Source organism: Nonomuraea montanisoli (assembly GCF_013363975.1).
In the GTDB taxonomy this organism is placed as follows: domain Bacteria; phylum Actinomycetota; class Actinomycetes; order Streptosporangiales; family Streptosporangiaceae; genus Nonomuraea; species Nonomuraea montanisoli.
In genome coordinates this window covers 1-51,006 of the sequence record NZ_JABWGN010000030.1, presented here as the reverse complement: position 1 = coordinate 51,006, position 51,006 = coordinate 1, and the positions used below count along the sequence as shown (strand labels likewise).

General features: G+C 70.7%; 32 protein-coding genes, 2 rRNA genes and 1 pseudogene. 18 read left to right on the top strand and 17 right to left on the bottom strand.

Annotated elements, in window-relative coordinates; all coding sequences use genetic code 11:
• Positions 1-132: pseudogene (locus tag HTZ77_RS44015) on the top strand (integrase core domain-containing protein); the annotation flags it as partial.
• Here HTZ77_RS44015 and HTZ77_RS44010 read toward each other — a convergent pair.
• The 5 genes from HTZ77_RS44010 to dxr form a co-directional block, all read right to left on the bottom strand.
• Positions 129-665 (bottom strand): TetR/AcrR family transcriptional regulator, encoded by a 537-nt coding sequence (locus HTZ77_RS44010; RefSeq protein WP_175595755.1) that lies wholly within the window; start codon positions 663-665, stop codon positions 129-131. The pseudogene HTZ77_RS44015 and the gene HTZ77_RS44010 overlap by 4 nt on opposite strands.
• Before the next feature lie 124 nt (positions 666-789).
• Positions 790-1,632 carry a GNAT family N-acetyltransferase gene (locus HTZ77_RS44005; RefSeq protein WP_175595759.1) on the bottom strand — a complete coding sequence of 281 codons (843 nt, stop codon included), beginning with the start codon at positions 1,630-1,632 and terminating at the stop codon, positions 790-792.
• Between the two features lie 36 nt (positions 1,633-1,668).
• Positions 1,669-3,342: an alpha/beta hydrolase gene (locus HTZ77_RS44000; protein ID WP_175595754.1), complete on the bottom strand. Its 1,674-nt coding sequence runs from the start codon at positions 3,340-3,342 to the stop codon at positions 1,669-1,671.
• Between the two features lie 160 nt (positions 3,343-3,502).
• Positions 3,503-4,669, bottom strand: a complete 1,167-nt coding sequence (ispG, locus tag HTZ77_RS43995) for a flavodoxin-dependent (E)-4-hydroxy-3-methylbut-2-enyl-diphosphate synthase (RefSeq protein ID WP_175595753.1) — start codon at positions 4,667-4,669, stop codon at positions 3,503-3,505.
• Between the two features lie 40 nt (positions 4,670-4,709).
• On the bottom strand, positions 4,710-5,900 hold the full coding sequence (gene dxr, locus HTZ77_RS43990; RefSeq protein ID WP_175595752.1) for a 1-deoxy-D-xylulose-5-phosphate reductoisomerase: 1,191 nt from the start codon (positions 5,898-5,900) through the stop codon (positions 4,710-4,712).
• A gap of 195 nt (positions 5,901-6,095) precedes the next feature.
• Between dxr and HTZ77_RS43985 the strand changes: the two genes are divergently transcribed.
• A complete protein-coding gene (locus HTZ77_RS43985) occupies positions 6,096-7,247 on the top strand; it encodes a trypsin-like serine peptidase (RefSeq protein WP_235996087.1) in 1,152 nt (383 codons plus the stop codon).
• 56 nt (positions 7,248-7,303) lie between these two features.
• The gene (locus HTZ77_RS43980; RefSeq protein ID WP_205304716.1) at positions 7,304-8,521 is read left to right on the top strand and encodes a trypsin-like serine peptidase; all 1,218 of its coding nucleotides are present in this window, start codon (positions 7,304-7,306) and stop codon (positions 8,519-8,521) included.
• Positions 8,522-8,668: 147 nt separating this feature from the next.
• On the opposite strand, the gene HTZ77_RS43975 is transcribed toward HTZ77_RS43980, so the two are convergent.
• Entirely contained in the window at positions 8,669-9,727 is a 1,059-nt protein-coding gene (locus HTZ77_RS43975) for a hypothetical protein (RefSeq protein WP_175595751.1), read from the bottom strand.
• Between the two features lie 88 nt (positions 9,728-9,815).
• Here HTZ77_RS43975 and HTZ77_RS43970 point away from each other — a divergent pair, with 88 nt between their 5' ends.
• The gene (locus HTZ77_RS43970) at positions 9,816-10,874 is read left to right on the top strand and encodes a sensor histidine kinase (protein ID WP_175595750.1); all 1,059 of its coding nucleotides are present in this window, start codon (positions 9,816-9,818) and stop codon (positions 10,872-10,874) included.
• A gap of 5 nt (positions 10,875-10,879) precedes the next feature.
• Positions 10,880-11,569, top strand: a complete 690-nt coding sequence (locus tag HTZ77_RS43965) for a response regulator transcription factor (protein WP_175595749.1) — start codon at positions 10,880-10,882, stop codon at positions 11,567-11,569.
• A gap of 12 nt (positions 11,570-11,581) precedes the next feature.
• On the opposite strand, the gene HTZ77_RS43960 is transcribed toward HTZ77_RS43965, so the two are convergent.
• Together HTZ77_RS43960 and HTZ77_RS43955 are read right to left on the bottom strand one after the other, a co-directional pair.
• Complete coding sequence (locus HTZ77_RS43960) at positions 11,582-13,009, bottom strand: aldehyde dehydrogenase family protein (protein ID WP_175595748.1); 1,428 nt, start codon at positions 13,007-13,009, stop codon at positions 11,582-11,584.
• Positions 13,010-13,228: 219 nt separating this feature from the next.
• Positions 13,229-14,302, bottom strand: a complete 1,074-nt coding sequence (locus tag HTZ77_RS43955) for a DNA glycosylase AlkZ-like family protein (RefSeq protein ID WP_175595747.1) — start codon at positions 14,300-14,302, stop codon at positions 13,229-13,231.
• Between the two features lie 122 nt (positions 14,303-14,424).
• On the opposite strand from HTZ77_RS43955, the gene HTZ77_RS43950 reads away from it, so the two are divergent.
• The 5 genes from HTZ77_RS43950 to HTZ77_RS43930 all read left to right on the top strand — a co-directional run bounded on the left by HTZ77_RS43950 (position 14,425) and on the right by HTZ77_RS43930 (position 28,175).
• The gene (locus tag HTZ77_RS43950; RefSeq protein WP_175595746.1) at positions 14,425-16,002 is read left to right on the top strand and encodes a metallopeptidase domain-containing protein; all 1,578 of its coding nucleotides are present in this window, start codon (positions 14,425-14,427) and stop codon (positions 16,000-16,002) included.
• 730 nt (positions 16,003-16,732) lie between these two features.
• Complete coding sequence (locus tag HTZ77_RS48910) at positions 16,733-17,281, top strand: barstar family protein (RefSeq protein ID WP_407940650.1); 549 nt, start codon at positions 16,733-16,735, stop codon at positions 17,279-17,281.
• 501 nt (positions 17,282-17,782) lie between these two features.
• Positions 17,783-25,219: a LamG-like jellyroll fold domain-containing protein gene (locus HTZ77_RS43940; protein WP_175595744.1), complete on the top strand. Its 7,437-nt coding sequence runs from the start codon at positions 17,783-17,785 to the stop codon at positions 25,217-25,219.
• 1,136 nt (positions 25,220-26,355) lie between these two features.
• The gene (locus tag HTZ77_RS43935) at positions 26,356-26,982 is read left to right on the top strand and encodes a TetR/AcrR family transcriptional regulator (protein ID WP_175595743.1); all 627 of its coding nucleotides are present in this window, start codon (positions 26,356-26,358) and stop codon (positions 26,980-26,982) included.
• A gap of 272 nt (positions 26,983-27,254) precedes the next feature.
• On the top strand, positions 27,255-28,175 hold the full coding sequence (locus HTZ77_RS43930; protein WP_175595742.1) for an alpha/beta fold hydrolase: 921 nt from the start codon (positions 27,255-27,257) through the stop codon (positions 28,173-28,175).
• A 32-nt stretch (positions 28,176-28,207) separates the two neighbouring features.
• On the opposite strand, the gene HTZ77_RS43925 is transcribed toward HTZ77_RS43930, so the two are convergent.
• The gene (locus HTZ77_RS43925) at positions 28,208-29,818 is read right to left on the bottom strand and encodes a PucR family transcriptional regulator (protein ID WP_175595741.1); all 1,611 of its coding nucleotides are present in this window, start codon (positions 29,816-29,818) and stop codon (positions 28,208-28,210) included.
• Between the two features lie 94 nt (positions 29,819-29,912).
• Here HTZ77_RS43925 and gabT point away from each other — a divergent pair, with 94 nt between their 5' ends.
• Together gabT and HTZ77_RS43915 are read left to right on the top strand one after the other, a co-directional pair.
• The gene (gabT, locus tag HTZ77_RS43920) at positions 29,913-31,241 is read left to right on the top strand and encodes a 4-aminobutyrate--2-oxoglutarate transaminase (RefSeq protein WP_175595740.1); all 1,329 of its coding nucleotides are present in this window, start codon (positions 29,913-29,915) and stop codon (positions 31,239-31,241) included.
• Between the two features lie 224 nt (positions 31,242-31,465).
• Entirely contained in the window at positions 31,466-31,666 is a 201-nt protein-coding gene (locus tag HTZ77_RS43915; RefSeq protein ID WP_175595739.1) for a hypothetical protein, read from the top strand.
• A 73-nt stretch (positions 31,667-31,739) separates the two neighbouring features.
• Here the strand turns inward: HTZ77_RS43915 and HTZ77_RS43910 are convergent, their stop codons facing one another.
• Positions 31,740-34,859, bottom strand: coding sequence for an NACHT domain-containing protein (locus HTZ77_RS43910; RefSeq protein ID WP_175595738.1), 3,120 nt, complete (start codon positions 34,857-34,859; stop codon positions 31,740-31,742).
• 174 nt (positions 34,860-35,033) lie between these two features.
• On the opposite strand from HTZ77_RS43910, the gene HTZ77_RS48620 reads away from it, so the two are divergent.
• A complete protein-coding gene (locus HTZ77_RS48620; RefSeq protein ID WP_175595737.1) occupies positions 35,034-36,224 on the top strand; it encodes a cytochrome P450 in 1,191 nt (396 codons plus the stop codon).
• Positions 36,225-36,227: 3 nt separating this feature from the next.
• Here HTZ77_RS48620 and HTZ77_RS43900 read toward each other — a convergent pair whose 3' ends face one another.
• From HTZ77_RS43900 to HTZ77_RS43885, 4 genes are all read right to left on the bottom strand, one after another.
• Positions 36,228-37,445: a saccharopine dehydrogenase family protein gene (locus HTZ77_RS43900; RefSeq protein WP_175595736.1), complete on the bottom strand. Its 1,218-nt coding sequence runs from the start codon at positions 37,443-37,445 to the stop codon at positions 36,228-36,230.
• A 101-nt stretch (positions 37,446-37,546) separates the two neighbouring features.
• Entirely contained in the window at positions 37,547-38,722 is a 1,176-nt protein-coding gene (locus HTZ77_RS43895; protein ID WP_175595735.1) for an extracellular solute-binding protein, read from the bottom strand.
• A 156-nt stretch (positions 38,723-38,878) separates the two neighbouring features.
• A complete protein-coding gene (locus tag HTZ77_RS43890; protein ID WP_175595734.1) occupies positions 38,879-40,384 on the bottom strand; it encodes a CoA-acylating methylmalonate-semialdehyde dehydrogenase in 1,506 nt (501 codons plus the stop codon).
• Positions 40,385-40,392: 8 nt separating this feature from the next.
• The gene (locus HTZ77_RS43885) at positions 40,393-41,673 is read right to left on the bottom strand and encodes an aspartate aminotransferase family protein (protein ID WP_175595733.1); all 1,281 of its coding nucleotides are present in this window, start codon (positions 41,671-41,673) and stop codon (positions 40,393-40,395) included.
• Positions 41,674-41,991: 318 nt separating this feature from the next.
• Between HTZ77_RS43885 and HTZ77_RS43880 the strand changes: the two genes are divergently transcribed.
• A complete protein-coding gene (locus HTZ77_RS43880) occupies positions 41,992-42,708 on the top strand; it encodes an alternative oxidase (protein ID WP_175595732.1) in 717 nt (238 codons plus the stop codon).
• Between the two features lie 25 nt (positions 42,709-42,733).
• On the opposite strand, the gene HTZ77_RS43875 is transcribed toward HTZ77_RS43880, so the two are convergent.
• Positions 42,734-44,173 carry an MFS transporter gene (locus HTZ77_RS43875; RefSeq protein ID WP_328809117.1) on the bottom strand — a complete coding sequence of 480 codons (1,440 nt, stop codon included), beginning with the start codon at positions 44,171-44,173 and terminating at the stop codon, positions 42,734-42,736.
• A gap of 91 nt (positions 44,174-44,264) precedes the next feature.
• Here HTZ77_RS43875 and HTZ77_RS43870 point away from each other — a divergent pair, with 91 nt between their 5' ends.
• The 4 genes from HTZ77_RS43870 (at position 44,265) to HTZ77_RS43855 (ending at position 50,000) form a co-directional block, all read left to right on the top strand.
• Positions 44,265-44,969 (top strand): TetR/AcrR family transcriptional regulator, encoded by a 705-nt coding sequence (locus HTZ77_RS43870; protein WP_175595731.1) that lies wholly within the window; start codon positions 44,265-44,267, stop codon positions 44,967-44,969.
• Between the two features lie 12 nt (positions 44,970-44,981).
• Positions 44,982-46,637 (top strand): AMP-binding protein, encoded by a 1,656-nt coding sequence (locus HTZ77_RS43865; RefSeq protein WP_175595730.1) that lies wholly within the window; start codon positions 44,982-44,984, stop codon positions 46,635-46,637.
• 77 nt (positions 46,638-46,714) lie between these two features.
• Entirely contained in the window at positions 46,715-48,331 is a 1,617-nt protein-coding gene (locus HTZ77_RS43860) for a PucR family transcriptional regulator (RefSeq protein ID WP_175595729.1), read from the top strand.
• A 193-nt stretch (positions 48,332-48,524) separates the two neighbouring features.
• Entirely contained in the window at positions 48,525-50,000 is a 1,476-nt protein-coding gene (locus HTZ77_RS43855; protein ID WP_175595728.1) for a phosphodiester glycosidase family protein, read from the top strand.
• 634 nt (positions 50,001-50,634) lie between these two features.
• Here HTZ77_RS43855 and rrf read toward each other — a convergent pair.
• Both rrf and HTZ77_RS43845 read right to left on the bottom strand, forming a co-directional pair.
• A 5S ribosomal RNA gene (gene rrf / locus HTZ77_RS43850) occupies positions 50,635-50,751 on the bottom strand.
• A gap of 133 nt (positions 50,752-50,884) precedes the next feature.
• Positions 50,885-51,006, bottom strand: a 23S ribosomal RNA gene (locus HTZ77_RS43845); the annotation flags it as partial.

Genomic DNA, 51,006 nt, shown 5'->3' with positions numbered 1-51,006 from the left:
GCCAGCAACGACGAACGCACCGCCGCTCTGCAAGACTTCCTGCACACCTACAACCACCACCGCTGCCACACCGCGCTCGGAGGCCAACCACCGATCACCCGCGTCAACAACCCTGCGGGTCAATACAGCTAGCCGGCGACTGCCTCGGCCACCGACCGGATACCGGCGGCCAGCTCGTGAGCCGCGGGGGCGTGGTCCGGATCGATCTGCCACCGCACCAGCAGGCCGATGAACAGCGTCAACAGCACCTGCGCACCCGCCTCGTCCTGGTGCGGCAGGCGCCGGGCCAGCTCACGCTGGGCCAGCGCCTGCCCTTCGGCCAGACTGGCTCGTACATCGGGGAGATGAGGCGCCTGCGCCAGCGTCTCGACGTTGGCTCGCCACACCATCGGCTTGGCCTGGAAGGATTCGATCAGCTCCGCCCAGAAGGGCTCGAGCCAAGCGTTGGAGTCGTCCGGGAACGCCTGAAGAACCTCCGTGACCGCTTCGCCGGTCACTTCGATCATCGCCCGGGCGAGCAGAGCGTCTTTGGAGCGGAAGTGGTAGTTGATCGCGGCGAGGTTGCTGCCGGAGACGGCCACGATGTCCCGGACGGTTGTGCGTGCGTATCCACGCTCGGACAGGCACTGCTTGGCCGCGGCCAGCAGATCCTCAGGAACTCCCACGGGACCAAGCCTACCAAGACCGCCAACAAGCGTTTCAAACATCCGTTCCGCGCCCGTCCGCGCCGACGCCGGATCAGGGCGGTCATCCCCGAGCCGGCCTGGAGATCCGAACTCCGTGAAGGCCCTAGAACAGCACGGACATGAACGTGTCCACCTCGTGGAAGCCGACCTTGCGGTAGACGGTCCTGGCCGGGGTGTTGAAGTCGTTGACGTACAGGCTGACGACCGGCGCGAAGCACGCCAGCGCCGCCTCGACGACCGCGGCCATGCCGGAGACGGCGAAGCCCTGGCCGCGCAGCTCGGGATCCACCCACACGCCCTGCACCTGGCAGGCGAACGGCGTCACCGCGCCGATCTCCGCCTTGAACACCACGCGCCCGTCCTCGATGCGCGCGTACGATCGGCCGATGCGGATCAGCTCCGAGACCCGGGTGCGGTAGAGGGCGCCGCCGTCGCCCAGGTTGGGCGACACCCCGACCTCCTCGGTGAACATCGCCACGCAGGCCGGCAGGACGATGTCGAACTCCTCCGGCCGCACCCGGCGCACCAGCGGGTCGGCGGGCACGGGCGACTTCTGGGAGATCGCCATGACCGGCTGCGCCCACCGGATGGCCCGCGCCCGGCCCCAGTGCGGCTCCAGCCGCTCCCACAGCAGCGAGACGGCGTCGGCCGGGCCCACGATGGACGAGCAGCGCCGTCCCTGCTTGCGCGCGCGGTCGGCGAAAGCGTGCACGGCCTCCGGGCCGGCGTTGACCGGCACCAGGTTGGCGCCGGCGTAGCACAGCGAGACGAGCCCGCCACGCGGCCCGAACCCCCACATCTGCCCGCCGAGCCGGGCCTGGTTGAGGCCGACGGTCCGCACGCGGGAGGCGACGAAGACGTTCGCGACCGGGTCGCTGTCGAGCAAGGCCAGGGCCTCGTCCCGGTCGCTGTCATCGAGCACGCGCGACGCCGATGTACGCAGCATCACATGGTCAGACTACGCGAAGGCCCACCGATTAGCTCATCCTGACAGGGCCTGGGTGAGCGATTCCTCTCCGTGGGCACGCCGCCCGGCCATCCGGTCCACCGCGCGGGGCTCTGGCATGGCCGGGCAGACGGCGGTCCGCCGCGGCACCTTCCCCTCGCTCAGGTAGGTGGCCAGATGCCGGTCGACGCACGCGTTGCCGCTCAGGGAGACGCCGTGGTTGCCGCCGCCCTCGACGACCATCCGGGCCGTGGGGAGCCTGCGCAGCAGGTTGAGCGCCCCCTGGTACGGGGTGGCGGCGTCACCGCGCGACTGGATCATGAGGATGGGCGGCAGCCCCGCGCCGCCGCGGACGTCCACGGGTTTGCCGCCGGGCTGCGGCCAGAACGCGCAGGGGGCGTTGTACCAGGCGTTCGGCCAGGTGAGGAACGGGGCGCTGCGGTGCAGCGGGGTCATGTCCGCGCGCCAGGTGGCCCAGTCGCGGGGCCACGGCGCGTCGGTGCACTGGACGCCCAGGTAGACGGCGTAGCCGTTCTCGTCCTCGGTGCTGTGGTCCGCGAGCCGGTCGTAGCCGTCGAGCAGGCCGCTCACGTCGCCCTCGCGCACGTACCGGGACCAGAGGGAGGCGAGCTGCGGCCAGAGCCGGTCGGAGTAGCCGCCGGCGCTGAAGACGTCGTCGAGCTCGCTCGGCCCCACCACGCCGCCCGCCGGGTGCTCGCGCAGCCGGGCGCGCATCGCGTACCAGGCGAACGAGGTCTGCTCATCGGTACGGCCGAGCCGGTAGACGTCGTTGTGGCGGGCCACCCAGGCCAGGAAGTCGCGGTGCCGGCGGTCGAAGGCGACGTCCTGGTTGAGGTTGGCCCGGTACCAGACGGCGCCGGGGTCGACGGAGCTGTCGAGCACCAGGCGGCGCACCCGCTGCGGGAAGAGCGTGGCGTAGACGGCGCCGAGGTAGGTGCCGTACGAGTAGCCGAGGTAGGTGATCTTCTCCACGCCGAGCGCGGCGCGCACGCGGTCCAGGTCGCGGGCGGAGTCGGCGGTGGTCATGTGCGGCAGCAGCCACGGCCACAGGGCGGCGCACCGGTTCGCGTACTCCTGGGCCCGGCCGAGCAGGACGCGCTCGTCGGCGGCGTCGCGAGGCACCGCGTCGGGGCGGGGCGGGGCGTAGTAGGTGCGGGGGTCGACGCAGTGCATGGCCGGCCGGCTGCCGCCCACCCCGCGCGGGTCGAACCCGACGACGTCGTAGCGGCCGGCCAGCTCGGCGGGCAGCGCGCCGGCGACGAACTCGGCCAGCTTGCGCCCGGAGCCGCCCGGGCCGCCGGGGTTCACCAGCATGGTGCCGAGGTAGCGGCCGCCGTCGCGGGGGACGGTGGCCGGGACCCGGTTGACGGCGATCGTGAGGGACTGGCCGAGCGGCACGCGGTAGTCGACGGGGACGCGGACGGCGGCGCACTCGACCTCGGTGGCGCGCGCGGGGGCGGCCTGCCCGGGGGTGGGGGTCGGCTCGTCCGCCGGACAGGCCGTCCACGCGACACCCGGCCGCGCGCTCGCGCCCGATGACGCGACACCCGGCCGAGCGCTCGCGCCCGACGACGCGACCGCGGGCGCGTAGCCTCCGGCGGCCGCCGGGGAGCCACCGGCGCTCACCATCCCGCCGGCCAGCGTCGCCACCGCCGCCACGACCCGGACGCACCGCTTCACCAGTCTCATGGCTGACGATGCTGCCGGGCCGCGGCCTGACCGGGGCGCCGCATGGGCGAACCCTTGCCATGCTGTAACGAGCCGATGGCGTACCGTAACGAATGCCTGCTCAGGCGGCAGCGATCCGAGCGGAGGAGCCTCCTGCCCGCCCGCGCGCCCCAGGGGCGGGTCAGCCGACGGTGACCTGCGGGCCGGTGGCGTCGTCGTCGAGATCGACCTCCACACCCATCTCCTCGGCCAGCCGGAGCGCCTCCTCGATCAGCGTCTCGACGATCTGCGACTCCGGCACGGTCTTGATGACCTCGCCCTTGACGAAGATCTGGCCCTTGCCGTTGCCGGAGGCCACCCCCAGGTCGGCCTCGCGCGCCTCACCGGGGCCGTTGACCACGCAGCCCATGACGGCCACGCGCAGCGGCACCTTCAGCCCTTCGAGCCCGGCCTGCACCTGCTCGGCCAGCGTGTAGACGTCGACCTGGGCGCGCCCGCAGGACGGACAGGAGACGATCTCCAGGCCGCGCTCGCGCAGCCCGAGCGATTCGAGAATCTGGTTGCCGACCTTGACCTCCTCGACCGGCGGGGCCGAGAGCGAGACGCGGATCGTGTCGCCGATGCCCTCGGCCAGCAGCGCGCCGAACGCGACGGCCGACTTGATCGTGCCCTGGAAGGCGGGGCCCGCCTCGGTGACGCCCAGGTGCAGCGGGTAGTCGCACCTGGCCGCCAGCAGCCGGTAGGCGTTGATCATCACGACCGGGTCGTTGTGCTTGACCGAGATCTTGATGTCGCGGAAGCCGTGCTCCTCGAACAGCGAGCACTCCCACAGCGCCGACTCGACCAGCGCCTCCGGGGTGGCCTTGCCGTACTTCTGGAGCAGCCGCGGGTCGAGCGAGCCGGCGTTGACGCCGATGCGGATGGGCACGCCGTGGTCGGCCGCCGCCTTGGCGATCTCGCCCACCTTGTCGTCGAACTTCTTGATGTTGCCCGGGTTGACCCGCACCGCCGCGCAGCCCGCCTCGATGGCGGCGAAGACGTACTTGGGCTGGAAGTGGATGTCGGCGATCACCGGGATCTTCGACTTGCGGGCGATGATCGGCAGGGCGTCGGCGTCGTCCTGGGACGGCACGGCCACGCGGACGATCTGGCAGCCGGAGGCCGTCAGCTCGGCGATCTGCTGCAGGGTGGAGTTGACGTCGGCGGTGACCGTGGTGGTCATCGACTGCACGGAGACGGGCGCGTCGCCCCCGACGAGCACGTCGCCGACCCTGATCTGCCGGGAGTGGCGGCGTTCGGCGAGCGGCTTGGGGCGGACCGTCGGTATGCCGAGTGCTACAGAAGACATTTCTACCCTTAGGTGTCGAAGACGATTCCAGTGTAGGAAGTCAGCGGGACTGCCCTGCCGCGAGCTCCGCCGCCCGGGCCCGGGCCCAGGCGTCGGCGGCCAGCACCTCCTCCACGGAGCCGGCCGGGGTGACCTGGTGCTCCTCCACGACCCGGGCCACCGTGTCGACGATGCCCAGGAACGGCAGCCTGCCGCCCAGGAACGCCTCCAGGCACGCCTCGTTGGCGGCGTTGTAGACGGCGGGCGCGGTGCCGCCGGCCTCGCCGACGTGGCGGGCCAGCGCGACGGAGGGGAACGCCTCGTCGTCGAGCGGCTCGAAGGTCCAGGTGTGGGCCTTGGTCCAGTCGACGGGGGAGGCCGCGCCCGCCAGGCGGCCGGGATGGCCGAGGGCGAGCGCGATGGGCAGCCGCATGTCGGGCGGGCTGGCCTGGGCGATGGTGGAGCCGTCGACGTACTCCACCATGGAGTGGATGATCGACTGAGGGTGGACCACGACGTCGATCCGGTCGAAGCCGAGGTCGAACAGCAGGTGCGCCTCGATGACCTCCAGCCCCTTGTTGACCAGGGTGGCCGAGTTGACGGTGATCATCGGCCCCATCGACCAGGTCGGGTGGGCCAGCGCCATCTCGGGCGTCACGTCGGCCATCTCGGCGCGCGTGCGCCCCCGGAACGGCCCGCCACTGGCCGTGATGACCAGCTTCCTGACCGCGTCGGGGTCGTGGCCGTGCGGGCCGGCCGCCCACAGGCACTGCTGCACCGCCGAGTGCTCGGAGTCGACGGGGACGATCTGGCCCGGCTTGGCCAGCCGCTTGACCAGGGGCCCGCCGACGATCAGGGACTCCTTGTTGGCCAGCGCGAGCGTGCGCCCCGCCTCCAGGGCGACCAGCGTGGAGGTGAGGCCGAGCGCGCCGGTGATGCCGTTGAGCACGATGTCGCACCGCCACCCGGCCGCCTCGGCGACGCCCTCCGGGCCGCCGAGCACCACGGGCGCGGCGCCGAGGGCGGCGAGCGCCTCCTTCAGCTCCGGCACGCGCGCGGCGTCGGCCACCGCGACCACCTCGGCGCCCAGCTCGGCGGCCTGCCGGGCGAGCAGGTCGACCCGGCCGCCCCCGGCCGCCAGCCCGGCGACCCGGAACCTGCCGGGGTTGGCGGTGACGACGTCGATCGCCTGGGTGCCGATCGAGCCGGTGGAGCCGAGCACGACGACGGAGCGGAGGGTCTCTGCATGCACCCGTCCATTCTCCCCGGTCTCCGGCTCGCCCGGGCACGCGGCCGTGACCGGCCCGAAATCCACGTCTTTTGTGACGCCGAGTGCCGTGCGGAGTTCGTGGGGTAATCGCGCTATATCCGTCTGCGCATAGCTTGAGAAAAACCCGATATCCCGCACGTACCTCCCATCGGCAGATCCGGTTTCGGGAGGTACGTAATGCACCGCAGAGTCGCCCTGCTCTCCGCCGTCACGCGCCGCGGACTCGCCCCGCTCTCCGCCGTCACGCGCCGCCGGACATTGTCGGCCGTCGCGCGCCGCCGGCCGGCCGCGCTGTCGGCCGTCGCGCTCGCCGCGACGGCCGTGACGGCCCTGGCCGCCGCCGGGCCCGCCCAGGCCGGGTCGCGAGCCGGCCTGGGGGCCGCCGCCGGGCCGGGGCCGGTCCGGTGGTCCGCCACGGACTCGTCGTCGGAGCGCAGGTCCGTCCTGGAGTACTGGACGTCGCAGCGCATGCTGGCGGCGCGGCCGTACGACACGCCGACGCCCCGGCGCGCCACCGGCTTCGACCAGCCCACCCAGGGCACCCCGTGGGCCACCCGCGGCGCCTCGGCCGCCCTCCCCCGGCGGGGCCCGCTGCGGGTCACGACCGTCGCCGCCCGCCGGCCGGCGGAGGTGGTCGCCAACAGCACCGGCCTGCGCTGGGTCGACGGCGGCGCCGTCGTGCGCACCGTCGGGCGCGTGTTCTTCACCACCGCCGCCGGCGGCAACGCCTCCTGCTCCGGCACCGCCGTGACCAGCGCGAACAAGAGCGTCGTGATGACCGCCGGGCACTGCGTGAAGATGGGCGGCGCCTTCCACCGCAACTGGGTGTTCGTCCCGGGGTTCGACAACGGCCGGCGGCCCTTCGGCACGTGGGTGGCCACCCGGCTGCTGACCACCGCGCAGTGGAACGCCCGCGAGGACATCAACTTCGACGTCGGGGCCGCCGTGGTGGCCCCGCTCCAGGGCCGCACGCTGGTGGACGCGGTCGGCGGGCAGGGCGTCGCGTTCAACCAGCCACGACAGCGGCAGACGTTCGCCTTCGGCTACCCGGCGGCGGCGCCGTTCGACGGCTCGGCGCTGATCTACTGCAGCGGACGCTCCTTCAACGACACGGTCATGACCCAGGACCAGGGAGTCGCCTGCCGGATGACCGGGGGCTCCAGCGGCGGCCCGTGGTTCCGGGGCTTCGACGGGGCCACCGGCGTCGGCTGGCTGAACTCCGTCAACAGCTTCAAGTACAACTTCGCGCCGAACGTCATGATGGGCCCGTTCTTCGGCAACGAGGCGCAAGCCCTTTACCAGGCGGCGCAGAGCACCAACGCACTGTGAAGCTTTTCACCGGATGTAGTCACGAGAGCACATGACGTAGTGCACACTCGGGTCTCATGACCCTGAGCTCCCCACTGCTGGCGGCCGTTCCGCTCGTCGCGGGGCTGATGGGGCCCGCCCTCATCGGCGCGACGCCGGAGCCCGTCCACCATCCCGGTCGTCCCCCCGCCGCCCCCGCGCCCTCCCCGGCCGGCACGCCGTCACCGTCCCGCACCCCGTCGGCGGCCCGCGCGGGGGCCCGCCCCGGCGCCGTCGTGGAGCACGTGGCCGCCCGCCGGCCCGCCGACCACGCGCGCGTGCTCGGCTACTGGACGCGGGAGCGGATGGCCCGCGCCCTGCCGATCGACCTGCTCGACGGCGTGTCCCGCGGCGGGCTGCTGGGCGGCGTGACGGGCCGGTCGGGCATAACCACCGCCCCGGGCCTGTCCCACGGCACCCTCAGACTCCTTCCCCGGCCCCGTACCGGCGCGGCCGAGCTCCAGCCCCGGGCCGGGACAGCCGAGGTCCAGCCTCGGGCCGGCGCGGCCGAACCCCAGCCTCAGGCCGGGGCGGTCGAGCGCCGCCACCAGTCGGCCCGGCGGCAGATCATCACCGCCGGGTCGCGCTGGACCACCGGCGGCGCCGTGACGCGCACGACCGGCCGGGTCTTCATGACCCTGCACGGCGTCGACTTCGTCTGCTCCGCGGGCACCGTGCGCAGCGCCAACCGCGACGTCGTCGTCACCGCCGGCCACTGCGTCAAGGACGGCACCGGCCCGTGGGCCGAGAACTGGACGTTCGTCCCCGGCTACCGCGAGGGCGGCGCCGAGCCGTACGGCCGGTACGCGGCGCGGCGCATGTTCGTCGCCGGACCGTGGTCGCGCTCGGCCGACGACGACTACGACGTGGGCATGGTGGCGCTGACCACGTGGGCCGACCGGCACGTCGCCGACGCCGTGGGCGCCCAGGAGATCGCCTTCAACACGGGGCGCGGCGGCCAGGCGTTCGGCTTCGGCTACCCGGCCGACCCGCCGTACACCGGCGAGCACCTCGTCTACTGCGCCGGCAAGCTGCGCGACGACCCCCACGGCCAGACCCGCGACCAGGGGCTCGGCTGCGACATGACGGCCGGGTCGAGCGGCGGCCCGTGGCTGTCCGGCTTCGACCACGCGACCGGCTGGGGCACGATGACGTCGCTGAGCAGCTTCAAGTACAGCGACGACCGCCGCACCATGTACGGCCCGTACTTCGGCGACACCATCAGGACCCTCTACACCGCCGCCGAACGCGCCTGACGCGACACGGACGAAACCCAGTCGACGACACCCCGGAGCACGGTGGTCCGAGGGGACGGGCGGGGTGGCCGTGGGGTGCGCCGGGCTCCAGCCGCTGGAGCCCGGCACCGGCGAGGTCGAGGCACTGGCGGGCGAGCGCGGCGCGCCTCAGGACGCCGCCGCGCTCGGGGCGTAGGAGCGGCGGCGCAGCCAGTACGCCAGGACCCCGGCGCCGAGCAGCACCCCCCACAGCGGGTACGGCCACAGCAGCACCAGGAAGAGCTGGTCCCTCTCCACCGCGTTGACCACCAGGCCGGGCGAGGCCATGCAGCAGGCGCCCGCGACGATCCCGCCCGCGATCACGGGCAGCCGCACCGGCACCGGACGGCCGTGGACGACCGGCGTCCACCGCGGGAACACCTCGCCCCACCTGGCGACGAGGCCCAGCGTCAGCACCGCGCCGCCGAGGGCGCCGAAGGCGATGGCCAGCCCCTGCATCCTGAGGCCCGGGTCCAGATGCGGGCCTGTCATCGCGGAGTCGGTGGGCCACGGCGTCAGCCAGGTGAGCCGGTACAGCGCGTACGGCAGCGGGCACAGGGCCGCCCCGATCGTGGCCGGGCGCCCCCACCGCAGCACGGCGGCGGGCCGGGCCCAGGCGGGCGGCGTCCCCCTCCGGTACGCCTTCACCGCGATCAGCACCCAGACGAGGCAGGCGACGCAGTCGGCGAGCGTCCAGCTCACGCGGCCGGCGTAGTCGTACAGGGAGCTCGCGATGTTGCCCGCCGCCAGCCAGGGCGGGAACCCGGCCACCGTGCTCGCCGCCACCCCGCCCGCCAGGATCGCGAGGCCCGCCCACGCCCACGGCCTGCGGCGCGCGCAGCCCATCACCAGGACGCCGACCAGGGCGACCGGCCCCAGCACGGCCAGCCCGTACCCGAACAGCGACATGATCCCGGCATCCGACATCACGACGCCGAAGAACACCACCTGCGCGATCGCGCCGGCCCTGAGCGCCCGTCCCGAGGCGAACGCCGTGGCCAGCCCCGCCAGACCGGCGACCAGCGTCATCGCGCCGCCCACGTCGTGCTCGAACAGGTGAGACAGCGACACCGTCACCCGGTCACGGGCCCCGAAGGGGTAGCCGGCGGGGACGGCCCACCACAGCACGCCGACGACGGTCACGGCGAGCGACAGCACCGCCCCGGCGATCCGATCTCTTCTCCTCACGCCGCCCACGCTAGGAACGGGTTCCCCGCGCCGCCTCCCCCCGATGGGGGAGTCCGGGCCGGGGCCGCGCGGGCTAGCATCGGCGCACGTGAGAGGTCATGTCGTCCGAGCCCTCGCCGCCGGGGCCCATCAGGTGCTGGGGGCGGCGCTGCTGACCCCGGCCGCCGCGGCGCTCGGCCTGGTGATCCTCACCGAGCCGACGCCCGCGCGGGTGCTGGTGCTGTGGGCCGCGTGCCTGCCCGTCTCGGTGCTGCTCGCCATGACGCCGCTGGTGCGGCGCGTCGAGGTCGCCGCGCTGGCGGAGCTGCTCGGCGTGGACGTGCCGGAGCGGGCCGACCGGCTGTACCTGGTGGCGCTGACGAGCCTGCACCTGTACGGCGGCGCGACGCTGAGCGCGGGCGTGCTGCTGCTGTGGCCGGGGCTGACCCGGCTCGGCGACCCGGACCTGTGGCGCGCGGCGCCCGGCGAGGCGGCGCAGGTCGTGCTGCTGGCGCTCGCCGTGGTGGCCGCGCTGGTCGCCACCGGGCTGGGCCAGCGGTGGGCGGCGCGCCGGCTGCTGGCCGGGGATCCGTCCCGCGCGCTGGAGCGGCTCGGCCGCCGCCAGAGCCTCGCCCTGGAGCTGCACGACTCCGTGGGTCACGCGCTGAGCGTCGTGCTGGTCCAGGCCATGGCCGCGCAGGCGACCCTGGGAGAACCGGAGGAGGCCTCGCGGTCGCTGGACCACCTGGCCGACACCGCCCGCGCCGCCCAGCAGGAGCTCGACGTGCTGCTGCGGGTGCTGGACGACGGCGACGCGGCCGAGGGTCCCACGCTGGACGCGCTCGCCGCGCTGACCCGCGGCCTCGACGTGCGGGTGAGCACGGGACGCCTCGACCGGGTGCCTCCGGCCATCTCGCGCACCGCGTACGCGATCGCCCGGGAGGCCCTGACCAACGCCCTGCGCCATGGCCGCGGCCCGGTCACGCTCGACGTCCGTGTGACGGACGACCTGGTGCTGACCGTCGAGAACGCGACGGACCCCCGGGAGGCGGTCAGGGAGGGGCGGGGGCTGACCGGCATGCGGCTGCGCGCCCGCCTGGCCGGCGGGACGTGCGTGCGGAGGGAGGCGGACGGCCGATGGCTCATCCAGGCGACACTCCCCCTGTGAACCGGATGGCTGCGAACCCAGGGGCTGCCGAGCCGGCCTCCGTGATCCGGGTCGTGCTGGCCGACGACGAGCGTCTCATCCGCTCCGGATGGGCGGCGATGCTGTCGGTCCACGACGGCCTGGAGGTCGTCGGCCAGGCCGCGGACGGCGTCGAGGCGGTCGAGGCGGTCGAGGCGGGCACGGGCGCCGACGTCGTGCTGATGGACGTGCGCATGCCCCGCCTCGACGGCCTGTCCGCCACCCGCGAGCTGACCCGCCGCTCCCCCACGACGCGGGTCGTCGTGGTCACCACGTTCGAGAGCGACCAGCTCGTCTGGGGCGCGCTGCGGGCCGGAGCCGCCGGCTTCGTCCTCAAGCGCGCCCCGGCGGCCGAGCTGGTCGAGGCGATCCGGCTGGTGCACGGGCGCGACGCCGTGCTCTTCCCGGACGCGCTGCGCCGCCTCGCCTCCCCTCACCAGGGCTCGGCCAGGCGGCGCCTGCCCGTGGATCCCACCCCGCGCGAGCTGGAGGTGCTGCGGCACGTCACGCTCGGACGGACGAACGCGGAGATCGCCGAGGCGCTGCACGTCTCGCGGGAGACGGTCAAGACGCACGTCGGCAACGTGCTGGCCAAGCTCGGGGCGCGCGACCGCACCCACGCGGCCGTCCTCGCCTACGAGCTCGGCCTGGTCTTCGCCGGCGTGGAGCCGTTGTGACCGGACCAGGGATCAGAGGGTGAGCCCGGTGATCACCATGACCTTCTCGTAGGTGAGGTCGCGCATCGCCGAGCCCAGGCCCTCGCGGCCGATGCCCGAGTCCTTCACGCCGCCGTACGGCATCTGGTCGGCCCGGTACGACGGCACGTCGCCGATGATCACACCGCCGACCTCCAGCTCCCGGTTGGCCCGGAAGGCCGCGTCCAGCGAGCGGGTGAACACGCCGGCCTGCAGGCCGTAGGCCGAGTCGTTGACCATGGCGTACGCCTCGTCCATCGACGCGGCCCGCTGCAGGATCATGACGGGCCCGAAGACCTCCTCGCGCGCCACCTTGGCGTCGGCGGCCACGTCGGTGAGGACCGTCGGCGTGATCGTGGCGCCCTCGCGGACGCCGCCGGCGAGCACGCGGGCGCCGCCCTCCACGGCCTCCTTGATCCACTGCTCGACCCGCTCGGCCGCCGCCTCGGACACCAGCGGCCCGACCTGGGTCTTGTCGTCGGCCGGGTCGCCCGTGACGAGCGCGCCGACCGCCGGGAGCAGCCGCTCGACGAACGCGTCGTAGACGGGCTCCTCGACGATGACCCGCTGCACGGCGATGCAGCTCTGACCGGCCTGGTAGTTGGAGTAGAGCGCGACGCGGGTGGCCGCCCAGTCGAGGTCGGCGTCGGCCAGCACCACGGCCGCGGCGTTGCCGCCGAGCTCCAGCGTCACGTGCTTGCGCGGCACCTGGTCGGCGATCGCGTAGCCGACGGGCGCCGACCCGGTGAACGACACCACGGGCAGCCGCGGGTCCTCGACCAGGGCGCCGGCGCGCTCGTTCTCGACCGGCAGGATCGAGAACATCCCGGCGGGCAGGTCGGTCTCGGCCAGGATCTCGCCGAGCAGCAGCGAGGTGAGCGGCGTGGCCGGGGCGGGCTTGACGATCACGGGCGCGCCGACGGCGATGGCCGGGGCCACCTTGTGGGCCACGAGGTTCAGCGGGAAGTTGAACGGGGTGATCGCCAGGACCGGCCCGTACGGCACGCGCGAGACGTAGGCCAGGCGGCCGGCGGCGGCGGGCTCGGTGTCGAGCCGCTGCACCTCGCCCGACCAGCGGCGGGTCTCCTCGGCGGCGAAGCGGAACGTCGCCACGGCCCGGGCGACCTCGCCCCGCGCCCAGAAGATGGGCTTGCCGTTCTCGGCGGTGATCAGCCGGGCGATCTCCTCGGCCCGCTCGGCGAGGCGGCGCGACACATGGGCCAGGGCCTCCGCGCGCACGTGCACGGGCAGTGCGGCGGCCTGCCCGGCCACCTCCGCGGCGGCCGCGACGGCCTCCTCGACCTGGGCGTCGGTCGGCACGGAGTGCCTGCCGACCTCGCGGCCGTCGAGGGGATTGGTGACGATGAGCTCGGTGTCGCCGGTGGCGGGGCGTCCAGCGAGCCAGAAGGTGCGCACGTCCATAGCTCCGACGTTATGCCACCTGGGACGACGGCGAAGGTGGCCGGGGCGCACAAAGCCCCACCGGCGGCACGCCGCTCCGTACAAGCCTGACGCTCGGTACAAGCCCACCGCTCCGTACAACCCCGCCGCTCGATACAAGCCCACCGCTCCGTACAACCCCGCCGCTCGATACAAGCCCACCGCTCCGTACAACCCCGCCGCTCCGCACCAGCCCGCCGCTCATCGGGACAGGCGGAGCCATCGGGCCAGGTCCTCGATCTCCCGGTCGATCTCCGCGGCCATGTCATCGGTGAACGGGACGTCCTGGTGGATCGCGTCGACCCGCAGCACCCCGGCCTTGCGGTCCGCGGTGGCGTCCAGCTTGCCCACCAGCCGGTCCCCGTACAGGATCGGCAGCGCGAAATACCCCCACCTGCGCTTGGCGACCGGCTTGTACATCTCCAGCTGGTAGTCGAACCCGAACAGCTCCACGGCGCGCTTACGGTCGTGGACCAGCCGGTCGAAGGGCGACAACAGCGCCGCCCGTCCCGTGAACGGCCCGTCCAGCAGCGACGGATCGACCCGCCACTCCCCCTTGACGCCCTCGACCACGGCCGGCTCGCCGGCCTCGCCCACGTCCGCCGGCTCGACCGGGAACTGCGTCGTCCGCGCCCGGGCGATGCCCAGGGCCCGCAGCCGCCGCTCGTCACGCCGGCGCCGCGCCTCCTCGACGGGGACCGCCGGCTCGTCGGGGTAGACGCGTTCCGCCAGGTCCCACAGCCGGTCGTTGCCGCGGCGCCCGGCGACGGCGACCTCCCCGAGAATGACCATGCACTCCAGCAGCTGGGTGACGTTGCGGTTGTTGGTCCACCCGGTGGACTTCCACGGCACCTCGCAGGTATCCGGGAGATCGCGGGAGGGCAGCGGCCCGGCGGAGCCCAGCCGGTCGAGGATGTCGCGACGGCACGCGTCGTTGGCGCGCACCCACTCCCGCCAGGAGCGACCGCCGCTGGGCCGCAGGGCCATCTCGGCGCGGTAGAGCGCCAGATCCTCGCCGGGCCGCACGAAGGCCCGCAGCTCGATGAGCTTCCGGTCCTCCAGCGCGGCGACCAGCTCGGCCCGGCTGTAGGAGGAGCCGAGGCGGCTCCACGCCACCAGGTCGGCGTTCGGGGCGACGGCGGCGGTCGGGTCGATCTGCAGCAGCGTCAGGCGGCGCACGAGATCGAGCAGCTCGGCCGGCCGCGAACCGTCGAGGAGCTGGGCGCGCACGGCGACACGCCGGGCGTCGGCCGGGGAGAGCCGGTGAGGGGTCATGGTCCCCATTGTCACGGCGCGCGTGGAAGGAGCGGTCCGGCTTCGCCTTCTCGCGTCAGCTCGGCCTCGGATCACCACTGACCCGCAAGTGGGTCACAAGATCGCGATGGCTCCATGGACCCATGAGAAGATCAATAACATTCGCGTTAGCCGCGCTGTTCGCCGCGCTGCTGCTGCCCGCAAGGGCCGCCGACGCGACTCCGGTCCAGGGATATCTGGCCTGGTCGATCCTGCTGTGCAAGTTCTCCGACCGGCCCGTGGAACCTCAGCCGCCGTCGTACTTCGAGGAGTTCTTCCTCCCCGCGGGCAAGGGGCAGAAGGCCGTCTTCGACTTCGTCGACCAGCAGTCGCGTGGGCGGTCCACCACGGCCGGTTCGGTCGTCAAGGGCTGGTACACGATGCCGTACACCTGGCAGCAGTCCAAGGACGCGAACCGCGCCGAGAAGATCGAGCAGTGCGTGCGGACCGTGAAGGCCGCGGGCTACACGCCGCCGGCCGACCACCGCATCGCCGTCATGCTCAACGCCGGGGATCTCGACTCGGGCGCGTCGGGCACGCGGATCGTCCTCGACTCGGCCGGCTGGAAGGCCGGGCTGGGCGTCCATGAGTTCATGCACGCCCACGGCCTCGGCCACTCCTTCTCCAACGACCTCAACTACCGCAACGCCGAATGGTCCCAGCCAGGGGAGTACGACGATCCCTGGGACATCATGAGCGCCCAGAACCACTACGGTCCGTGGACCGGGAAGTTCTCGTACGGCGCCGTCGGTTTCAACGGCCCGCACCTCGACGAAGTGGGCTGGCTGCCGAGTCCCCGGGTGATCACCGCCGGGCAGGACGGCCGGACGCGCATGACCGTGCAGCTGGCCCCGCTGGAGCGGCAGGACCTGCCCGGCCCGCTGCTGCTGCGTGTCCCGTTCGACCCCAACGACCTGAACCACTACTACACGGTCGAGTTCCGCAAGAAGACCGGCGTGAGCGAGGCCATACCGCGGGACATCGCCCTCATCCACGAAGTCGACAAGGGCAAGACCATCCTGCTGCGCGACCTCGGCAACCGGGAACCCGCCCAGTCGCTGAACGCCAACGGTGTCACCATCAGGATCGACTCGGTGACGGCCGAGTCGGCCACCGTGACGGCGACCACCTACATCGCCACCAAGTGCCTGGCCGGCTACGTCTTCCGCGACGCCGTACCGGAGGACAAGGTGTGCGTCACCCCCGCCACCCGCGAGCAGGCCGCGGAGGACAATCTGCGCGCGCCCAGCCGGGTGGACAACAACGGCAAGTGCATCTTCCCCTATACGCACCGCCTGGTCGTGCCGACCGACACGGTATGCGTGTCCTCGGCCACCCGAGTGCAGGTCATTCTGGACAACAGGACCGCGGCCGACCGGATCAACCCGACCAAGCACTTCTTCGGCCCGAACACCTGCAAGGTCGGCTACGTCTGGCGCGGCGCCGACGACAGCGACCAGGTCTGTGTGACCGGGCAGACTCACGACCAGACCCAGGCCGACAACAATGCCGCCGCCTCGCGCTGGACCAACGGACCTTACGGCCCGCAGACCTGCATCTCGGGATACGTCTGGCGGGAAGCCTTCATCGGCGACAAGGTCTGTGTTACCGGCGCCGTCAGGGCACAGGCCCGTGAGGACAACAAGACCGCCGCGGACCGCGTCGACCCTCCCTGGGACTGACCGTCAGGCGAGAAGCCAAGCCCCCGGATTCCTTCGGGGGCTTCTCCATGGGCCGTGGCCGGCATCTCCCATCCGACGTCTGCAGCCTGCAGATCACCGACGCCGCCGGCCGGATTCTCGGCACGGTGGATGCCTTCGGGACCACGACTGACCAGAATGTCCCCGCCCCCAAGCCCACGCCCAGCCTCTCTGACGTGGATGCCGCGTATGCGGTGGCGGGGCGGTTAACGCTAGACCCGCACCTCGACCACGCAGGAAGCCGCCGCCTGCCCTGCCGGTGCTTCCAGACGGGGAGGCGGTCTTTGGCGTTTCTGATACCCAGGGTCTACGGCTTGATCGGCTCGCATCCTTTCGCCCCGGAGCATTTCAGCATGGTCGAAAGAATTCGCCCGTGGCGATCATCCGGTGACTAAGTACACTGCCATATATGCGCGTCAAGAACTGCCCGAATGAGTATACGGTATGCGGCAGCTCTCCATTGCAGGTGGGTGCTCAATACTGTAACCGGATCATCGATTGGTACGCTCTGGCATGAGCTCAGAAATTCCAATCACACCCCTTGTATCGACTGATCGACAAGGAGTCTCAGCACGTCCTACTAGTGGCAGAAGACCTGCAAGGATTCTTCATTGAACCTTCACAGGAATTTTCGTCGGACATAATCCTCCTCGGCGTGCCTCGCACACCGCCTCCGCCGAGTGGAATTGTCGACGATGTCGAGCTGCACGTGATGGATCATCAATGCAAGCGCATCGGTGCCTATTACATAAGGAGAGCAAACTTCGGCACTTCGAACGAGATCGGCCGCAGCGACGATCTCGTGAATGTCGTCTCTTCCTTCCACGGATACGCATATCCGCACCCATACGCCGGAGACATTTGGCGAAGATGGGCTTTGGGAGGCATCAAGCTTGGGGAATGGGCCAGCCGTCCCACTGATACCCATGACAGTTGGCTTCATGTCGCACAGACTGTCTGGTTTGAGTCAGGGCGTCGAGCCATAAGGTATGGAGCGGACAGCACCGTTTCGATGGACGGCAGCACGATAAATAGTGAACCCAGTTTCTACTGTGCGACTGGAGAAGCCGTAAATGGGGCTGGAGGCTATTTTGGGTCAAGTCTGTCCGGGCTCGCCGACTGCCTTTCTTCAGTCCGGAAGGCCTCATTGCAAGTTATATGGAATGAGGCCAGGCACTCACGCGAGCGACTGGGAGAAGAATTCTTCACCTCCGCCGTAAACCTTATGCAAGAGTTTGGCATTGAGGTCACTCTGCGTTAACGCCCCGCGCTTCTCTGTGAGCCTTCTGCTCACAGGCATCCTCAGCACGACAGGACTGGTCATGGAAGGTCCAGTCGCTCTGATCGCGGCGACTTCGGCCACTATCTACCCCCTACACCCTCCTCGCAGCCGAAGTTCCGCTGGAACGACCTGTCCCTGGGCGGCAAGACTCTGAGCGGACCGGGGGCTTCTCTATGGCCGAATGGAGCGTGGCGCACTCCAGGACAGGGACCGACCATGATCCCGATCACCTCATGCGCCACGCCACATGAAGGATGAGCCAGCGCCCTTGCGACGATCAGAGCGGTAAGTCACCATCCGTGATCTTTGTATGACTTGATTCGATCTTGTTGCCGTTTCAGGCGGAAGTTACGCTTCGTCCGTTTGAGCAACGCGCTCCGAGCCGCGCGAGTCAGAGACCTTGTCATCTGGCTGAGACGGGGGTGGAGCTTCGTCCGGCGTTCCCCGGGACGCCCCACGTGGTTCGGAGTGTGACGGCGTATGCGCCGCTTGCTGCCTTGGGATCGCCGTGCCCGCATCCTGGTGATCACGCTGTTGGCCGTGATGCTTCCCGGGCTGCTGGGGCTCGATCCCCAACCGGTGGTGGCGGCCGCCTCCGTGGAAGTGCCGCAGGTCGTGGGAGGCTCGGCCGAGACGCCGAAGCAGTCTTGGGGAACCGCCGCGGGACTGCCGTCGCTGACGTCGGCGAATGCCACCCGCACGACTGCGGATCCAGGGACGCTGAAGGGCAAGGCCAAGCCGCTGAAGAAGGCGTTGCCGCAGGAGGAACGTTCCGGACTGGTCAGGGTGCGGAGCACGGCGTCGTCTCCTCAGGAGCCGCTGAGCAAGAGCGTGGTGGCGCTGGATTGCGACCCGTGGCATCCCTGTGATCCGCCGTGCGGGTCGTATTCGCCATGGCAGAAGGGGGTGTACGTCGCCAGGGGCACCTATGTCGCGTCCGGGCAGAAGGTCTGGAAGGCCGTCCAGGACATCCCGGGCTACGCGAACATGGTTCCCCCGGACGGGCAGCAGCCTGGCTGGACGCTGGTCGGCGACTGTCCCAAGCCTCCGCCACCGACCGTGACGTCGATGTCGCCTGACAACGGCATCCAAGTCATGACGACGAGCGTCACGCTGTCGGCAACGGCCACCACATGGTTCACCGGCACGATCGGTTACCGGTTCGAGGTGTGCGACAACCCGTCGATGTTCGACTGCGTGGAGCATGATCCGTTCTGCTGCAATCAGTCCAGCAGTTGGACGATTCCGGAAGGCACACTGTCCTGGGGCCGTCAGTACTGGTGGCGGGTCAAGGTGACCGACACCTCCACGACCGGCGGGCAGAGCGCCTACTCCCCGAGGTACAGCTTGCTGGTGGGTGTGCGGCAGCCCCCCATCACCTCCCAGTTGTCGATACGGGGAATCAACGGGCAGGAGTTCAATCAGCAGTCCGGCAACTACACCACGACCTTCACCGACGCACAGGTCGCCGTCGCCGGCCCGCCGCTGTCGGTGGTGCGGTCCTTCAACAGCATGGACCCGCGACGTGATGGAGCCTTCGGCGCGGGCTGGGCGACCCGGTGGGACATGCGGATGGTCCAGGAGAACGTGTCGGGCCGCGAGGCGGTCCTGGTCACCTACCCTGACGGCCGTCAGATGCGTTTCGCCAAGAAGGACGACGGTGGGTATCAGCCGCCGCCCGGCATGTACGCCACCCTCGCCAAGAACGCGGACGGCACCTGGCGGTTGATGGACAAGTCCTCCACCTCCTACCTGTTCGACGGCGCAGGCCGGCTGCTGAAGGTCACCGACAACCGCGGGCGTGTCCAGGAGCTCACGTACGGGACCGACGGCAAACTGTCCAAGGCGACCGCGCCGGGAGGCCGCTCCCTCACCTTTGCCTGGACCGGCGCGCACGTCACCTCAGTTTCGACCGACCCGGTGGACGGAAAGTCGCTGACCTGGTCTTACACCTACAACGGCGATCTGCTGGAAAAGGTGTGCGATCCCGCAGGCGGGTGCACCCTCTACGAGCACAGCCCCGGATCTCTGTATCGCAGCACGGTCCTGGACTCCGACCCCCTGCACTACTGGCGGCTGGGCGAGAGCAGCGGCTACACGTCCAAGGACCTCGGGTGGGCCGGAGAAGACGCCCGCTACAACGTCAGCGTCACGCTCGGCAAACCCGGAGCATTGGCCGGCACGCCCGACACCGCCATCGACATCGGTTCGACGACAAGCCCCAACGTTCACCTTCCTAACGGCCTCATTCCCCGGCTCGGTAAATGGGCGTCGATCGAGGCGTGGTTCAAGACCACCACCACCGGCTCCGTCATCCGGGCGTACGGCTCCATCAACGGTTCCTCGAACCAGATGCTGCAGGTGGCAAGCGATGGCAAGCTTTCCGCGTCCTTCGGGCCGACCACCACCCCGATCGTCACGGGCTCGACCGTCAACGACGGCGCATGGCATCACGCGGTCCTGACCGTCGGTGGCGACGTTCAAACGCTCTACCTGGACGGACAGGCCGCCGGAACCCTCACTGCCCCCATCCACGACACCGATCTACTGGAGTACCTCAACATCGGCAGCGGTGGACTGACGGCATCGATCGACGAAGTAGCGGTCTTCGACCGCCCCCTGTCGGCCACCGAGGTGGCCCGTCACTATGCCGCCCGCCTTCAGGCGCCCCACCTCCTCACCAAGATCACGCTCCCGTCGGGCCGGGTCTGGGCCGTCAACACCTACGACCCCGCCACCGAGCGCATCAAGACCCACACCGACCAGCACGGCGGCACCTGGCAACTGGGCGAGCGCACCATCGACCGCGCCGCCGGCACCTCCACGGTCGTGGTCACCGACCCGAAGAACGAGAAGATCACCGCCGTCCATGACGCCTGGCGCGGCTACCGGCTGATGTCCAAGACCGACCAGCTGGGCAAGGAGACCAAGTACTACTACGACTCCGGCGGTTTCCCGTACGAGCGGATCGACCCCAACAACAACACAACGACATGGCAGAACGACGAGCGCGGCAACACCCTCTCCACCGAGACCTGCCGCACCGCCACCAGCTGCCAAACCACCTACACGGAGTACTACCTCAACAAGGACGACAAGTTCGACCCGCGCAACGACCGCGTCTTGAAGGTACGTGACGCCCGCTCGGCCAGCTCCACCGACAACACCTACGCCTCCACCTTCGAGTACAACCAGTACGGCGAGCAGACCAAGGAGACGACTCCGGCGACGGCGGACTTCCCCAACGGCCGCTCGGTGACGGTCGCCTACACCGACGGTACGGAGCCGGCCGTCAACGGCGGGACCACTCCAGCCGGTCTGGTGGCGAAGAAGACCGACGCGCGGGGCAATGCGTGGACGTATCGGTACACGGCGGCGGGTGATCTGGCTGAGCAGACGAACCCGGCCGGGCTGGTGACGAAGCTGGAGTACGACGTGATCGGCCGTCTGTCGGCGTCCACGCAGGTGTCGCAGGCGCATCCAGGCGGGGTGAAGACGACGTTCACCTACGACGGATTGGGCCGGTTGGTGACGCAGACCGAGCCGGGGGTGAAGAACGAGGTCTCGGGGGTCACGCACACCAAGCAGACGACGTTCGGCTATGACCCGGACGGCAACAAGCTGAGCGAGAAGGTCGCCGACCTGACCGGCGGGGACGCGGAGCGGACCACGGTCTACACCTATGACGGTCAGGGCCGTTTGGAGACGACGACCGATCCGGAAGGTGGGGTGGTCCGGCAGGGATGGAACACCGTCGGCCAGGTGGTGCGGGTGACGGACGCGCGCGGCACGGTGATCGAGAACGGTTACACCGACCGTGGTCAGCTTGCGACGCGCACGTTGAAGGGGTGGACGGGCAGCCCGGTCAATCCGCAGCCGGCCAAGGACGTGCTGCTGGAGTCGTACTCCTATGACGCGGCTGGCCGGTTGGTGGCTCAGGCTGATGCGATGGGGCGTAAGACGTCTTTCGAGTACTACAACGACAATCTGCTGTACAAGAAGATCGCCGATGATGCGAAGCTGAACGATCCCACGGCATCGCCGCGTGATGTGGTGCTGGAGAAGCATGCCTATGACGCGGCGGGCAACCGTACGAGTCTGGTCACGCCGAACGGGACCACGGCCGGGGAAACGGTGACGACGGAGTACGTCTACGACGCTGCCGCTCGCTTGGCGTCCCAGACGTTCGATCCTGATGGCCTGAGGCGTAAGAGCGCGTTCGTGTACGACGCGAACGGCAATGTGCTGCGCAAGACGCTGACCGGCGACGGAACGTCCCGTTCGGAGGTGACTGAGTACGTCTACGACAAGATGAACCTGGTCACCAAGACGACGGTGGAGAACGGTGCGGACGACCTCGTCTCGACCTCCGACTACGACGACCGCGGCCTGATCGTCGCGGCCACGGATCCGCGTGGCAACGCGGCCGGGGCGGACAAGGCCGCTTTCACCTCGACGTTGCGCTATGACGCGCTGGCCCGGTTGGTGGAGGCGGCGGGCCCGCAGGTGAAGGTGGACAAGGCCGGCTCGTCCAGTGACGCGCGCCCGTCGGCCCGCTACGGCTACGACACCTTCGGCGCCACGACCCATGAGCGGGATGCGGAGGGCCGTACGGTCACGTCGGTGTTCGACAAGGCGGGCCGTCTGGCGAGCAAGAGCGCCCCACCGTACACGCCGCCGGGCGGAACCGCGGTCACGCCGACCGTCTCGCACGGCTACGACAAGGCCGGTCAGCTGATCCGCACCACCGACCCGCGCGGCTACACCAGCACGTTCGAGTACGACCAACTGGGGCGTCAGGTCCGGGTCACGGACCCGGCTCCGGAAGGTGAGACGCCCGGCCGGTGGGTGACCGAGTACGACCTGGCCGGCGAGCAGCGTGCGTCCGTGGACCCGACGGGTGCGCGGACCGAGGCCACCTACGACGACCTCGGGCGGAAGATCACCGAGACGCAGGTGGAGCGCAAGCCGTCGGCGGCGGCCTACACCACGAAACTGGAGTACGACGACGCCGGCCGCCTGACCAAGACAGTGGCGCCCGGCAATCGCACCACCACGTACAAGGTGAACGCGGCCGGCGAGGTGACCGAGCAGACGGACCCCGCCGCCAACACCACGACAATGGGCTACGACCCGGCCGGCCGGCTGACCAAGACCACCAACGTGGCGCTCACCACGGCGACGCTGGCCGAATACGATCTGGCCGGCCGCAAGATCGCCGTCAAGGACCTGAAGGGCAGCACGGTGCTGCGCACGATGAGCACCGGCTACGACCCGGCCGGCAACCCCACCACCCTCACCTCCGGCGAGGGACACGTCACCAAGCACACCTTCGACGCCCTCAACCGGCTCACCAGCCTGATCGAGCCGATCAAGGACGGCGAGACCATCACGACGTCGTTCGGCTACGACGCCACCGGCGCCCGAACCCGCCTGACCGACGGCCGCGGCAACGCCACCTGGACCACCTACAACACCCTCGGCTTGGTCGAGACGGTGACCGAGCCCTCCACCACCGCCCACCCGGACGCCGCCGACCGTACCTGGACCGCTGTCTACGACGCGGCCGGGAACCCGGCCGCGCTGATCCAGCCCGGCGGGGTCCGCATCGACCGCACCTTCGACCACCTCGGCCGCCTCACCAAGGAGACCGGTAGCGGGGGCGGGTCGGCCAGTGCCGAGCGCACTTTTGGCTACGACCTTGCAGGCCGGCAGACCACGATCGGCGACCTGAACGTCGACTACAACGACCGCACCCTCCCGTTGTCGATCAAGCGAGGCACCGCCCAGCAGACCGGCTACACCTACGACGAGTTGGGCAATCCCACCCAGCGCGTGGACGCGGCGGGCACAACCACCTTCACGTGGGACAACGCAGGCCGGCTCTGGACCGCGACCGACCCGGTCACCGCCCGCAAGATCACCTATGACTACGACCAGGCCAACCGCGTCAAGACGATGACCGCCAAGGTCGGCACCACCTCAGCCGACACCCAGGTCTTCACCTACGACGACCTCGACCGAGCCAAGGCCCACACCCTCAAGTCCAGCACTGGCACCCAGCTCGCACAGATCACCTACGGCTGGGACAACGACGACAACCTCACCACCAAGACCACCGCCGGCCTGGCCGGAGCCGGCACCAACACCTACGGCTACGACCACGCCGGACGGCTCACCTCCTGGACCGCACCCGGCGGCGCGAAGACCTTGTACGAGTGGGACGCGGCCGGCAACCGCACCAAGGCCGGCGACAAAACCTACACCTACGACGAACGCAACCGCCTCACCTCAGGCGACGGCTCCACCTACACCTACATGCCGCGCGGCACCCTGGCCACGGAGACCAAGAACGGCGCCACGACGCAGCTCACTTTTGACGCCTTCGACCGCCTCATTGCCGACGGCGAGTCCCTCTACAGCTACGACTCCCTCAACCGCGTCACCACCCGAACCCGCGGCACCATCAAGCAGACCTTCGCCTACATCGGCCTGACCAACGACCTGGCCACCGTCAGCGACAGCAGCGGCGCAGCTCAGGCCAAGTACGGCCGGGATGCGTTCGGCGGTCTGCTCGGGCAGAGGGAAGGCGCCAACCCCGCCCTGTCCACGCTGACCGACCTGCACGGCGACCTAGTCGCCACCTACAGCACCACCGCGCTGGCCACCACCACCGCCTACGACCCCTTCGGTACTATCACCGCCCAGACCGGCACAAAGATCGCCCTCGGCTACCAGGGCGCCTATACCGACCCGGACACCGGCAAGGTAAACATGCATGCCCGCTGGTACCAGCCCGGTACCGGTTCCTTTACCAGTCGCGATACCGCCACCCTCACCCCGAGCCCCTCCGTCCAGGCCAACCGTTACACCTACGCCAACGCCTCCCCCCTCACCGGCATCGACCCAACCGGACACGCCACCGTCATCACCGACGGCGTCGGTGGAATCGGGACTACCCCCACCTACTCCGGGTCATCAGTCGGAGGAGTCTGGGGCACTCCCTACGAGCCTGTCCGCGACGACTACGAAATCGGCGACTGTACCGTCTGTATCACCACAGATCAGATCGTCTTCAATGCGGTCAGGGTGATGTCCAAGAAGGACATGAAACGATGGAACATGCTGCCCAACGGCTGGAACCCCGACGAGGGCTTTTGGGAGTATGACGCGGCCACCATCGACGAATTTATTAGGCAGGCATACCAGGGGCTCGACCCGGAGCTTATGGATATAGCTTGGGGCATGTACGTGTCCATCATGTCCACTACGAAAAAAAGCTCGCCGACTGGCGGAGCATTGTCCAAAGGCACTAGACGGAAGAGCCCTCCAGGAACCAATGAAGACGACGTGTGCGGCGGCCGGCACTGCACAATCACGCAAGCCGTCGCAGCATGCAGAAGATTGGGCTATTCCAAGGAGAAGTGCTCAGCGGGGAATTGGACCTCAGGCAAGGAGAAGCTTTACCTGCGGATTGATGGCGTGTGGAATCATATAGAGTCCGACAAAGCGCCCCCTCGCTTTGTAAAGGACGTCATGAGCTTCATCATGGACACCATGTATAAGGCGTTTTTTCCGGACTACGAATATCGCTTCAACATAGACTATAGAGACACACTGTTAATCTGGAGGAAAGTAGGCTCGCTGCAGGTTTGCTTTAACGATGGATGCGGTCGATACCGCATGCTCTACCACACGGAATGGCGCACAACAGCGCAAACACAATGGAGGGCTTGGGTTACGGTTTGGGGACGGTTGCGCTTCACTGAGAAATGGAACAGAGTGTTTGAAGGGTACTTCAATAATGACCGCCCCTACTATACGTATCGCACACAGTACGGGACGCCACATCAGGCATATCTCGACCTTTGCAAAGGAGTAAACGACTCTGCGGCTGGCGCTATGTGCTCGACCTGATTCGCTAAGCAGCAGCTTTGCTCGCATCGCGTCGGACCAAGTCACGCCAGAGGAGAGTAGAATTTGCCCAGAGACAGGATGGCACGAATAGCCATTTCAACGACTCTCTCGCTAGCAATTCTTGCAGTCAACTATTTAATATATATTGCGATCGAAGTCATACTCGTTGATGATCTGTACGCGAAAACCGCGCTCGGAGAAGTCCCTTATGTGGCAGATTCGCTACAACTGCTGAGTCTTCGCCTGATTGTGATAATCGCAATTGGCATCCTATCGAAATACTCTTCATATCGAATGCGTGACGCTATTTTGGGACTGATTCCCATCTATGGCGAAATCTTAACGATCCGCTTAAGTTGGCGAGCTGCGTTCTATCCGTTCGTGGACTGGCTGCCCAGGGAAGACGAGCGCAGTTCACTTAGACCTACCTCTATCGCATTGGGTGGGAAACCCATTCTGCGTAGAGCCAAAGCCAGCGCCCAGCTCTGAACTTGCTCACCGCCGCCCACGCACAGGTTCTCGGCGTTCTCCAAGCCGTAGACGCGCACGGCCAGCCCCTCGCCGATAGCCCGCTACGACCGCGCTTGATCGGCATTCATACGCCGATCAAGCGGCTCGAAGAAGACCAGGTCTTCAGCCCGGACAACCACCTGCATCGGCTACTCCGAACCCTGCGCTGTCTCGCCGAACGGGGCTTCGCCGCGCTCAACGGCTGCTGGCGAACCCTCCAGCCCCCCTGGCGACGCGAACCATCTGGGGGTCCCCCTTACGGAGGGCCTGTCCAACTTGCACAGCCGCGGGCGCCACCTGAGGGACGATCGCCACGAAGCAGCGCCGTCCGGTCGGGTGGAGTCTCAGCAGCCAGGCCTGCTTTAGGGGAGCCAACCAAGGGAGCCAATGTAGTCAGGCTCCCCCGGATGGCTTCCCACTCCTGCCGACATCCGCCCCATGTCACGGCTCTGTCGTCGACGCCCGCAGACCCCGGCCGACCCTCTCCTTTACCCACCATGTAACAGAAGTAGACCTAATTCGGGATGTTTACCGTGCGGAGCGGTTTGAACGAAGCCCGCCCTGGCTAAGTCAACGTGTGCGGGTCTCCCAGCGCGGCGGGCCCCCGAGCAGAAAGGCGTGGGCCCATGACCTCCTCGGCGCCGCTTGGACTTCAGGGCGCCTACCTGCTGGGCGAACGGGCGAGCCACGACGAGCTCCGTTCCAGGCTCCTGGACGTCGCGGTCAACCTCCTGGTGAGCGACGGCCCGGAGAGCCTGACCATGCGCAGGATCGCCAGCGAGGCCGGCTGCACCACCACCGTCATCTACACGATGTTCGGCAACCGGGAGGGGCTCGCCGAGGCCCTCTACCTGGAGGGCTTCGAGCGCTTCCGGCGGTTCCTGGAGGCCGTGCCGCAGCGCGACAACCCCTTCGAGTACCTGTCCGCGCTCGGCCCCGCCTACCGGCAGGCATGCCTGGCCGAGCCCGGTTACTACAGCCTCATGTTCGAGCGGGCCATCCCCGGCTTCGAACCCAGCGAGCGCGCCCGCACCCTGGCCCGCGCCGCGCTCAACATCCTCGACCGGGTCATCGCCGACTGCATCTCCGCCGGCTACCTCGTCCCCACCCAGCCCCGCAAGATCGCCGACGCGCTCTGGGCGGCGGCCCAGGGGGCCATCAGCCTCGAACGGGCCGGCCACCTGCGCGACGCCCGCACCTACGAGGCGGTCACCACGGCGACCATCTGCTGCTACCTGGTGTCCAAGCAGTGAGACCCGCGGGTTGACCTTGACGCCAGTGTCAAGGGGTAGCGTCGTTGGCCGCCACGGGTACAACCCGGCGATGGGTCCCCTGACGAGCCGTTCCACCGGCGTCGGGGTCCATCGCCGGTAGCCGGGAAGGTGCGGTCCGTCCACGTGACTCGTCCGGCGCAGGCGCGGTACCGCGACGCGGTCGAGGCCGTGGGCGCGCGTCGCGTCGCGTCGCGTCGACGACGTGAGCCGGTCGCCTTCTCAGCGGCAACGGAGCTGAGGGAGACATCATCGTGGGGGAAGTACTTTCCGACGCCGAGCTGGCGCGCTCGCTCGACGGCGGGTTCGTCAGCGGCCACGCCGACGTCAACGGGACCCGCCTGCACTACGTGACCGGCGGGCACGGCAGACCGCTGGTCCTGCTGGGCGGGTGGCCGCAGACGTGGTGGGAGTTCCACAAGATCATGCCGCCGCTCGCCGAACACCACCAGGTGATCGCCGTCGACCTGCGCGGCATGGGCGGCTCCGGCAAGCCCGCCCACGGGTACGACAAGAAGACGATGGCGGCCGACATCCTCGAACTCGTCCGCCACCTCGGCCACGACCGGGTCGACATCGCCGGGCACGACATCGGCGGCATGGTCGCCTACGCCTTCGCCGCGAACCATCCCGCCCACACCCGGCGCATCGCGCTGCTCGACATCGCCCACCCCGACGAGCGCTTCTACGCCTACTCCCTGCTCCCTCGCCCCGGCCGCCAGCAGGTGGACGGCGACATCCACGCGGGGCCGGGCCGGTTCCTGTGGTGGTTCGCCTTCAACCAGGTGCCGGGCCTGCCGGAACGCCTGCTCGCCGGCCGGTCCCGCGACCTGATCGACTGGATGTGCGACTACCTGATCAAGGATCCCGGCTCCATCAGCGACCGCGACCGCGACATCTACGCCCACGCCTACGCCACACCCGACGCCGTCCGCGCGGGCAACGCCTGGTACCGGGCCTTCGGACAGGACATCGCCGACGAGAAGACCTACGGCCGAGTCACCGCCCCGCTGCTGGGTCTGGGCGGCGGCGAAGGGGGCCACATGCTCCTGCAGGCGGTGCTGCCGGACAAGGGCACCGACGTCGAGGTGGTGCTGGTGCCCGACAGCGGCCATTACATCCCCGAGGAGCAGCCCGAGATCGTGGTCGAGCATCTGACGCGGTTCTTCGTCTGACCCCTGACCCCTGACCCCTGATGCCCCCGGGCTTACCCCTGATGCCCCCGGGCGTCGGGGCGGTCGGCGGCCGACGGGTCCGTGGCGGCCAACGCGATCCACAGCTCCGCCCGCACCCCCGGGTCGTCCAGATCCCGGCCGAGCAGTTCGGCCACGCGCCGCATCCGGTAGCGCAGCGTGTGCCGGTGGACGCCCAGCCGCTGCGCCGCCGCGTCCCAGTGGCCGTTGCAGCTCAGGTACGCGCGCAGCGACTCCACGAGGTCGGCCCGCGAGCCGTACCGCGTGAGGGGCGCCAGCAGCGCCCCGGCGAACGCCCGCGCGGCGCCCGGGTCGAGCAGCCTCAGCAGTCCCTGCCCGGCCAGGTCGCCGAACCGCACCACCCGTCCCTCGCCTCGCGGGTCACCCGCCGCCGCGAGCGCGCGCCGCGCCTGGTCGAGGGCGCCGGTCAGCTCGCCGTACGAGCACGGGACGCTCGCGCCCACCCGGCCGCCGGCGAACGCCGCCACCTGGTCGGCGGCCCGCTCCCCCACGACGGCCGCCACCACTCTCCCGCCGCGCGCCGGCGCTCTCCCGCCCTGCCCCGGGACGCCGGCCGCCGCCTCCCCGCTGCCCTCAGCGGTGACGCCGGGCATGCGACCGGGCGGAGGCTCGGGGAGGAGCACCGTGAAGGCGTGCGGCTCCAGCGCCTCCAGGGCGTCGGCCGGGGCGGCCACCACGACCAGCGGCTCCTCGGGCAGCCGCCCGCCGACCGCCTCCAGCACCGCGCGCGCCTGTTCCGGCGCTCCCGCGAGCAGCAGCTCCAGGACGGACGCGCGCAGCCGCCGCTCCGCCTCCAGCCGGGCCCCGCCCTGTTCCAGGGCCAGCGTGAGCAGCGAGCCGGCGGCGTTCAGGACCGTGTGGCCCACCGGCGAGAACGGCCGCACGGAGCCGGCGGCGAAGAACCCGCGCGGTCGCGGCCCGCCGCCGAGCGGCAGCACCACCATGTGCCCGCCGGGCCCGGACCACGCCAGGCTCGCGGGCCGCCCCGCCTGCCCGCCGGCGGGCCCCGGGGCGGGGTGGCCGGACAGGGCGCCGAGGCGGGTGAGCTCCGCCACCACCGTGCCGACCTGCGCGCCGGAGGAGGCGTGGCGGACCTCCCCGGTCTCGTCCAGCAGCGCCGCCCATCCGCCGATCTCCTTGGCCAGGCGGTCGACCACCGCCCGGGGCCCCTCCGGTCGCAGGGCGGCGCGCGTCAGCCGTCCCTGCGCCGCGAAGGCGTTCTTGATCTCGTCGTACTGCTCGGCAGCCAGCAGCTCGCTGACCGCCTTGCCGATCGCGATGAACGGGACCTCGCGCGGCACCTCCAGCAGCGGCAGACCGGCCTCAGCCGCCGCCCGGACGAGGCCGGGGGGCACGTCCTCGTGCGTGAGGCCCACCGCGAAGCCGAGCCCCGCCACCCCCCGCGCCACCAGTCGGGCGACATATCCGGAAAAATCGGCTTCCAGGCGCATCCCGGTGGTGAGGAGCAGTTCCTCCCCCTCCAGGTACGGCGTCGGATCCTCCAGCTCGCTGACCGCGACCCAGCGCACCACCACGTTCTCGATCGACCCGGCGAGCGGCCGCAGCCCCATCCGCCGCACCACGACCCGAAGCGAAGGCGCCATCCGTGAGAGTTGTCCATTCCGGCGAAGAAACGTGGCTCCAGTGTGCCATATCGACGTATCGGCGCAGGTGGAGGCGGGCCTTAACGTCGGAGCCATGAGCATCCCGCAGGAGCGCCGTCTCGTCACCGCCATTCCCGGACCCAGGTCGCAGGAGCTGCTGGCCCGCAAGCAGGCCGCCGTGCCCGGCGGCATCGGCACCACCCTCCCGGTCTTCGTGACCCGGGCGGGCGGCGGCGTGGTCGAGGACGCCGACGGCAACAGGCTGATCGACTTCGGCTCCGGCATCGCCGTCACGAACGTGGGCAACGCCGCCCCGCGCGTGGTCGAGCGGGTCCAGAAGCAGGTCGCCGAATTCACCCACACCTGTTTCATGGTCACGCCGTACGAGTCGTACGTGCAGGTCTGCGAGAAGCTCAACGAGCTGACCCCGGGCGACCACGACAAGCGCACCTTCCTCGTCAACAGCGGCGCCGAGGCCGTCGAGAACGCCGTCAAGGTCGCCAGGTACGCCACCGGGCGGCAGGCGGTCGTGGTGTTCGACCACGGCTACCACGGGCGCACCCTGCTCACGATGACGCTCACGGCCAAGAACATGCCCTACAAGCAGGGCTTCGGCCCGTACGCGCCCGAGGTGTACCGGGTGCCGCTGGCCTACCCGTACCGCTGGCCGACCGGCCCGGAGAACTGCGCCGAGGAGGCCGCCGCCGAGGCCATCGACATGATCACCAAGCAGATCGGCGCGACCAACGTGGCGGCCGTGGTGATCGAGCCGATCGCCGGCGAGGGCGGCTTCATCGAGCCGGCCCGGGGCTTCCTGCCGAGGATCGCGGAGTTCTGCCGCGAGAACGGCATCGTGTTCGTGGCCGACGAGGTGCAGACCGGCTTCGCGCGCACGGGCGACCTGTTCGCCTGCGAGCACGAGGGCGTCGTGCCCGACATCATCACCACGGCCAAGGGCATCGCGGGCGGCCTGCCGCTCGCGGCGGTGACCGGCCGCGCCGAGCTCATGGACAAGGTCCACCCGGGCGGCCTGGGCGGCACGTACGGCGGCAACCCGCTGGCCTGCGAGGCGGCGCTCGGCGTGCTGGAGACGATCGCCGAGGAGGACCTGGTCGCCAGGGCCCGGCGGATCGGCGAGATCATGCTCCCCCGCCTGGAGGCGATGCGCGAACGCTTCGACGTGATCGGCGACGTGCGCGGGCGCGGCGCGATGATCGCGATCGAGCTGGTCCGGCCCGGCATCAAGGAGCCCGATCCGGCGGCCGTCGCCGAGGTGGTCAAGCGCTGCCACGCGGCCGGCCTGCTGGTGCTCACCGCCGGCACCTACGGCAACGTGCTGCGGTTCCTGCCGCCGCTGGTGATCCCCGAGCACCTGCTGGAGGAGGGCCTCGGCATCCTGGAGAAGGCGTTCGCCGAGCTCTAGGCCCTTTACAAAGTATCAATAGGTAAAAAACGGGCATCCGGCTTGTGGCTGGATGCCCGTTTTTATGCGCCTAAAGGAGGCGGGGTGGGTAGAGAATTCACTCTGGCTTGACGTCCAGCTAGACGATCACGAGTGCGGTCGGGGTTATAACGGATCCGGTGCACGGGTGCGCGATCACCTCGGGGAGCGTGATGAACTGGGGCCCGACAGGAACGGCGCATGACATGTTGACGTTCGACCCTGATGATCTGAGCTGGGCGCAGCGCGAGGGCGATGCCTGCGCCGTCTGCCACAAGCGGTGGCCGAGGCCGCGCGTGCGCGTGGGCCGGCTGCCCGACGACTCGGCCGTGCTGGCGTGCGCCGACTGCGCCGAGGCCCTGCTGCCCGCCCCCCTCGGCACCGTCCTCGCCTTCCCGGCCCGCTGACCGTGTCACGCTGACCGTGTCACGAGACCGGCCCGCGTCATGCGTTCCGGCCGCGTCATGGGTTCCGGCCGTGTCATGCGTCGGCCTGCTCCACGAGGCTCCTGATCCGGTCATGCCGCGCCGCGGCCAGCCGGACGAGCTGGCCGGGGAATCGTTCGTCGTACTCGATGACCCACTGCAGGAAGCCCGGATGGCCGAACGCTGGCGGGTCGTAGTCCCAGACCCCCGCGGGGATCGGGTCGCGGCTGTCCTTGGGGACCAGCCAGCCGACGTGGCGCAACACCGCCTCCAGGTCACGGATCGCCGGCATGGCGTGCCGCAGTGATCGCGGGGGGCTGTCGCGCAGGGAGTGGAGGAGGAAGTCCGTCTCGGGGGTCTTCCAGCTCCCCTCACGATTCCCCTTGCCGGGATGGTCGGCGTCACCGGCCTGCTGGAACAGCCCGAGGAACTCCTCCGCGGTCAGATGACCGCTCTCCACGCGCCTGGCGGTGTGCTGCCGCCTGAGGCGCCCCTTCCACCGCGTCAGGAGCCGGTCGACCAGGAGTCCGAGCAGGACCAGGCCGACGCACACCACGCCGCGCGCGTTCCCCTGCTCGGCCGCGGCGACGTTCGGCAGGTCGATGCCGCGTACGACCAGGACGAGCCCGGCGCCGGCCAGGAGCGCCGCGCTCACCAGGCGGAACACGGTGATCCGGTCGACGCCCCGGGTCAGGTTCCTCAGGATCTCCGCCGGTTCGCGGCCCGCGAAGTAGTGGGCGAACATCGCGCGGGCCGGGCTCAGGTGAGGGAACAGCCAGTCCCGCGGCTGGTCGGGAAGGCGGCCGGTCCAGCCCATGAAGAGCACCAGCGCGACGGGCCAGGAGGTGACGGCGGCGCCGAGCAGTTCCATGACGGCGTCGCTCAGCCATCCGCGCAGGAAGTCCACCGCCGCCTGGCCGGTCAGGTGGACGGCGCGCATCGCGAGGAAGGCGGCGTGGAGGATGGGGAAGAGCATGGTGGGATACAGGGGCCACGGCAGGGGCCGCAGGTGCGCTCCCCCCGATCCGGTGAGGAACAGGACGCATCCCGCGATCACCGAGCAGGAGAACCACGGGGCGGGGAGCGACGTGTCGCCGTTCGCGACGCTCACCAGGTCCGCGACCGACCGTCCGATGCCCATGACCGCCAGCACCTGCATCAGGCGCATCGTGGCGCGCACCAGGACGGCCAGGTCCTGAGGGCGGCCCGCGTCGGGGCTCCCGGGCCGGCGCAGGAGGCGGCCGGCCGTCGAGGGGGAGGCCAGCGCGCTCATCAGGAGCATGAGACGGACGTTGCCCGGCAGGCGGAGGAACGTGCCGGGGAAGGAGGCCAGCCGCTCCGCCGCCTCCCGCATGAGACCGTCGGACCCGTCGTCGCGCTCGATCCGCTTCACCGCCCACGCGACGACCTCGGGGGACGAGAGCGGCAGAAGAGCGGCGGCGTGCCGCCGCGCCCGCCCGTTGCCGCGCACGAAGGCGCTGACGACGATCCGGTCCATGAGCGAGGTCAGCCGGGACGCGTCCGCGGCGCTCCATCCGCCGCTCGAAGCCCTGCCCAGGACGTCGAGCACGTTCGCGACGGGGGCGGGCCAGGACATCGCCACCGTCGGTGTGGGCACGGAGGAGCTCTTCCCGCCCGGCGTCAGGTAGGGAGTCACGTCGGCGACGGCCCACCCGGCCCCGGCCATGTGCGCGTCGAGGACGTCGCACGCGGCGGTCAGCAGCGACTCGCGGATGTCGTCAGCGCCGAGGCGCAGGCAGATGGTCACGGGTTCGCGCCACGCGGGCGTCGTGACCAGCCGCCCGGCGTCGAGCCCGTGGGCCGGGCTCATCAGCCGGCGCGCCGCGTAGTGGTCCCGGAACAACCGGCCGGCGAACACCACCGCGCCGGGCTGGACGCCGCGCACGATGCCCGCCGCGATCAGGGCCTCGGTCTCCCGCGCGACGTCGCCGGCATCGTGTTCCGCATCGATCGCACGCGCGGCGAGCCGCTCGGCGGCCTGGAGGATCCCGGCCGTCGGCAGGGAGCCGGCGACCGGCTCCAGCCGCTCGGCGGTGATCGCCTCCATGAGCTCGTACGGGCTTCGGGGCAGGTCCGCCGTCCCCGACCGCTCCACCTGGTCGAGGAGCAGCCCCATGACCATGGGGCTGGCGGCCGCCCGCGCCAGTTCCGGATGGCCGGCCAGATGGGAGCGGAGCCGGCCGACGTCCTCGGGCGTGAGCCCCCTTCTGACCGCCATCTCACGTTGCCGCGTGGAGGTGAGCGGCACCAGCGGCAGCACGTCCTCGTCCGGCCGGCTCACCGGCGCGTTCCGTAGCGCCACCACGGCGCGGAAGGCGCTCCTGCTGTCGACGAACTGCCGGATGGCGTCCAGGCAGCCGGCCGGCGTCTCCGCGCCGTCCGCCTCCCGCCCGGCGGCCATGTCGTCGATCCCGTCGAAGAGCAGGATCCAGGTCAGCCTCCGCCGCCCCTCCATCAGCCGGCGCAGGTCGCTCACGATGACGGAGTCCCCGTCGGAGACCATCCGGTGCACATGGCCGCGGATCAGCTCGGCGGTGGGCTTGGACTTCTCGTCGGCCAGCGCGCCGAGATCGACGCAGAGGGCGACCTCACGCGGCCGCTTCCTGCGCATCTCGCGCCGGTTCCGCTCGCGGGCGAGCTCGCGCAGCGCCAGGCTCTTGCCGGCTCCCGCCTCCCCGACGACGAACGTGACCTTGGCGTTGCGGCGCGGCAGCCGGGAGATCGGGCGTTCGTCGACGACGGTGCGCCTCTCCACCGTCACGAGGGGATCGACGATCCACCGGCGTGGCGGCTCCATCCGGTCGAGTCTCGCGCCGAGGGTCCTGACGATGTGCCGCAGGGCCTCCACGTCGGGTTCGGCGGGAGTCCGCGCGACGCGGACCACCCCGGTCACCGCCAGCGCGAGACCGAGCACCCCGGCCACCACGGGTATGGCATCAGGCTGCCGGGCCGGTGGCACTCCCGCCGCGCTCAGCCACACGTAGGCGCCCACTCCGGTCAACGCGGCGCCCAGAACCGCGATCGTCCAGCCGCCGACGCGCCGGAAAGCCTCCTCCCGGCCGTGCGCATGGCCGAACATGTCGAATCTCAGCGCCACCAACGCCGCCACCGTGGCGACGACGGAGGCGATCAGCCCGATCTGGTCCTGGGTCACGTCCTCCACCCTTCGCGTCCGTCCCCGACTACTTGAGCAACGGAGGGACACTGCGCGGTGTTACGGACCGGGGACGCTCCGATCCCGAGATCGCGCCGGAGGGAACGGTCTTGATCCCGTGCCGCCCGCGTACGACCATGGTCGGGCGGCATCCGAGGACGGGAGTGGGACGGCGTGAGCGACCACCGCGGCGACGCCCGCAAGATCGTACGGCCGGACACCGGCGAGACGTGCCCGGTCAGCCGGGCCCCCGACGGCACGTGGCGGGTCCGCGGCTACGCTCCGGCCCGTGCCGTGCTGCGCAGCGACGCCACCGTCCAGGCCGGGCTGGGCGTCGAGACCGCGGACAAGCTCCCCGCCCGGGTCCGGCGTCCCGTGCTCTACCGCGACGGGCCCGAGCACCGCGAGGACCGGCGGCAGACCGCGAGGTTCTTCACCCCGCGCCGCGTGGACGAGCGGTACCGCGGCCTGATGGCGCGGGTCGCCGACCGGCAGCTGGAGACGCTGCGCGCGGCGGGCGAGGCGCAGCTGTCCGAGCTGAGCTTCGGCATGGCGATCGAGGTGGCCGGTGCTGTCATCGGCCTCACCTCCAGCAGGCCGGGCATCCGGCTCAGGCTGGAGAGCTTCTTCCCGGAGAAGTTCGGCCGGCCGGGGCTGACCAGCCCGAGCGGGATCTACTGGCTCGTCCGGCAGAACGTCAGCTGGCTGCGCGTCTACCTGGCCGACGTGCGCCCCGCGATCCGCGACCACCGCCGCGCCCCGCGCGACGACCTCATCTCGCACCTGATCGCGCAGGGCTGCACGGACGCCGAGATCCTGGGCGAGTGCCTGACCTTCGCCGCGGCCGGGATGGTCACCACGCGGGAGTTCATCTGCGTCGCGGCCTGGCACCTGTTCACCGACGAGGAGCTGCTGGAGCGCTACCGCGCGGCCGGCGAGCCCGGCCGCCTGGCGATCCTGCACGAGATCCTGCGGCTGGAGCCCGTGGTGGCCCGGCTGCGCCGCCGCACCACGGCGGCCCTCGACCTGCCGGGCGCCGGCGGCCCGGTCACCGTGCCGCCGGGCGCGCTGGTCGAGGTGCTCGTCGAGGCGGCCAACGCCGATGCCGAGGCCGTGGGGGCCGACCCGCTGGCGGTGTGCCCGGGGCGCGCGATCGACGGCGGCGCGACGAGCGCCGCGGCCCTGTCCTTCGGTGACGGCCCGCACCGGTGCCCCGGGGCGGGCATCGCGATCCTGGAGACCGACGTCCTCCTCAGCCGCCTGTTCGCCCTGGAGGGTGTGCGCATGGCCGCCGCGCCCCGCGTGACCTTCAACAACGACATCGGCGGGTACGAGATCCGCGGGTTACGCGTCAGCCTGCCCTGAGGGTCAGGCGGCGGCCTGGCGCTCCTCGCGCATCTCCCACGGCGAGCCGTACTCGTGCAGCAGGTCGAGGAACGGCACCGCGTCGAAGGCCTCGGGCCCGAGCACGCCCGTACCCTTCCAGACGCCGCGCGCCACCAGCTCCAGCGCCACGACGGGGTGCACCGCGGTCTGCCAGACGACCGCCTGCGAACCGTACTCCCGCATCGACCACTCGTTGTCCACCACGTGGTACAGGTACACCTCGCGCGGCACGCCGTCCTTGCCGAGGCCCTTGACCCAGGTGCCGGCGCACGTCTTGCCGTGCATGCGCTCGCCGAGCGTCGCCGGGTCGGGCAGGCGGGCGGCCACCAGGTCGCGCGGCGCCACCTCGGCGCCGCCGACGCGCACCTTCTCGGCGCTGTCGAGCCCGAGCTTGCGCAGCGTCTTGAGCACGCCGATGAACTCCTCGCCGAGCCCGTACTTGAAGGTCACCCTGCGGGCCGGGATCCAGCGGGGCACGAGCAGGACCTCCTCGTGCTCGACGTTCACGCACTCCACCGGCCCGATGCCGGCCGGGAAGTCGAACACCTCGGGCTCGCTGAACGGCTCCGTGGTGTGCCAGCGCCCGTCCTCCCACACGACGGGCGGGTTCAGGCACTCCTCGATCGTGGTCCAGATGGAGAACGTCGGCGCGAAGTCGTAGCCGTCGACGACCAGGTTGGAGCCGTCGCGCACACCGATCTCCTCGATGCTGGAGAACAGGTGGTCGGCGGCGTAGCGGGCGAACACGTCGGCGAGGCCGGGCTCGACGCCCATGCCGACGAGCGCCAGCCGGTCGGCGTCCCGCCACGCGCCGTCGAGCGCGAACTGCCGGTCGCCGAGCTTGACCCCCGGCATCCGGTACGGCTCGCTGGGGTGCGGCCGCGACAGCGACATGGCCATGTCGAGGTAGTGCGCCCCCGCCGCGAGCGCCGCCTCGAACAGCGGCATCGTGAACCGGGGATCGACGGCGTTGAAGAGCACGTCGCACCTGTGCTCACGCAGGGCGGCCTCGACCTGGGCGCGGTCGGAGGCGTCGAGGGTGATCGCGCTGAAGCGGGGGTCGTCCACACCGGCGACGGCACGTGCCGCCCGGCTCTGTTGGGAGTCGGCGACCACGATGTGTTCGAAGAAATCTCGGCGAGCGGCGATGGGCACCACAGCGGAGCCGACCCCGCCGGCGCCGACCAGAAGGATTCTCATACCGAGCACCCTACTCACTGACTGGTCATTCAGTCGAGACTGACTGGTCATTCAGTCTAAATTGAGGGTGGTCGGGTGCATGCCTCCACCTGCGGCGGAGCTCACTTGACCAGCGCGCGCCACCGCTCGGCCCACGCGATGTACGCGGGACAGCCGTCCTTGGGCTTGCAGCCGTCGGGCGGGCGGGTGGCGAAGGCGATCCGCCCGATCCGCTCCGGGTCCTCGACGCCGTACGCGTCGCAGACCCGCTGGGTGGCCTTGACGCACGCCTCCGGGTTGGCCGGCGCCAGCCCCAGCCAGGCGACGGCCTTGCGCTGCACCGCGGCGGAGGCGGTGTAGGCCAGCCAGCGGTAGGCGCACTCGGTGTTGGGCACGCCGGCGCCGAGCATCCACGAGTCGACCCAGCCGGTCGAGCGCGGGGCCTCGACCGCCTTGACCGGCTTGCCGGCCTGCTGGAGCAGCAGGCGGTAGTACGGGGTGGCCTGGGCGTAGTCGAGCGAGCCGGTGGCGAAGCCCTTGACCAGGTCGAGCGGCTCGGTCCAGTACGTGCGGCCGGGCTGCTCCTCCAGCAGGTCAACGGCGCTGTCGAGCTCGTGCTTGCCCAGCTCGAACGGGTCGCCCTCGACCCCGTCGGCGAGCGCGGCGTCGGCGATGGTCAGCGGGCTGTCGCGCAGCACGACGTGGCCGCTGCCGAAGACGTCCTTCAGGGTCGGCTCGCCCTTGACACGCGCGGAGTCGTACAGGAACTCGTGGGAGCCCCACAGGTAGGGCACGCCGTAGACCTTGCCCGAGCGGACCGTCATGTCGCGGAAGCGCTTGGTCAGGTGGTCGTAGTCGGGCACCTTGGCCGGGTCGATGGCCTGGACCTGCTTGGCGGCGATGAGGTCGGCGGCCAGGACGGGCCCGGCGGAGATCACGTCGTAGGGGCGCCCCCGGACACTGGCGGCCATCTGGTCGGCGGTCTGCACGGTGTCGTAGCGGGCGATGCGGCAGCCGGTGGTCCGCTCGAAGTCGGAGGTGGTGCCGGAGTAGTCGGCGTAGCCGCGGTAGGTGAGGATCTGCAGCGTGCCGTCGCTCTGCGCCGGGCCCGGCGGGGAGACCGACTTGCGCGGCTTCACGCTCACGGCGGGCGACGGCGTGCCCAGCGGGACGGGGAGCGCCGCCCGCGGGGCGTCCGCGGCCGGCGCCGCCGCCGCGCCCGCTGACGGGCCCGCCGCGCCCAGGCTCGCGGCCAGGACCGCCACGGCGAGCGCCAGAGCGGGTGTGCGGCGATCCACTGGTCCCCCTTGTCCGCGGTCCCCTTGAGGGCGACCTCCTGCCCCGCGGCTCGTCCGGTACGACCCAGGTCCGCGGTCTCGATCTCGTGACCTGGAGCTTACCGGGGCGGGGGCCGGGGAGAGACGCGTGTCCCTCCCCGGTGGGGACCCGGGGGCCTACCCGTTGGTGGGGAAGCCCAGGTTGACACCGCCGTGGGACGGGTCGAGCCAGCGGGAGGTGACGACCTTGCCGCGCGTGTAGAAGTGGACGCCCTCGCTGCCGTGGACGTGCGTGTCGCCGAACAACGACGCCTTCCAGCCGCCGAAGCTGTAGAACGCCATCGGCACCGGGATCGGCACGTTGATCCCGATCATGCCGACCTCCACCTCGTTCTGGAAGCGCCGGGCGGCGCCGCCGTCGTTGGTGAAGACGGCCGTGCCGTTGCCGTACTCGCCGTCGTTGATGACCCGCACCCCCTCCTCGTACGAGGGGACGCGCACGATCGACAGCACCGGCCCGAAGATCTCCTCGGTGTGGACCCGCGAGCCCGCGGGCACGTGGTCGAGCACGGTCGGGCCGAGCCAGAACCCGGGCGCCTCCGACGCCTTGCCGCCGCCGAGCAGTTCGCTCTCGCGGCCGTCCACGACCAGCTTGGCGCCCTCCTCGACGCCCAGGTCCAGATAGGAGGCGACCTTGTCGCGGTGCGCGCGGGTGACCAGCGGCCCCATCTCGGCCTTCGGGTCGTCGCCGGGGCCGACCACCAGCTTGGCGACCCGCTCCTTGATCTTCTCGACCAGCTCGTCGCCGACGGGGTCCACGGCCAGCACGACCGAGATGGCCATGCACCGCTCGCCGGCCGAGCCGAAGCCCGCCGACACGGCCGAGTCGGCGACCAGGTCGAGGTCGGCGTCCGGGAGCACGAGCATGTGGTTCTTGGCGCCGCCGAGCGCCTGGACCCGCTTGCCGTGCGCCGTGCCGGTCTCGTAGACGTAGCGGGCGATGGGGGTGGAGCCGACGAACGAGACGGCCCGCACGTCGGGGTGCTCCAGCAGCCGGTCCACCGCGGTCTTGTCGCCCTGCACGACGTTGAACACGCCGTCGGGCAGCCCCGCCTCCTGCCACAGCCGCGCCATGAGCAGGGACGCCGACGGGTCCCTCTCGGACGGCTTGAGCACGAACGCGTTGCCGCAGGCGATCGCGATCGGGAACATCCACATCGGCACCATGGCCGGGAAGTTGAACGGCGTGATACCGGCCACGACGCCGAGCGGCTGGCGGATCGAGTAGGAGTCGACCCGCGTCGAGACGCCCTCGGAGAAGCCGCCCTTGAGCAGGTGCGGGATGCCGCAGGCGAACTCGACGACCTCCAGCCCGCGCGCCACCTCGCCGAGGGCGTCGGAGTGCACCTTGCCGTGCTCGGCGGAGATCAGCGCGGCCAGCTCGTCGCGGTGGGCGACCATGAGCTCGCGGAAGCGGAACAGCACCTGCGCCCGCTTGGTCAGCGACGCGTCCCGCCAGGCGGGGAACGCCGCGACCGCGGCGGCCACCGCCGCGTCCACCTCCTCCACCGAGGCGAGCGCCACGTGGCCGCTCACCTCGCCGGTCGCCGGGTCGAAGACCTCACCGGTACGGCCGTCGCCGCCGGTGAGCGCTCCGCCGATCCAGTGCCTGACAGACTTCACTGCGCCCTTCACTGCGCCACTGCCTCCGCGTCGATGACTTCCAGTGCGTGGACGATGATGCCGAGCCCCTCGGCGGCCTCGTCCATCGTGAGGGTGAGGGGCGGGGCCATGCGGATGGCCGTGCCGTACAGGCCGCCCTTGCCGGCCAGCAGGCCGGCCCGCTTGGTCTCCTCCATGAAGCGCGCCGCCTGGGCGGGCGTCTCCAGCTCGACGGCGAACATCAGGCCCTTGCCGCGCACGTCCTTGACGATGCGCAGCCGCTGGGCGGCCTCGCGCAGGCCGTCCGTGATGAGCGCGCCGGTGCGGGCGGCGTTGGCCTGCAGGTCGTGGTCGAGGACGTAGTCGAGGGTGGCGTTGGCGGCGGCCATGGAGATGGGGTTGCCGCCGAACGTGGCCAGGCCCACCGCGGGCAGCGCGTCCATGAGGTCGCCGCGGGCGACGACGCCGCCGACGGCGAACCCGTTGCCGAGGCCCTTGGCGAAGGTCATCATGTCGGGCGTCACGCCGTGGTTCTGGATGCCGAAGAACGCGCTGCCGGTGCGGCCCCAGCCGGTCTGCACCTCGTCGGAGATGAACAGGATGCCCTGCTCGTCCAGGACCTCCTTGTAGGCGGCGAACAGGCCGTCGGGGGCCATGGTGAAGCCGCCCACGCCCTGGATGGGCTCGGCGATCAGCGCGGCGACGTCGCCGGCGACCGTGGTGGCGAGCACGTGGCGCAGGTCGTCGACGCACACCTTGATGTACTCGGCGTCGGACAGGCCGCGGAACTGGGCGAGGTGCCGGTCGGCGCCGTGCAGGAAGTGCGCGTTGAGCGGGGAGAGCGAGTTGTTCTTCCAGGAGCGGTTGGAGGTGACGCTGATCGCGCCGAAGCTGCGCCCGTGGTAGCTCTGCCGCATGGCCAGCACCTGGTCGCTCTTGCGGGCGTAGGTGGCCAGCAGCAGGGCGGTCTCGTTGGCCTCGGTGCCGGAGTTGGTGAAGAAGACCTTCGCGTCCGGGATGCCGGACAGGCGGGCGATCTTCTCGGCCAGCTCGATCTGGCCGCGCAGGAGGTAGACCGTGCTCGTGTGGACGACGCCCGTGGCGAGCTGGCGCTCGACGGCCTCGCGCACCTCGGGGACGTCGTAGCCGATCATGTTCGTCAGGATGCCGGCGAAGAAGTCGAGGTAGCTCTTGCCGTCCGCGTCGACGACGCGGTTGCCCTTGCCGCTGACGATCTCGATGGGCTCGGTGTAGTTGAGGGCCAGCCAGTTGGGCATGACGGCCCGGTGGCGCGCGAGAAGCTCCGACATGCTACGAGTATCCCGTTCTGACATCATTCCTCCCACCGGCAACCTGTCGGCGGGCCGCCGAATCGCCTTACAGGCTGTCGGGGCGACCTCTGGACTTCTCGCCAGTTTATGTCATGACATCAAGACTTCCTGCCGTCCGCCCTCCGCGGTCCCGCCGTCCGTCCCCTAGGGGATGTCCCGTGCGCCTGCGGGCGTACGGGCCGCGCCCGCGGTACGCCGCCGGAGGCACGGGGAAAGACCTCCCGCGGCCGACGACCGGACGGGGCCCGCTCGGCCACGATCGGGTCATCACGAGGACGACCCGAGGAGACACCGGCCATGACCATCACCTTCGAGCCCGCCATCGCCCCCGGGACGCGCCCCGAGCTGCCCTCCGGCCCGCCCAAGCTCAGCCGCGACCTGCTCCGCCAGGCCGAGCGCGACACGCTCGCCACCCCGCGCATGGCCTACAGCCTGCTGGCGCGGATGATGTTCAAGCCCGTGGACCTCCTGTACGGCAAGCAGGGCTCGTTCACCAAGTTCGCCATGCTGGAGACCATCGCCCGCGTGCCGTACCAGGCGTGGGAGCGCATGGGCTACTGGGCGGTCCACCGCCACGCGGCGCGCTCGGCGCTGGCCAGGAGGGTGTTCGAGCGGATCGTGGAGGCCCGCGCCGACCAGGACAACGAGCAGTGGCACCTGCTGATCATGCAGGACCTCGTGCAGCGCAACGGCGAGCGGCAGACGTGGCTGCTGCACCGGGCCGCGCCGTGGGCCATCTCGTTCTTCTACTACCACGTGTCCTGGATGCTGTTCCTGGTCCGGCCCGACTGGAGCTACCGGCTCAACGCCGAGTTCGAGGACCACGCCGAGCACGAGTACATGACGTTCGTGGCCGAGAACCCCGCGCTCGACCTCGTCCCGGACCCCGGCACCTACGCCGCCGAGTACGGCCGCCACCGCTCGGTGGCCGACCTGCTGCGGCAGATCGGCCACGACGAGCGCACCCACAAGCTCGACAGCCTGGAGAGCATGCGCGAGCCCCGTGTTCGATGAAACAGCGTCCGATGAGCCGCCGGGCTCACACCCGCTCGGGCTCGGGCTCGGGAGCGGCGGCCGGGGCGGGCGGCCGGAGCACCGCCAGCGCGAGCAGCGCGGCGGCCACGCAGAACCCGCCGCCCACCCACGCCCCGAGGTGCACGGCGTCGGTGAACGCGGCCTTGGCGGGCTCGGCGAAGCCCAGGCGGATCGCGTCGCCGATCGACTCCTTGGCCGCGGCCGGCACGCCCGCGGGCATGGCCGAGGTGAACACCCCCGCCAGCACGCTGCCGAGGATCGCGATGCTCATGGCCAGGCCGACCTGCTGGACGGTGTCGTTCAGGGCCGAGCCGACCCCGGCGTGCTCCACGGGGATCGCCCCCATGAGCGAGGCGTAGGCCGCCGGGCCGGCCAGGCCGCCGCCGACGCCCATGACCATCAGCCCGGTCAGCACCGGCAGGTAGCCGGTGGTCGTGGCCAGCACCGCGAACCCGCCGGCCATGACGAGCAGCCCCGCGCCGACGAGCACGCGGTTGCTCACCCGCTGGCCGAGCGCCGCGCCGAGGCCGTTGAACAGCGCCGCGGCCACCGCGTACGGCAGCAGCGCGAGGCCCGCCTTCATCGGCCCGTAGCCGAGCACGAACTGCAGGTACTGCGTCAGCATGAGCATCACCGCGCCCGCGCCGAAGGACATCAGCAGGATGGAGAAGGACGCCCCGCTGAAGTTGCGGTTGCGGAACAGCTCCAGCGGCAGCATCGGATGCGCGGACCGCACCTCCCACACCACGAACGCGCCGAGGGCCACCACGGCGGTCGCGATGCCGCCCACGTTCCACTCGCGCTCGATGATGACGTAGACGGCGGCGGTCAGCCCGACGACGGACAGGACCACGCCCACCGGGTCGATCCGGCGCCCGGAGCTGCGGGTCTCCGGCATGAGCACGAACGCGGCCACGATGGCCAGCCCGGCGATCGGCACGTTCAGCAGGAAGACCGATCCCCACCAGTAGTGGTCGAGCAGGAAGCCGCCCAGCGTGGGGCCCGCGATCACGCTCACCATGGCGACGGCGCTCCAGGCGGCCATCGCCTTGCGCCGCTCGGCCTCGTCGAAGACCGTCATCAGGATGGACAGCGTGGAGGGCATGAGGATCGAACCGCCGACCCCCATGAGCGCCCGCGCGCCGATGAGCTGCCACGGCTCCGAGGCCAGCACGGCCAGCAGCGACGCGCCGCCGAAGAAGGCCAGACCGATGATCAGGAATCTGCGCCGGCCGTAGCGGTCGGACAGGCTGCCCGCGGTCAGCAGCAACCCGGCGAAGGCCAGCACGTAGGCGTCGAGGATCCACTGGATGTCGCCGGGGCTCGCGCCCAGGGTGCGGATCAGCGACGGGATGGCCAGGTTGAGCACCGTCCCGTCCACGCCCAGCACCAGCACCGACAGACACAGGACGACGAGCGTCCACCACCGCCGCGGGTCTCGCACGTCGTTCGAGGGTTCTGGTACGTCGTTCGAAATCACTCGCACACTGTACGACCAATCTCGCACACTGTGCGAGAGGTTTTATGCTGGGGCAATGAGCAAGCAGATCTCCTCCGTCTGGACCCGCGAGCCGCGGCCCGCCCGGACCCCCGGCCGCAGCCGCGAGGAGATCGTCCGCGCGACGCTGGAGCTGCTCGACGCCGAGGGGCTCGACGGCCTCAGCATGCGCAAGCTCGGCGCGCGGCTGGGCTCCGGCGCCACCACCATCTACTGGTACGTCGAGAACAAGGACGAGCTGCTGGAGCTGGCCTACGACCACGTCTGGGGCCAGATCGCCCTGCCCGTCCCCGAGGAGCTCGGCTGGCGCGACACCATCACGACCTTCGCCCACAGCATGCGCCGGGTCATGCTGTTCCACCCCTGGGTCGGCTCCCTCATCGGCCGCCTGCCCGCCCTCGGCCCCAACGCGCTGTCGATGTCCGACCGGCTGCGCAAGGCCTTCGCGCTGGCCGGCTTCGAGGGCCTGGACATCGACTACGCCAACGCCGCCCTCACCGCGTACGTGTTCGGCACGGTCATCCCCGAGATCGCCTGGCAGTCGTCCATGGGCGGCGAGGAGCTCGACCAGGAGTCCATGAAGGAGACGTTCCGGCACGTCGCCCGCGACTTCCCCGACCTGCTGGAGCGCCTCACCGAGATCAACGACAAGGTCTCCGACACCGACACGCTGCGGGAGACGAGTTTCGCGTTCGGTCTCACCACGGTGCTCGACGGCCTTGAGGCCCGGCTGCGCTCGTAGCAGATTGAGGGTATGGGAGATGACGAGCAGCACCACGACGTGAGCGGCTTCCGCGCGGCCCGCGACCTCCTGCTGGAGGCCGACTACGCGACCGCGCGCAGGGAGTTCCGCTGGCCCCGGCCGGAGCGCTTCAACTGGGCGCTCGACTGGTTCGACGGGGTGCTCGCCGCCGAGACACCCGGCGCGCCGGCGCTGCGCATCGTCGGCGGGGACCGCCCGGTGTCGCTGACCTTCGCCGAGCTGTCGGCCCGATCCGCCCAGGTCGCCCACTGGCTGCACGAGCAGGGCGTGCGCCGCGGCGACCGGATCCTGCTCATGCTCGGCAACCAGGTCGAGCTGTGGGAGAGCCTGCTCGCCGCCATGAAGCTCGGCGCCGTCGTCATCCCGGCCACGACCCTGCTGACTGCCAAGGACGTCGCCGAGCGCGTCGAGCGGGCCGGCGTCGCGCACGTCGTCGCCAACGCCTCCGACGCCGGCAAGTTCGCCGCCGGGCCGTTCACCAGGATCGCCGTGGGCGACGCGTACGGCTGGCTGCCCTACCACGACAGCCGCGAGGCGGACGCCCGCTTCACCCCCGAGGCGCCCACCCTGTCCGGCGACCCCATGCTGCTCTACTTCACCTCCGGCACGACCTCCCAGCCGAAGCTGGTCGAGCACTCCCACCTGTCCTATCCCGCGGGACACCTGTCCACGATGTACTGGATCGGGCTGCGGCCCGGCGACGTGCATCTCAACGTGTCGTCACCCGGCTGGGCCAAGCACGCGTGGAGCAGCGTCTTCGCGCCGTGGAACGCGGGCGCGACCGTGCTCGTCCACGACTACCGGCGCTTCTCCGCCACCGGGCTGCTGGAGGTGCTGCGCGACGAGGCCGTCACCACGTTCTGCGCGCCGCCGACCGTGTGGCGCATGCTCATCCAGGAGGACCTGTCCGCCTGGCGGCTGCCGCTGCGCACCGCCGTCGCCGCCGGCGAGCCGCTCAACCCGGAGATCATCGACCAGGTCGCCAAGGCGTGGGGGCTCACCATCCGCGACGGCTACGGCCAGACCGAGACCACCGCCCAGATCGGCAACGTGCCGGGAGAGCCGGTCAGACCGGGGTCGATGGGCCGGCCGCTGCCCGGCTACGAGATCACGCTGCTCGACCCCGTCACCGGGCGGCCGGGCGACGACGGGGAGATCTGCCTGCCGCTCGACGGGGCCCGGCCCGCCGGGCTGATGACGGGCTACGCGGGCGCCTCCGCCGCCGCGGCCGACGGCTTCTACCACACCGGTGACGTGGCCACCCGCGACGCCGACGGCTACATCACGTACGTGGGGCGCACGGACGACGTGTTCAAGGCGTCGGACTACCGCATCTCGCCGTTCGAGCTGGAGAGCGTGCTGCTGGAGCACCCGGCCGTCACCGAGGCCGCCGTGGTGCCCGCCCCCGACCCGCTGCGCCTGGCCGTGCCCAAGGCGTACGTGACGCTCGCACCCGGCTTCGAGCCCGGCGAGGACACCGCGCGGTCCATCTTCGAGCACTGCCGGCGCGGGCTCGCGCCGTACCAGCGGGTGCGGCGGCTGGAGTTCGGCGAGCTGCCGAAGACGATCTCCGGCAAGATCCGCCGGGTCGAGCTGCGCGAGCGCCCGCCCGGCCGGGAGTTCACGGAGGAGGAGCTGAACCGATGAGCGGCTGCCGATGTGTAAATCCATCATGTAAATGGGAGCATTGCCGATCTTACAAGCTGATCGGATAGGCTCTGTCCGTGCTGCCCACCATTGCCGATGTGCTCGCCTTGGAGACGGTTCGCCGGGGCGGACCGCGCGTAGTCGCGGGCGCGGACCGGCTGGGCAGCAAGGTGCGGTGGGTCCACGTCGGCGAGATCGCCGACATCGCCCCCCTGCTGCGCGGCGGCGAGCTGGTGCTCACCACCGGCGTCGCGCTACCGCGCGACCCCGAGCAGCTCGCCGACTACATCGGGGAGCTGGCGTCCGTCGGCGTCGCCGGACTCATCGTGGAGCTGGGCCGCCGGTTCGTCGGCGAGCTGCCGCCCGCCGTCGTCAAGGCCGCCGAGGAGCACGGGCTGCCACTCGTCGTGCTGACCCGCGAGACGCCGTTCGTGCAGATCACCGAGTCGGTGCACGCCCGGATCATCGACATCCAGCTCGAGGAGCTGCGGGCCTCCGAGCAGCTGCACGAGGTGTTCACCGAGCTGTCGGTCGAGGGCGCCTCGCCCGCCGAGGTGCTCGCCCAGGTGGCGCGGCTGTCCGGGCGGCCGGTGCTGCTGGAGAACCTCGCCCACCAGGTGCTGGCCTGCGAGTCCGCGGCCCGCGACACCGGCAGCCTGCTCGCCGGGTGGGAGACCCGCTCGCGGGCCGTCGCGCCGCCCGAGCGCACCGCGTACGACCCGGCCTCCGGCTGGCTGGTCACCACCGTCGGCGCCCGCGGCCAGGACTGGGGCCGGCTGATCCTGCTGTGCGACGCGCCGCCCTCGCCCCGCGACCTGGTCCTCGCCGAGCGCGCCGCCACCACCCTCGCCCTCGGCCGCCTGCTCGAACGCCACCAGGAGTCGCTCGAACGCCAGGCCCACGGCACGATCATCACCGGCATCCTCACCCACGCCTACGCCGACCCCGACGAGGCCGCCGCCCGCGCCCGCGCCGTCGGCGTCCCCCTCACCGGCCGCAAGCTCGTCAGCGTGGTCATCCGGCCCACCGAGCCCGTCGAGCAGGCCCTCGACGGGCAGGCGCAGCTCGGCGAGCTGGCCGAGGCGACCGCCGCGGCCTGCCGCGACGCCCGCCTGCCGGCCCTCGTCGGCGCGCTCGACCAGGACCGCGTCGGCGTCCTGCTGCCGCTGCCGCCGCGCACCCAGGCCGAACCGGCGCTGACCGCCCTGTCCGAGCGCCTGCGCGTCCTGTGGAAGAGCGGCGCCCCGTTCGTCCTCGCGGCCGGCTCCGTGGTCGACTCCATCCGCGACGTGCGCCGCAGCTTCCTCGAAGCCGAGCAGGTGGCCGACGTGGCCGTGCGACAACCCGACGGCAGGCCCTTCTACCGGCTGCCCGACCTGCGGCTGCGGGGCCTGCTGCACCTGCTGCGCGACGACGCGCGGCTGCAGACGTTCGCCGAGCGGGAGCTCGGGCCGCTGCTCGCCCACGACGCCCAGCGCGGCGGCGACCTCACCAGGATCCTGCGCATCTACCTCGACGCCGGGCGCAACAAGGCGGTGGCCGCCCAGAAGGCGCACCTGTCTCGGCCCGCCTTCTACGACCGGCTCCGGCGCCTCGAACGCATCCTCGACACGGACCTCGACGACGTCGAGTCGTGCCTGTCGCTCCACGTCGCCCTGCTGGCCCTGGAGTCCTTCCGCCGCGACTCCCGCTGACGCGCGGCCCTTGTCGACGAACCACGTCCCGAATGCCCCCACGTTCCGTGACGACCACAAGTCGTACGGCAAGCCCTGTCCAGACTGCGATGTCAATCTCGTAACCTCTGCGACCGATTCGCGTGTTTCGCTCACCCGCCGACCATGATCACGCCAGGATGGTGCGGTTCACTGCCCGCCCTCTGGAGTTGTCATGTCTCGACGTACCCTCGCCGCCGGCCTGTCCCTGGCCGCCGCCCTCACGGTCACCACCGTGCCCGTCGCCGCCGCGGACCAGGCATCGGTCAAGTTCCCGTCCGCCAAGTTCCCCCTGGGGACGTCAGGGGCGCCGACGAGGAAGCTGACCAGTGTGGCCCAGGGCGTCGACCTGTACGACGTGCAGGCCGGCAGTTCCAGCAACAGCTACACGGTTTCCGTCCTGATGCCCAGCGGCCGTGACTACGGCATGCGGCAGACCGCCGAATCGGTTCTGGCTCAGGTGGAGGCCGCAGGCGAGACCGCGACCCTGCTGGAGGTCGTCCGGCCGGCCGTGGCCGACGCCCCCTCGCAGACCGTCTACATGGTGCGGGTGGGCGACTGGAAGCTTGAGGAGAAGAAGAAGGCCGAGGAGATGGTGTCCAAGCTCAAGGACGCCGGCCTGAAGTCCCGGGTGGACTACACCGGCGACGACGGCCTGGAGACGACCGGCCCCTGGAACGTCAAGGTCATGATGATCGACGCGCGGACCTTCCGCGGCTCGTACGCGTCGTCCCTCGGCACCAGCGTCGCCGCCCGCGACAAGGTCTCCGCCATGGCGAAGTCCGCCCACGCCCTCGCGGCCGTCAACGGCGGCTTCTTCAACATCCACACCGTCAAGAACCTCCAGGGCGAGCCGGTCGGCGCGTCGGTGGTGGCGGGCAAGCTGCTCAGCGAGGCGGTGCCCGGCCGCTCCGCCGTCGTCCTCAAGGGCCGCACGGCCCGCATCACCGAGATCAGCACCACGGTGACGGCCATCGCGCAGGACGGCTCCAAGTCCCCGGTCAACGGCGTCAACCGCGCGGCCGGCACGGACGAGCTGGTCATGTACACCGAGGAGTTCGGCGCCAAGACCCCGGCCGACGACGGCGCCGACGTGGTGATCGACGCCACCGGCAAGGTCGTCGGCGTGCGCGCTCCGGGCGCCGAGGTGGCGCGCGGCACGCGCGTGCTGCACGGCACCGGCGTGGCCACCGAGTGGCTGTCCGCGCACGCCACCGAGGGCACGACCCTGAAGATCGACACCAAGGTCGTGGACCTGCGCAAGCGCTCGGCCATCAAGCTCACGCCCGACGTGAACGTCATCGCCGGCAGCGTCGGCCTGGTCCGCAACGGTAAGACCCGGATCACCGCCAAGCTCAACGGCCACGACTCGATCAACATGATCCTGCGCAGGCACCCGCGCACGCTGCTCGGCACGACCCGCAACGGCAGCCTCATCGTGGCCGTCATCGACGGCCGCCAGCCGGGGATCACGGTGGGGGCCAACTTCATCGAGGCGGCCCGCTTCATGCGCTGGCTCGGCGCCCGGGAGGCCGTCAACCTGGACGGCGGCGGCTCGACCACCATGGTGGTGGGCGACAAGGTCGTCAACCGCCCGTCGGACGGGGTGGAGCGCGGCGTCGGCGACGCCCTGCTGATCATGCCGAAGTAAGTAAGTAAGGCCGCAGAGCGTTCCAGCCGGGGGCGGGCACACCGCCTCCGGCTTTCCTATGCCGCCCTCCCCCGAGCCACCGCTCCCGGTTTCCCTGTGCCGCCCTCCCCGGGCAACCGCCCCTCCGCCCCCTCCACCTGGGCCACCGAACCGGCTCTTCTGACCGGCCTTTCTGTCCCGCCACTCCCCCGAGCCACTCCGCCCCTTCTCTGGGTCACCGCCGCTCTTGGGACCACCGTCCTGCTTCGGGTCGCCATCCCTTGCCCGGGCTGGCGCCATTCTCCTCCTGCGCCCGTCCCCCTCTGGCCCTCCTGGCCATCCCCCTGGGCCGCCTTCCGGGCTTCGCATGCCTGCCCCTCACGCCACGGGCCTGTTGAAGTCGGGCCTGATGAATCGACGGCGCTGGTGTCGTGCTGAAAAGGGCCTGGCTGAACCCGGCGACGTGCCGAGCGGATGGGGCGGTGCGTGACGGCTCCTGGCCAGGGGACGACGCCTCCCGTGGGCAGTCGTCACCCGACAGCCCCATGCGGAGAATCGCGCCTCAGACATGCGCGAGCTGACCCCGGGCATGCGAAAAGGGGCCCACACGAACCCGGCATCAGCCAGGCCCGCATGAACCCCTTCTCAAAAGATTGTCCGGCGGTGACCTACTCTCCCACACCCTCCCGAGTGCAGTACCATCGGCGCTGGGAAGCTTAACTTCCGGGTTCGGAATGTAACCGGGTGTTTCCTTCCCGCCATAACCGCCGTAACCCTCCGAAACACACAAGCACTGCTTGCTGTCTCAGAATTGCCTAGTGGACGCGAGCAAGATCTTCGATGCGGCGCAGCTCTGGACCCGGCGAAGAGTAACAGAGCGCAGCACGCACCAAAGCATTAGCTTTGTGGTCAAGTCCTCGGCCTATTAGTACCGGTCAGCTCCACACGTTACCGCGCTTCCACCTCCGGCCTATCAACCCGGTCGTCTACCGGGAGCCTTACCCCCTCACAGGGTGGGAGACCTCAT

Coding starts and splice junctions, on each gene's coding strand:
- HTZ77_RS44005 (WP_175595759.1), bottom strand. CDS start 1,632: ATGCTGCGTACATCGGCGTCGCGCGTGCTCGATGACAGCGACCGGGAC.
- HTZ77_RS44000 (WP_175595754.1), bottom strand. CDS start 3,342: ATGAGACTGGTGAAGCGGTGCGTCCGGGTCGTGGCGGCGGTGGCGACG.
- ispG (WP_175595753.1), bottom strand. CDS start 4,669: ATGTCTTCTGTAGCACTCGGCATACCGACGGTCCGCCCCAAGCCGCTC.
- HTZ77_RS43985 (WP_235996087.1), top strand. CDS start 6,096: ATGCACCGCAGAGTCGCCCTGCTCTCCGCCGTCACGCGCCGCGGACTC.
- HTZ77_RS43980 (WP_205304716.1), top strand. CDS start 7,304: ATGACCCTGAGCTCCCCACTGCTGGCGGCCGTTCCGCTCGTCGCGGGG.
- HTZ77_RS43965 (WP_175595749.1), top strand. CDS start 10,880: ATGGCTGCGAACCCAGGGGCTGCCGAGCCGGCCTCCGTGATCCGGGTC.
- HTZ77_RS43960 (WP_175595748.1), bottom strand. CDS start 13,009: ATGGACGTGCGCACCTTCTGGCTCGCTGGACGCCCCGCCACCGGCGAC.
- HTZ77_RS43955 (WP_175595747.1), bottom strand. CDS start 14,302: ATGACCCCTCACCGGCTCTCCCCGGCCGACGCCCGGCGTGTCGCCGTG.
- HTZ77_RS43950 (WP_175595746.1), top strand. CDS start 14,425: ATGAGAAGATCAATAACATTCGCGTTAGCCGCGCTGTTCGCCGCGCTG.
- HTZ77_RS48910 (WP_407940650.1), top strand. CDS start 16,733: ATGGATCATCAATGCAAGCGCATCGGTGCCTATTACATAAGGAGAGCA.
- HTZ77_RS43940 (WP_175595744.1), top strand. CDS start 17,783: ATGCGCCGCTTGCTGCCTTGGGATCGCCGTGCCCGCATCCTGGTGATC.
- HTZ77_RS43935 (WP_175595743.1), top strand. CDS start 26,356: ATGACCTCCTCGGCGCCGCTTGGACTTCAGGGCGCCTACCTGCTGGGC.
- HTZ77_RS43925 (WP_175595741.1), bottom strand. CDS start 29,818: ATGGCGCCTTCGCTTCGGGTCGTGGTGCGGCGGATGGGGCTGCGGCCG.
- gabT (WP_175595740.1), top strand. CDS start 29,913: ATGAGCATCCCGCAGGAGCGCCGTCTCGTCACCGCCATTCCCGGACCC.
- HTZ77_RS43915 (WP_175595739.1), top strand. CDS start 31,466: ATGTTGACGTTCGACCCTGATGATCTGAGCTGGGCGCAGCGCGAGGGC.
- HTZ77_RS43900 (WP_175595736.1), bottom strand. CDS start 37,445: ATGAGAATCCTTCTGGTCGGCGCCGGCGGGGTCGGCTCCGCTGTGGTG.
- HTZ77_RS43885 (WP_175595733.1), bottom strand. CDS start 41,673: ATGTCGGAGCTTCTCGCGCGCCACCGGGCCGTCATGCCCAACTGGCTG.
- HTZ77_RS43880 (WP_175595732.1), top strand. CDS start 41,992: ATGACCATCACCTTCGAGCCCGCCATCGCCCCCGGGACGCGCCCCGAG.
- HTZ77_RS43870 (WP_175595731.1), top strand. CDS start 44,265: ATGAGCAAGCAGATCTCCTCCGTCTGGACCCGCGAGCCGCGGCCCGCC.
- HTZ77_RS43865 (WP_175595730.1), top strand. CDS start 44,982: ATGGGAGATGACGAGCAGCACCACGACGTGAGCGGCTTCCGCGCGGCC.
- HTZ77_RS43855 (WP_175595728.1), top strand. CDS start 48,525: ATGTCTCGACGTACCCTCGCCGCCGGCCTGTCCCTGGCCGCCGCCCTC.